The following is a 57,671-nucleotide window of genomic DNA, read 5'->3' as shown; positions in this document are numbered from 1 at the left end:
AAACAATGAAAACGGACTTCAAAACGCACCTTTTACTGCCAATTGGCAATGGAAAGGACAAATTACACATGTTTTTACCCATTTTTCTTTAAAACTTGATGTCTATTACATCAGCGGTATTCGTGAAATAAAAAATGAAAATGGCTGGTGGTGTAACATTAACCATCTTGCAAAAGAAGCACTTCCCACTGTTATGAAAAAAGCCATTTCCACAGCAATTCCTAACTCCTTTAAATTTAAATAACACTTTTCCACTGTCAAACTTTAAAGAATTCGTTTAACATGAACTTATTTAACTTTTTACAGGACACCAGTTTTTAACATTTGGGAACGTATTATCGCCCTTAAATCATTTATTGACTTCAAATGTCCATTTTTCTCGTAATACCAGAATGTCCAACCATTACAACTTTGCGCATCTTGAGCTTTTCTTCCCATTGCATGAATAGAGCCAGCTTCACCACCATGCATGATAGTACCATCAGCTCTTACAATAGCAGAGACTTGCTTTTTTTGATCATAAAGAACGTCCCCAGGATTCAATAAGCCTGCTTCAAGCAAACTATTAAATGCTACACGCGGTTCTGTTTTTTTCTTATCAAAAACTGCTAACTCCGATTCATCTAAAGGTTTAACCGCAGAAATTCTTTCCTTTGCCGCATCAATGTAGTGCTGCTCTCGTTCAATACCCACAAAATCACGACCTAGTTGCTTAGCAACAGCACCTGTTGTTCCTGAGCCAAAAAATGGATCAAGAATAACATCACCTGGTTTACTGGAAGCCATAATAATCCGAGCTAATAACGCCTGTGGTTTTTGTGTTGGGTGCAATTTACGACCTGTTTTATCTTTTAACCGCTCAGCACCCGTACAGAGAGGGAAAAGCCAATCTGAACGCATTTGTACATCTTCGTTTGCAGCTTTTAAAACATCATAATTAAATGTATATTTTTTATCTTTTTGATCGCGAACAGCCCAAATTAACGTTTCATGAGCATTTTGAAAACGTCGTCCTCGAAAATTTGGCATAGGGTTATTCTTACGCCAAATAATATCATTAAGCATCCAAAAACCTAGATCTTGTAATGCTGTACCAACTCGAAAAATATTATGATAAGATCCAATAACCCAAAGTGTTCCATTGGGCTTTAATACACGACGACAAGCAAGCAACCATGCACGCGTAAAAGCATCATAAGCAGCAAAATTTTCAAATTGATCCCATTCATCAGTAACTGCATCCACCAATGAGTGATCTGGACGATATAAAGCACCCTCTAACTGCAAGTTATAAGGAGGATCAGCAAAAATCATATCAACTGAATGTTTTGGAAGCTTTTCTAGTACTGCAACACAATCTCCTTTAAAGATCTTGTTGCGCCATGGCATTTGTGAGGCAGTGGGAGTACAAACGAAATCTTTTTGAAACTGAAGAATTGTCATAAAATACCCAACAAAACGAAATAAAATTACTCTATAATCAAAATGATTTATAGACCCGCATTACTGATCTATATTTACAAAATAGAGTAAATGTATCGTTAAGCTTATTTAAAATGCGTATGAATTTTTGCTTTTTCAAAAAAATAAAATTATTTCATATTAAAAAATTATTATTTTTCTTTCTTTAAACGCACTATTCACATATCCTCTACTCTATCAAATGAATAGGAATCATTTCAGAAACGTATTTTGAAATAAAACCTTCTCAATGTCCTTTTCATACCAATTTTAAAACTATAAACAGAATATAAGGAATATTTCATGCCTCAAATCGATCTTGTTATTTTTGATTGTGATGGAGTTTTAGTGGATTCTGAATATCTCGCAGCAAAAATTGGATCTGAATTATTAAAGAAAACAGGATATGAAATATCACCTGAAGAAATGAGCAGGGGGTATTCAGGATTAAGTTTTCTTAATATTTTAAAAAAAATTGAACAAGAAACTAAAAAACCAATTTCCGCATATCTCGTTGATAAAATGGAAGATCTTTTTCGAAAACAAATCAAAACTGAATTGCGTGCTATTGATGGTATAAAAGAAGCAGTAGAGGCTATTAAGTCTTGCTACCCTTACTGTATTTGCTCTAATGCATCGAGTGTGGATATAAAAGAGATGCTTACCATTGTTGGACTTTACGATTCTTTTAGTGATCAAGATAAAATATTCTCTGCTCCAGAGGTTGGAACAAAAAAAACTAAACCTGCCCCTGATGTTTTTCTTTTTGCTGCACAGAAATTGAACGCAGAACCAAAAAACACCATTGTTGTAGAAGATTCTATTTACGGAGTACAAGCTGCTGTAAAGGCAGGGATGCGTGTCATTGGATTTACTGGCGGATCACACAGTTATCTTAGCCATTCTAATGCTCTTGTAGACGCTGGAGCTGAAACAGCTATTACTAAGCATGCGCATTTGCTAGAAGTTTTAGAAGCGATGGCAGTCTGGCAAGACTTATCATAGAAAACCTTTATAGAGGTACACACACTCTCTCATAAACTTTTTTATTCAATGATCTTTTCATACAAAATATATTGGTCAGGTTAAAGAATATTTGTGTTTATTACGTACACAAGCAATTAAAATTTATCACTACATATGAAAAATAAATTTATAGATATTGCCCAACTTCAATTAACTGAAAAATTGATACCGCAAAAAACACTTTTTTTCACTTTTCTCAAGTAACAAAGACATCGCATAGAGGTCAAATAAGCTTCGAGTTGTAATCTAAAAACATGTAATTTACAGTAGCTGCTTATATGAATAAAACGACATGAGACACATAGTTCTAAGTACATAATTTTGGATGCATGACAGTATGAAATAATATCCCACAAACCTCATCATCAAAATTATATTATATGTATGAAAAGCGTTTATTATAATAGATAATGACTAATAAAATAACAATAGAATTACACACAATGTAATTAAAAATTTATTTAAAACAATATCTTATAACATTAATTTTAAAGTAATATAATAAAAATTATAAAGCCATTATAGATTAAACAAACATTCCATTTACCGAATAACTTTTATACTGTTAAAGCTGTGAAATCAATAACTTCATAAGCTTACCGGAAATAAATGAAGGGAAAGACACATGAAATATATCAGCACGAGAGGCGAAGCTCCAGCTTTAGGATTTACTGAAGCTATAATGACTGGATTAGCGAGTGATGGCGGTCTTTACCTTCCAGAAAAGTTTCCCCACTTATCACCAGATGCTTTACGAGCGCTCCGCGGACAATCTTATACAACACTTGCAAAAACCATTCTTTGGCCTTTTGTGGGAAATGAAATCGAATACACATCTTTTGAGAAGATAATCGTTGAATCTTATGCCACCTTCCATCATCCTGCAATTTGTCCATTACTGCAAACTGGCTCTGATGAATTTGTTCTTGAGCTTTTTCACGGTCCTACTTTGGCCTTTAAAGATGTTGCAATGCAATTTCTCTCCAGATTGATGGATTATGTTCTCACCAAAAAAAATAGATGCTCAACAATTATTTGTGCCACGTCAGGAGATACAGGAGGTGCTGCAGTACAAGCTTTTGCTGAAAGAGAACATGCAGACATTTTTATTTTATTTCCTAAAGGACGTGTATCACCCATTCAGCAGCGACAAATGACAACAAATAAAAGTAAAAATATTCATACTATAGCCATAGAAGGAAATTTTGATGATTGCCAAGCACTCGTAAAAGCAATGTTTAATGATCATGATTTTCGTCAAAAAAAAGCGCTTTCAGGAGTTAATTCTATAAATTGGGCGCGGATCATGGCGCAAGTTGTTTATTATTTTTCATCCGCACTTTCTCTAGGCGCTCCCGATAGGTCTGTATCATTTACTGTTCCCACTGGAAATTTTGGAGACATTTTTGCAGGTTATGTCGCGGCTCGTATGGGATTACCTATTACAAAACTAATTATTGCAACAAATGATAATGACATTCTTGTACGTACATTAACCAGCGGTGTTTATGAAATAAAACCAATAATCCACACAACATCACCTTCTATGGATATTCAAGTCTCCTCTAACTTTGAACGATTGCTGTTTGAAAGTAATGATCGTAATCCTGTATGGATTCGCAATGCAATGAAAGATTTAAAAAAGTTAGGACGTTTTCCTCTTGATGAAAAACAACTTACAGATATTCGTTCCCTATTTTGTGCTGGAAAAAGTAACATAGCTGAAACAGCTCAAACAATTGATAGTATTTATAAAGAAAGCGGATACCTTGTTGATCCACATACAGCTGTTGCCCTTAAAGTTGCACGCGAAAACAAACAACCACATATTCCGATGATTGCTCTTGCTACCGCTCATCCGGCTAAATTTCCTGAAGCAATGAAAAGCGCCTGTGACATTGATGCTCCACAACCATTGTGTTTAAACGATATAATGGAACGCGAAGAGAATTTTATAAGCCTTGCTAATGATGAAAAAATAGTAAAAGATTATATTGCCTTAAAATCACGTGCATCTTATTAACGTTTACTGCGTTAATTTAAATAACAACACTCCAATGTCTTTACAGCAAGACACTGGAATTATTTAATGGAGTCGTAAATACATGGGTGTAGATATCAGTCGCCTTAGTAATGGTTTGACTATTGCCACACATACAATGCAGCAAATTGATAGTGTAGCACTTGGAATATGGATTAAAGTTGGCTCACGCAATGAATCTTTAAAACAGCACGGTATTGCCCATCTTCTTGAACATATGGCTTTTAAGGGAACTGAAAACCGCACAGCTTTTCAAATTGCCGCTGATATTGAAGATGTTGGCGGTGAAATTAATGCCACTACAAGCGCTGAAACAACTGCCTATTTTGCACGCGTTCTCAAAAACGATATTCCTCTTGCCATTGATATTTTAGCTGATATTCTAATGAATTCAAAATTTGATGAAGATGAATTAGAACGAGAAAAACAAGTAATTTTTCAAGAAATTGGTGCAGCTCGTGATACTCCTGATGATATAGTTTTTGATTACTTTACTGAAACAGCCTTTCGTCATCAATCTCTTGGACGTTCTGTTTTAGGAACAACTCAAACAGTTCAATCATTTACATCTGCTGATCTCCACAACTTCATAAATAAACAATATAGTGCAGACCGTATGATTATTGTTGCTGCAGGCGCTGTACAGCACGAAAGCTTTTTACAGGAAGTTGAGAGTCGTCTTGGCACTTTTCGTTCTCGTTCTACAGCACCTTTAGCCAGCCTTGCCAATTATGTCGGTGGCGATTTTCGTGAATATCGAGATTTAATGGATACACAAGTTGTTCTCGGTTTTGAAGGGCGAGCTTATCATGCGCGTGACTTTTATGCTGCCCAACTTCTTTCAATTATTCTTGGCGGTGGCATGTCATCACGCCTCTTCCAAGAAGTAAGAGAAAAACACGGATTATGTTATTCTATTTATGCTTTTCATTGGGGCTTTTCGGATATCGGACTCTTTGGTATTCACGCTGCCACTGGACAAAAAGGGCTAAAAAAACTGTTGCCTCTCATTCTTGACGAGCTTTACAAGGCAGGAAAAAATATCCATGTTAGTGAACTTCAACGTGCACAAGCGCAATATCGTGCCAACCTCATAATGTCACAAGAAAATCCATCCAGTAAAGCGCATCTTATTGCTCGTCAAATGCTTCTTTACGGTCGGCCCATTCCTATATCTGAAATCATGGAACGTCTAAAGCTTATTACGACCACAAGATTAACTGATTTAGCGACTCACCTTTTTATTAATTCCACTCCTACATTAGCAGCTGTTGGGTCTGTTGGACCTCTCATAAATTTTGATGATTTAACATCAACACTCTCATATACAACATAAAATAAGATCGAATATAGCATACTTCAAAAAACTACATAACGGCTTGCGTATGCTTTATCTCTATCATGCAATTTACCATAAAAATTCTTTTTACTAATTAAACTTGGAAAACAGTCCCTAAAAATGTGTATAAAACTATTTAATTTAAGCTTTATGTGATAACTTATCTGATAAGCAACGAGATATTTATTATGGTTTTACTTGACTTTTCCAAAATATAAAATTGACTCATTTTAATCTTCACTGAATCAAGTAGATGTCTGAACAACCTTTTCATAAAACCATAGAGTGTTAAAATAAAATGATAGCTGCCTGTTATGTAAAGTAAATTATAAAAAGTGGATGTATTTTTTTGAAAATATAAGTAAAAATTCAACATCCTAAAAATATAGAGAGTGGTGCGTTATGAAAATTTTGCATAAAATAGTTGGTGTCATTTTTATCGTAATTGTCAACTCTTTTATTCACCTTACATCGGTACAGGCCATCGAGCCAGTAAAAATTTCTTCTCAAGATGCTGCTCTTGACCTTTCGAAAGCTATCGAAATTCATCATACAAACAACTCTATCTTCCAAACAAATACCGCACCAGGTCCAGATGGTATTGTATGGCGCATTGAAGTACAGGCAAAAAATAAAAAGTTTTCTGGAAACTGGGCTGTATTTTCTCTTGCAAATCCAACAGACGAACAAATTGACCGGCTTATCGTAGCACCTCATTACCGCATGGCTCATTCAGGTCTTCTTTGGCCAGATCTCGGGTCAGCACGGATTCAATCCATCACTCCAAGCGAAGGCTTTTCTCTTGACCGCCAAGCCAGCGTAAACTCAGATATCTTTCGTATTACTCTTAATCCTGGTGCTGTCGTTACATTCATTGCTGAACTGAATTCTCCAAATCTACCACAAATCTATTTATGGAAACCTGATGCTTATAAGGATGCAATAAATTCTTATACGCTTTATCACGGTATTCTTCTTGGTATATCAGGATTGTTAGCACTTTTGTTAACAGTTCTCTTCGTTGTTCGTGGAACAGGGCTTTTTCCTGCAACAGCAGCTGTTGCTTGGGCTGTTCTTTTTTATATTGGAATTGACTTTAATTTTTTAAATAAATTTTTTGCTATAACATTAACAACACAACCAATTTGGCGTGCGAGTACAGAAGTAGCGCTTGCCGCTACACTCTTTATATTCCTTTTTACTTACCTACGTCTTAATCATTGGCATTACCATTTCAGTTATGGTGCAATTGCATGGATTATAGCTCTTTGTAGTCTTGGAGCATTTGCTATTTATGACCCAATTAGAGCCGCTGGAATAGCTCGTTTATCATTTGGACTTACGACCATCATTGGGATACTTCTCATTAGCTATTTCTCTATCCGAAGCTATGATCGCTCAATCATGCTTATCCCGACATGGTTGCTCATTAGCTTTTGGTGTTTGGGAGCCTATGCTTGCATAGAAGGGTATTTAAACAATGATATTATCCAGCCGGCTTTAGCTGGAGGATTGGTACTTATTGTACTTCTCATCAGCTTTACAGTTATGCAACAAACTTTTTCCAATGATGCCTTCCATGAAGGGATATTTTCTGATCTTGAACAACAAGTGCTAGCAGCAAGGGGAGCGGGAAATATTATTTGGGACTGGGATGTTGAACGTGATAAAATCGTTGTTCATCCAGACATGACGACTCTCTTTGGAACTGAAACCCGCAAAATCAATGGCACTATGAGCAATTGGATCTCAGCTTTACATTACGATGACCGTGAGCGCTTTCAAGCTGTTTTAGATATCATTCTTAAACATAAAAAAGGACGCATTGATCAAATTTTTCGATTTTCTTCCGGTGGCGGCTACTATCATTGGTTTTCTCTTCGTGCGCGCCCTGCTATGCAAAAAGATGGAAAAATCACGCGTATTATTGGAACTATTGTCAATATTACCAATCACAAAAAAGCTGAGGAACGTTTATTACATGATTCAATTTACGACAGCTTAACCGGTCTTCCTAACAAACAGATTTTCTTTGATAGATTACAAAATTATACTTCTTTAGCAAAAGCAAATATTAAAATTAGACCAACAGTTTTCATGATTGATTTTGATAATTTTTGTCAAATTAACCGCAAATTAGGCATAGCTGTTGGCGATACTGTGCTACTTATAATTGCACGTCGTTTAAGTCGCCTTATTAATTTTCAAGATACCTTGTCACGTCTTTCTGCAGATCGTTTTGCAATCATTTTACTCAGTGAAACTGAACCACAAAAAATTGCAGCATTTGCAGAACATTTGCATAAAACAATCTCAGCGCCTATTTCGCTTTCAGAAAAAAAAATAACACTTTCAACATCCATCGGATTGGTTACGTGGAGTGAAGGTAGATCAACAGCCAAAGATATTTTTAATGACAGTGAATTAGCAATGATTCGTGCTAAGCAAATGGGAGGAAATCATATCGAACCTTTTCGTCCCAATTTTCGTACTCTTGGACTTGAATATAATAGTATGGAAAAAGACATTCATCACGCTATAAAACGTAATGAAATGAAAGTCCTTTATCATCCTATTCTTAATTTATCAGATGGACAAGTTATTGGATTTGAAACAATTGTAGAGTGGCATCATCCCAAGTATGGACACTTAAATGTCTCTGATTTTATCAAAGTCGTAGAAAACGAGCAAATAGTGATGGATTTAGCGCAATTCATCATTCATCATGCAGTTATTGATCTTACCAATATACAAAACAAATTTTTTCAACAATTTTTCTTCGTTTCAATCAATTTACCAAGTTCAGAGATGGTTCATCCCAGCTTCATAAATCAGTTGCGCTCTATTCTGCTCCGCTACCCGCTCGATAAAGGACGCTTAATGATAGAAATATCTGAATCTGTCTTGAGAAAAAATCCTGAACAATCAGCGCATTTTCTTGAACAAATTAAAGCATTAGGAATAAACCTTGCATTAGACAATTTTGGAACAGGTTATTCGTCACTTAGCTATCTTGTTCGTTATCCATTTGACATGGTCAAATTGGATCGTTCTCTTATCTCTATTGATTCTCCTAAGAAAAAGCTAGTTCTCAAATCCATTATCAATATGGCAAAGGACCTTAACTTGCAAATCATCGCAGAAGGCGTTGAAAATGAAAAAGAAGCAATCTTCTTAAACAAAGAAGGTTGCAAATACGTTCAAAGCACACTGGTCACTAAGCCAATCGCTCTCGAAGAACTAATTGTTCTCATCCAAAACCACTTCCCTTATAAGATCAAAACACAATGAATACCTCTATGCATGACCTATTTCAGAAACAAGATAGGTTGGATTAATTCCCATGCGGACTAAACTCTCATCGTATTTATTGTCTAAATTATTCTCAAAAAGGAAGCTAGGCGATGCGTGGCTAATAAGCCAACTATTTGCAGAAATTTCTGCTTCAAGCTGCCCCGCTTTCCACCCAGCATACCCTAGTGCTATAAGTGCATGTTGAGGACCTTGTTCACAACTGATCGCTTTTAATATATCAATAGTTGTGGTAAAGCAGATTTTATCTGCAACAGGAACAGTTTCTTTAGAAACATAATCATCCGAATGAATCACAAAACCACGAGAAGGTTCAACAGGTCCTCCATAGCGTACAGGAAACTTTTTTATTGGCTCAGAAAGGTCTTTTTTTTGGCTATCATTTATGATCCCAAGATGGAGCAAAAGATCAGAAAAATTAATGTGGTGCAATTGATTGAGAATAATACCCATAGCACCAGCATCAGAGTGTGCACAAATATAAATAACAGAACGAATAAAGCATTTGTCACTCATTCCAGGCATTGCTATAAGCAATTGTCCACCTAAAAAACCATCACTCGAACTCATTAATCTGTTATTCTCCGTATTTTATATGTTAAAATCTAATTCAATTGACACAAAAAAATAAAGCTTAAATGAAAAAAATCCAAATTTCTAAAAATTTTAAAAATATCTCAACTTTTTTTCACAAAGAATTTTTAATTAGTTTAAGTATAATCTTTGTGTTTGTAGGATCATTTATTGTTCCTGTGAATGCTCAAACTAAGCAAAAGTCATATCTCTTTGCAACACCTTGGCATGAATCAGACGGTGGTCGTGTCAGATTAGCCATCACCAAACCCTCTCCTTCTGGAATAAGAAACGGTATTATTGAAGTTGTACTTAACCCAGGGTGGAAAACGTACTGGCGCAATCCAGGAAATTCAGGTATGGCACCATTTTTTAACTTCAATCAACAAATTTCTTATGAAATCTTTTATCCCACACCACAGCTTTATGAAGAGGAAAATGATTGGTCATTAGGCTATACAGGCAAAGCGGTATTGCCCTTTAGTATTTCCAATTCAAAGAAAAATTTAAGTGGTTCTTTAACGCTTGGACTATGTAATCAAATTTGTATTCCGTTTACTGTTCCTTTTGATTTTTCACCAGCTGCCTTAAAAAACGAATATCTTCCTATATCCATATTAAAAGATGCCCAAAACTCCCTGCCTCATACAACGCATAGTGAATTTAGAATACATGCTGAGAAAGATATAAATACTCTTTTCATAAAAATAGAAAAAAATAACAGTATGACCCCATCTTCTCTTTTTTTAGATGGAGGAGACATGCAAATTGGACCAGCTAAAAAAATAAATAATACTGCAAACTACACACTCTTTAGCGCTCCTATCTATTTTACACCAGATGAAACAAACCCAACAATTTTTTATACAATTGTTTTTAAAAACCGTGCCTTCAGCGGAACATTCGTACTCCACAAACAATAAAACCGTATTTACATTTGGTGATAAAGAAAAGAATTTTTAAATCAAATTATGCTGAAAAATATCCATTTTCACGGTATTGAATAATTGCTTGACGTGCAAGAGCATCTGCACGTTCATTATATGGATGACCAACATGCCCCTTAATCCAGTGCCATCTAACAGTATGATGAGAACAGGCTTTTTCAAGATCTTGCCACAATTCCATATTTTTAACAGGATTGTTTGACGCAGTCTGCCAATTGTTTTTCTTCCAATTTTTAAGCCATACAGATATACCGTTGCGCACATAAATTGAATCTGTATAAAGATCAACCGAACAGGGTTCTTTCAGTGCTTTCAATGCACAAATTGCTGCTGTCAGTTCCATTTTATTGTTTGTCGTATAAGCTTCTCCACCATAAAGTTCACGCTCATGACCATTCCAGCATAAAATTGCACCCCATCCTCCCACTCCAGGATTACCTGAACAAGCACCATCTGTATAAATTTCAACAACTTTTTGTTGCTTTAACATACGATTCAAAAACCTAATTCACTCAACAAATTTGTATTACTAAAAAAACACAACTTGTACCAATATTCCCACGGATTTTTTTTAACGACAATACTACCCGATGGTGTATTGAACCAATCATAAAGACGAGTAAGCAAAAAGCGTAAAGCCGCACCACGTAACAATAAAATCATTGCGTCCAATTCTAAAGGTATTAATGGTCTAATTTTTTGATAATTTTCCAATAACCCACGAGCTTTGATAAGATTATAGGAATTGTCCTCTTCAAAACACCAAGCATTTAAACAAATGGCTAAGTCGTAAGCCAAAAAATCATTACAAGCAAAATAGAAATCTATAATACCAGAGAGACGATGATTCATAAAAAATACATTATCATTAAATAAATCAGCATGAACGACGCCTATTGGCAAATTTGATGGCCAATTTTTTTCTAAAAATGTTAACTCTGTATCAATTTTTTTACCAAATTTGTGAAGCAATGTATCTTCCACAATTTGACAACTTTGCCATAATTGTTTCCAACCAGAAAGAGAAAGAGTATTCTGACGACTAAACGAAAAATCCTGTCCTGCTAAATGCAGCTTCGCTAAACTACTCCCAACTTCACAGCAATGTTGTACATTAGGGGAACGAATCCATATCCCTTCCAAAAAAGTAACAATGGCTGCAGGACGCTCTGCTAATTCACCAATTATCGTCCCATCATTTTGACTTACCGGTTGAGGACATGGTATTCCACGATCTCCTAAATGTTGCATAAGATTGCAAAAAAACGGCAAATCATCCTTTGCAATACGCTTTTCATAAAGCGTTAAAATAAATTTTCCCTTTGTTGTATGCAGCATAAAATTAGAATTTTCTATACCTTCTTCTATACCTTGATAGGATAAAAGCGTACCTATTGAATAACGCGCCAAAAATAACTTCAAATCATTTGGATGAATATTTGTATGAACTGCCATTATTTTGCTTTCGTTTTGGGTATCTCTACACTATAATTTTTATTTGTTATTATCTTCGCTTTACCATTAACAAAAGCCATATCTTGAGGCGTTAAAATGACATCACGTAATTCGCGGTTTACCAAAAATGTCTCCATTTCCACCACTGTTTCAGCTAAGTCTATTGTAACATCATAACGCTCGCGAAAAGCTGAAATAATTTCATCGACAATAATTTCAGGTGCAGAAGCGCCTGCTGAAAGGCTCACAGTGGAAAGAGAACCTAAATGATCAAAATCAATTTCATTAGCCCGTTGAACTAAAAAAGATTGCTGAGCTCCAAATCTTTTAGCAACCTCTACCAAACGCTGTGAATTAGAAGAGTTCGGTGCACCAACAATTAAAAATAAATCACTTCCTAGTGCTGCTGCTTTAACAGCATTTTGACGATTCGTCGTTGCATAGCAAATTGATTCAGCAGCTGGTGCTTGCAATGCAGGGAAGCGTTTCTGTAATATATCAAGAATTTCTGCTGTATCTTCAATCGAAAGCGTTGTTTGTGTTACAAATCCCAATTGGTCTGGATTATCTGGATTATACTGCCAAGCATCTTCTACTGTTTCAATGAGTGTAACAGCTCCTTTTTCGAGCTGCCCTATTGTACCTATAACCTCAGGATGACCAGAATGACCAATTAATATAACATGACGACCATGACGTTGATGTCGTATCGCTTGTTTATGAACCTTAGACACCAATGGACATGTTGCGTCGAGATAAAACAAATTATAACGCTTAGCTTCTTCTGATATATATTTTGGTACACCATGAGCAGAAAATACAACTGGTTGGTTACGATGTATTTCTGGAATTTCATCAAGTTCTTCTACAAAAATGGCACCTCTTTGTTGTAATCCTTCAACCACATAACGATTATGCACAATCTCATGACGCACATATACTGGAGCACCATATTTTTTTAATGCAAGAAGAACAATCTGAATAGCACGATCAACCCCTGCACAAAACCCACGTGGAGCACAAAGACGTATTGTTAAAGGAGGAAGTATAGACATAAAACGTTCTTAATACCTATCACTTTAATTATATTCCCAACACACTACTTTGCGTACTACATAAAAGTGTAACGAGGAAAATTGAAAAAATTACCCTCTTTTGCAATCACATTGCAAATAGATGCACTCTTATAACATTCTATTCAATCGAAGCACTTCCCAATGAATTTTTTTAATTTCACTATTATAACTATTATATAAGATGATAAAATATCAAAAAAGAGATTCAATCAAAAGAATGCCAAATATAGCAGCCAAATAAAAGAGCGAAAAGAAAAACATTTTTTTTGCCATCACAATAGTTGTGGTTTTCGCATTAGTTTTCCACAAACAATAGGCGAAATAAATGAAGGTAATGCTCAAAATTGTTGAAAAAATAGCATAAAAAATTCCTGCAAAACCTATAATGAATGGTCCAGCAACACATACCGCCATAAGAATAGTATAGATTAAGATATGTTTTTTTGTGGAACGCTCACCTCGAACATTAGGCAACATAGGAATACCTGCTGCACCATAATCAAGAGATGAAAATAAAGAAAGAGACCAAAAATGTGGCGGTGTCCACATAAAAATAATTAAAAATAGTAAAAAGCTATCAATACTCACATTACCTGTTGCTGCAGCCCACCCAATCATGGGCGGAAAAGCTCCAGCTGCACCACCAATAACAATATTCTGTGGTGTTATACGCTTTAACCAAATTGTATAGATAACAACATAGAAGAAGATTGTGAATGCGAGAATAAATGCTGCTATCCAATTAATGAAAAGTCCCATAACCAAAACTGAAAGTGCAGAAAGGATCATACCAAAAACAAATGCTTTTTTCGCACTAATTTTTCCAGTAGGAATAGGACGATTTTTAGTACGTTCCATCACCGCATCGATATCAGCATCGTACCACATATTAAGTGCTCCCGCACCACCACCACCTACTGCAATACATAGAATTGCCAAAATACCATACAATAGGCTCATTGAAACAGGTGATATAACCAGCCCAACCAGAGCTGTAAATACAACGAGTGACATCACCCGTGGTTTCAATAATGTAATATAATCATATATACTAGGTTTTGATGAGGTTAGTTGATCATTTGCAACCGATATTTTTCCCGAAATAGACATTCCATTTAAAGACCTTTTTCATCTCCGTCATTCACAAGCAAATACTCTTTACCATATGGAAATGACTGAATTAATACAACTATTTTAGAGAACATATAGAGCGCCGCTATTATACACATTCCTTAAAAATATATCATAAAAATAAAACGCCTCTCCTCTGATATAATAAAACAATTCTAAAAATTTTTCTCCTATAAAATATTGTTTTTTTCAATTTTTATTTTATTTTTGCACACGGATTAATATGTTTTGGATACTAATTTTATGTTATGGTCCTAATTCAAAAATCTGTTTTTATGCAAACCGATACATTAAAATATATTGCTAGTTGGGTGGGGCGTTCTGTGATACTTTATAATAAATTGCTAAAAAAAAATTTCTTTATCGGTGCAATTATTTATATATTTTGTAATGTTTTTGCCAATTATGCGATTGCACAAACATCCAATATGCGGAATGTCCCGGCTCCACAAACTTACGGTGCATGGACAAAGGTTTGTGCCTTGCAGCCAGGCACACCAAATATACAATGTGAGATTGTACAAAATGTACATACAAAAAATCGTCATGATATTACGCTCCGCGTTACATTTTACAAATTACCTAAGAACCAAGGAGCTTTGATGCGTGTTTTTGTCCCGATTAGAGTTGAACTACGCTTTGGTGTTGGTATAAAAATTGATGATAAAGATACAGGAAAAATGGAATACCGTCGTTGCTTCGGTGATACTTGCGTCGCTGAAGCTCGTCTTGAAGAAAATGTATTACAGCTCTTTTTAAAAGGTAAAGCTGCAACCTATTTTTTCTTTACAACTCCCGAGCAAGGTATCGGAGGAATCGTTGATCTCCATGGATTTGAGGATGCCTATGCAGCTTTATAAATATAATAAAACTTACATAAATTAACCAAAAAACTATCTCAGAGTTCTCATTTGACAACTTTTTAAAACAAGAGAAGAAAAAATTTTCCTGATACAAATAAAATAGGATGGCTATTATGAAATCGCTGATTGATCATTTTGATATATCTTCATCTAAAGTGCAATCACTTGTGCAAGAATCGCTTCATCATGCTGATGACGGCGAACTTTACCTTGAGTACACAGAAAGTGAAACGCTTTTATTTGATAATGGCCAGCTTAAAAACGGATCCTTTCACCAAGATATGGGATTTGGTCTACGCGTTGTTGCTGGAGAAGCGACTGGATATGCACACTCTAGTGAATTATCTGCTACTGCACTCAAACACGCCAGTGAAGCAGCTAAAGCCATTACCTATAATCATCATGTAGGGACTTGTAGTGCAGCACCTCAAAAAACAAATAAAATGCTTTACCAACCCCTTAATCCTCTTGATACTCCATCATTTGCAGAAAAAAGCGCTCTTTTGCAAAAAATTGATACCTATTTACGCCAAAAAAATAACAAATTACACCAAGTTACTGTTTCTCTTTCTGGTTCACTACAGCATGTAGAAATTTTACGCGCTGATGGATATCTTGCTCATGATATCCGCCCTCTTGTCCGGCTTGCTATATCTGTGGTTGCAGCTGAAGGAAATCGACGTGAAAACGGCTTTTATGGATGTGGTGGACGACAAGCATTTAGTCAATTCATTAGTGAAGAAAATTGGAAAAAAGCTGCCGATGAAGCTTTACGTATGGCCTTAATAAATTTAGAAGCAGAAGCAGCACCAGCAGGAACATTTGATGTTGTTTTAGCCAATGGATGGCCTGGTGTTATGCTTCATGAAGCTGTTGGACATGGTTTAGAAGGTGACTTTAATCGAAAAAAAACATCTGCTTTCTCTGGACTTTTAGGTCAACAAGTTGCTGCAAAAGGTGTTACAGTCGTTGATGATGGTACAATTCCTCACTGCCGTGGTTCACTCACTATTGATGATGAAGGTACACCATCGGGATGTAATGTTCTTATTGAAGATGGAAAACTTGTTGGTTTTATGCAAGACAGACTAAATGCTCGACTTATGGGTGTTAATCCAACTGGGAATGGACGGCGTGAATCCTACGCACATGCACCAATGCCGCGTATGACCAATACAATGATGCTAGGTGGAGATAAGACACCTGAAGAAATCTTATCCTCGCTAAAAAACGGTATTTATGCTGTTTCATTTGGTGGAGGACAAGTTGACATTACTTCCGGGAAATTTGTATTTGAATGCACCGAAGCATATCGAGTAGAAAATGGAAAAATTATAGCTCCAATCAAAGGTGCAACCCTTATAGGAAACGGACCAGAATCCATGAAACACATTACAATGATTGGGAATGATAGCAAACTTGATAATGGTATCGGTATGTGTGGAAAAGCTGGACAAAACGTCCCTGTTGGTGTCGGACAACCTCATCTACGAATTAATAATATGACAATTGGTGGAACTGCACTTTCATAAAATTAATCAACAGCACTTAAACGAAATGACTTTTCTAATCATTTAAGTAAACTAAAGTTTCCAACCTGTTCTTGTTTTTTTCTTGCTCAAAACAGCAATAATTTCAACATGTGGGGACCATAAAAATTGATCAATTGGAATAATTTGCTCTATTACATAACCACCCGCAATAAGAAGAGATAAATCACGAGCAAACGTAATAGGATTACATGAAATGGCTACAACACGTGGAAGTGTTGCTTTTGCCATCTCATGCACCTGTTGTTGTGCACCAGCGCGTGGAGGATCAAAGACAGCACTATCAAAACACTCAAGCTCTTTCGCAGAAAGTGGACGGTGAAAAAGATCGCGTTTTTCACAAGTTACTTTTTTTAAACCAGTTGCAGAACGTGCCGCTCGCTTTAGATTTTCTAATGCCACCCCATTATTTTCTACAGCATGTACATTCATTTTTTTTGCCATCCGCAATGCAAAAGTTCCAATACCTGAAAATAAATCAACAGCATTTTTTGCTTTTTTTAAATGATTCAAAACAATGTCGCCCATAATATTTTCTGCTTCTACAGTCGCTTGGATAAACCCACCACCAGCGGGAAACTCAACATAAACATCTCCGAAACAAATCAATGGTTTATCTTGCTCAATAAAAACTTCACCTTCAACAGATAAACGCACAACTCCACAAGCAAGCGCTGTATTAATCATTTTTTGACGAGTGTGTTCATCTCGTACAACGCATCCATTTAAAGCAACGTCTAACCCATTTTTAACAGATGTTATCGTCACGTAAAAGTGCTTGATATGATCACTTACAAGATTGCAAAGTGCCTTAATATCATCTAGTCGAGATATAATCTCTAAACATGCAACTGGACATTCTTTCAAAGCTACAACATCATGAGATAAATGACGGTTCAAACCGATAATACGGCCTTGTGTGGTCATAAGCGCTGTTAAAGTAACCCGTCTACGACTGTGGTCCCCACATTCAATCAAAGGAGAAACAAATGCATCGATCCTATACTTTTTAAGTGCATCAATAACTAATTGTCGTTTCCAAGTACGATAGACATCAGCATTCCAATGCTGAAGCATACACCCTCCACAATTCTCAAAATGTTGACAAATAGCATCGATACGCTCTGGTGACTTCTTTTTTAAAGCAAGAAGTGTGCCATATTTTCCATGAAGAGCAATTGTAGCGACCTCCCCTGGTAAAGTAAAAGGGACATATATCAAACCATGTGGTATGATGGATATACCATGACCATTCCTTCCGATACGATCGATTACAACTTCATTGCTCACACTCTTTTTCTCCGAATAACAAATATTCTAAATTTCCATCTCCACCTAAGATAGGTGAGGAAACTAAACCTTTTGCTGTCCATCCTGGTTGAGTATTCAACCAATCAAAAAGCCCTTCAGCAGTTTGTTTTGCCACTAATGGGTTTTTCAATATTCCCCCCTTACCAAGACCTTCTCGACCGATCTCAAATTGTGGTTTTACCAATAAAACCGCTTGGGCTCCATTTTTGGCTAAAGACAAAACAGGAGGCAATGCAAGCTTAAGAGAAATAAAACTAACATCTGATACTATGAGATCAATTTCCCGACCGTCTAAATGTGTCCGCTTAAAATCTCTAACATTCAAGCCTTCTAATAATGTTATCGCACTATTTCCAAATAAATGCGCATCAAATTGATTATGGCCAACATCAACAGCAATCACATGAGATACCCCTCGCTCTAAAAGAACTTGCGTAAAACCACCTGTCGATGCACCAATATCAATAGCAGTTACTCGATCAGTTATAATCGGAAATACATCAAATGCATGGATTAATTTTAATGCAGCACGCGAAACATAATTCTGCGCTGGATCACAAACTACAATTTCTGCATCTTCAGAGATTATCTGCCCAGCTTTTAAAACTGCTTCACCATCAACTTTAACTGTTTGACGTACAATAGCATCGCGTGCTCGTGAACGCGTAGCAAAAATTTTTTTTTCGACTAAAAGAACATCAAGCCTTTTCTTAACAACCATTTCATACTCGAGCTTTCTGTATTGCCACAATTTTGCGGCCCAAAACAGACAGGACAGTATTGACAATACCAACAGCATCAAGCCCAATACGTGAAAGAACTTTTTCGGGTGAACCGTGATTTAAATACTCATCAGGAAGTTTTAATGTGCGAACTTTTAAACCATTCTCTAAAAGCCCTTCTTGTGCCAAAAACTGTAATAAATGCGCGCCAAATCCACCAATCGCGCCTTCTTCAATTGTTATCAATAATTCATGCTCACGTGCTAAACGACGCATTAAATCTTTATCTAAAGGTTTTGCAAATCGTGCATCAGCAACAGTTGTAGATAATCCTTCCGCTTCTAATCTATCTGCTGCCACTAATACTTCAGATAACCGTGTTCCAAAACAAACCAGAGCGATCCTATTCCCTTCACGCAAAACGCGTCCTTTTCCGATTTCAAGTAATTCACCTCGCTGTGGCAAATCTATACCAATACCTTCGCCACGTGGATAACGAAAAGAAATAGGTCCTTGATCATAAGCTGCTGCCGTGCGCACCATATGCATCAACTCAACTTCATCAGAAGGAGCCATCACCACAAATTCAGGAAGAGCCGTTAAAAAAACAATATCAAAACTTCCAGCATGTGTTGCGCCATCTGCACCAACAAAACCTGCCCGATCAATTGCAAAACGTACTGGCAATTTTTGAATTGAGACATCATGCACAATCTGATCATAAGCACGCTGTAAAAAAGTAGAATAAATTGCAACAAAAGGCTTATACCCTTCACAGGCAATACCCGCAGCAAAAGTTACAGCGTGCTGCTCAGCAATACCAACATCAAACATCCTGCTGGGAAACTTTTTAGCAAAAGCATCAAGACCTGTCCCTGTTGGCATTGCTGCAGTTATACCAACAATTTTATCATCAAGGGTAGCTTCTTCTATTAAAGCTTGAGAAAACACTTTAGTATAGGAAAGAGCTTTGCTTTGTGCTTGAACCTGTTTACCTGTTACAATATCAAAACGATTAACTCCATGATATTTATCAGACGATGCTTCCGCAGGTGCATATCCTTTCCCTTTATGAGTGACCACATGTACTAAAACAGGGCCATTAGAATATTCACGCACATGTTTTAAAACAGGTAACAAATGATTTAAATTATGCCCATCTATTGGGCCAATATAATAAAAACCAAGCTCATCAAATAAAGTTCTTCCAACCAAAACCATTTTTGCAAATTCTTCCGAGCGATGCGCTTGATCTAAAAAGAACTTGGGTAACTTTTGGCCAAATACCTTCACTCGTTCACGCAAACTACGATAAGCAGGGTGAGAAACTAACCGTGCAAGATGAGCGCGCATAGCACCAGTAGGAGGTGCAATTGACATATCATTATCATTAAGAATAATAATCAAACGCGCATCCAGAGCACCAGCATTATTCATCGCTTCATACGCCATACCAGCAGACATCGCGCCATCACCAATGACAGAAATGATATTCCGCTTTTTTTCTGCTTTTAAAGTATTAACCACCGCCATACCAAGGCTGGCTGAAATAGAGGTAGAAGAATGCCCCGCACCAAATGGATCATATATACTTTCTGAACGCTTTGTAAAACCTGATAGCCCCCCTTCTTGGCGCAATGTGCGAATTTTATCTCTACGACCTGTTAAAATTTTATGCGGATAAGCTTGATGTCCTACATCCCAGACAATTTTATCTTCAGGTGTATCAAAAACATAGTGTAGCGCAATTGTTAATTCAACAACGCCAAGCCCTGCACCAAGATGCCCACCCGTTACAGAAACAGCATCAATTGTTTCAGCACGCAACTCCTCAGCTAACTGTTTTAAATCAGCCTCTGGCAATGCTCGCAAATCTTGTGGGAAACAAATACGATCAAGTAGTGGCGTTAATATCTGAGACAAAAAAAGTTCCTTATACTATATTAATGGAAGAAAAAACATATATGTATTTTATATTCTTCCATCCATAATGTGCGCATTGCTTTTCTACTGGGATATTTTATATACTCAAAATTATCTACAAATTTTTCCATTTTAAAATGAAAAATCCATAAACTTATTTTTTATAAATGAGATAATTTCGTCTCTAATCTTAAAATAAATATCCAAAAATCATCAACATTATTCAGAATCGAGTGGCTCTACACCTTCTGGAGAACCTCCTTCTGAAAGCTGAATTTTTTCAACTTTAGCTTCAGCCGCTTTCAAGAGTTTATCACAATGTTTTTTAAGATCTTCACCTCGCTCATAAATATCAATTGATTGCTCTAAAGGAACATCCCCTCGTTCCAAATTTTCGACAATCACCTCAAGTTGCTGAAGAGCTTCCTCAAAACTTAATGCCGCAATATCTCCTTTTTTTATTTCTTGTTTCATATAATCCTCACAAGATATCAGTTTTGGATATGCGAATTCCAAAACCTTCTAGGCCTACATAATAACGTTCTTTAGAATCATAAACAATAACGGAACTAATTCCTAAACATTTTAAAATTTGTGATCCTAAACCAATTTGACGCCATTCTTCCTCACGTTTGATCGCCTCTATATGATTTTCTGGTCTTGTCATTGCCATTTGCTTCTTGTCAACAGCAAATTGAAGACCAATGCCGACAGAATCTTCACGCAAATAAATGAAAACACCACGTTTTTCCTTTTCCATCATACGCTGCATGACGGTTGTCATACTTAAAGATTGATCAAAAAAGCCCTTTATAATGTTCTCACGATGCAAATACACGGGAATATTTTTACCACCATCAATATCACCAAAAATAATCGCAACATGCTGAATTGTTTCCCAGGGGAGTTGATAACTTTGAGCAACCGCTGGTCCTATCGCTGTTTCAATACGAGTTTCTCCAACACGCTTAACCACTATTTCTGTACGTTGACGATAAGCAATCAGATCTGCCACAGTGATCATATGCAATTGATTGTCTTGTGCAAATTTTTTGACTTCGTCTCCATGTTTTACGCTACCATCATCGTTGACCAATTCGCCAATAACACCAACAGGTTGGAGCCCAGCTAATTTACATAAATCAACAGCTGCTTCTGTATGCCCCGAGCGCATAAAAATCCCCCCTTCATGCGCAATCAAAGGGAAAATATGTCCTGGACGAAAAAAATCATTTGCGTTAGCATTTGGATTAGCAAGATTACGAACAGTCAATGCGCGATCATGCGCCGAAATCCCCGTCGTTACCCCATATTTATAATCAACAGTAACAGTAAACTGGGTGCAATGAACCGAATCATTATCTGATACCATAGGAGTCAGATTAAATTTCTGCGCTTCTTTTTTGGGCATAGGGGTACAAATAATACCAGTTGTATGGCGAATAATAAATGCCATCTTTTCTTCCGTGCAATGCACAGCAGCAACTATTAAATCACCTTCATTTTCACGGTCATGGTCATCCGTAACCACAACAATTTCACCGCGTTCAAAAGCTTGAATAGCAGAAACAACTTTTTTTTGATCATACTTCATTATTCACCACTCGAATTAACCAACCTGGCCGCGATGTCTTAAATAATGGTCAGCAATAGTGCAAGCGACCATCGCTTCACCAACAGCAACAGCACGGATTCCAACACACGGATCATGACGTCCCTTTGTTACAACGTTTACATCATTCCCATCAATATCAACTGAACGACAAGGTGTTAAAATTGATGAAGTAGGTTTAACAGCAAAACGAGCAATAATTGGCTGTCCGCTAGATATTCCGCCTAAAATACCACCAGCATGATTCGATAAAAAAAGTGGTTTTCCATCACTTCCCATACGCATTTCATCTGCATTCTCTTCTCCTCTTAAACGAGCTACTGCAAACCCATCACCAATTTCAACTCCCTTAACCGCGTTAATGGACATTAATAATGATGCAATATCCTGATCCAATTTTGCATAAATAGGTGCTCCCAATCCTGCTGGAATATTTTCTGCAACGATCTCAACAATAGCACCAACAGATGAGCCATCTTTACGTAGCTTATTAATATAATCTCTAAAAAAGGGTACCATCTCTGCATCAGGTATATAAAAAGGATTGTTCTCAACCTCTAACCAATCCCAACGATCACGGTTAATATTATAAGGACCAATCGCTATCACAGCTCCTCTTACACGCAGGTTAGGAACAATTTTACGTGCGAGAGCACCTGCTGCAACACGTGCTGCTGTCTCACGCGCTGAAGAACGTCCTCCTCCCCGAAAGTCACGAATACCATATTTAATATCATAAGTATAATCTGCGTGACCTGGACGATACTGGCGAGCAATTGAACTATAATCTTTAGACCGCTGATCTGTATTTCGAATCAACATAGAAATTGGTGTACCTATTGTTACTAATGTTGCTCCATCATCCTGAGGAACAACGCCTGAAAGTATTTCAACTTGATCCAACTCTTGACGTTGTGTTGTATATTTTGATTGTCCTGGTCTGCGTTTATCAAGATAACATTGAATCTCTGAAAGAGTAAAAACAATCTCCGGAGGACAACCATCTATAACACAACCAATAGCTGCTCCATGACTTTCACCCCATGTTGTTACACGAAACAAATGACCAAATGTATTATGTGACATAAAAAATGTCCCCGTTCCTCTGTCAAATGTACACAACTATAGCATATGCTGGACCGTACATAACACAGACCCCATAACAAATCATTGTACAATAAGTTTGATCAACCTTCCTTTGTCAAATCAAACCTTATAAACTAAATCCTATTCTTTAATGACAGAGATATCTGGTGCATCAACAGCTTTCATACCTATTATGTTATACCCCGAATCAACATGATGCACTTCACCTGTAACAGAACGAGATAAATCTGAGAGAAAGTAAAGAGCTGAATCACCAATTTCTTCAATTGTCACTGTGCGACGTAAGGGAGCATTATATTCATTCCACTTTAAAATATAACGAAAATCACCAATACCGGAAGCAGCTAATGTTTTAATTGGTCCAGCGGATATAGCGTTAACGCGAATATTCTTAGGACCTAAATCCACTGCCAAATATTTTACACTTGCTTCAAGAGCCGCTTTAGCAACTCCCATCACATTATAATTGGGGACAACCTTTTCTGCACCATAATAACTCAGCGTCAAAATTGAACCACCATCTGGCATTAATTTTTCTGCGCGCTTTGTGAGAGCGGTTAAAGAATAAACAGAAATATTCATGGTCATCATAAAATTCGCTTCGCTAATATCAACATAACGACCGCTTAATTCATCTTTATCAGAAAAACCAATAGCATGAACCAAAAAATCCAGCTTACCCCATTTTTTTTCTACTTCTTCAAAAACTGCGTCAATAGATGCACTATTCGAAACATCACAATGACCACAAACGATCCCTTTTACTTCCTTAGCTAAAGGCTCGACACGCTTTTTCATCGCGTCACCTTGATACGTAAAAGCAAGATCCGCTCCTTCTGCACTAGCCGCCTTGGCAATCCCCCAAGCGATAGAGCGATTATTGGCAAGTCCCAAAATCAGACCACGCTTGCCATGCAATAAACCACCATCATTAGCCATCAATCCTGCCCCATTACTACTTCAAATTAATAATATTACCTGCCTATGACATAGGTTAATCTTTTCTTCAAGTAATTGGTTTAAAATCAAACAGAAACTACACCTTAACTACATTTTTGTATAGTTTTAAAATTAATCTTCCTGCGTTCGCAAAAATTGTTCTAATTTTGCATCTCCACCTTCTGGCAACATAATACGAACATGAACATAAAGATCATCTCTTTTTCCGTTTTTTAAAGGAAGTCCCTTCTCTTTTAACCGTAAAATACGATCAGAACTTGACCATGCAGGAACAGTTAAAACCACACGTCCCTCTAAAGTCTCAACTTCCTCTTTCGCTCCTAGAACTGCATGCTTAAGAGAAACTGGTAAATCAAGATGGAGTGCTCTTCCTTCAACTCGAAAACGAGGATGCTTTTGAATATGAATAGTTACCAAAGCATCGCCTGCTTTGCCATAAGCAACTTCTTCCCCCTGACCTTTTAAACGAATAGTCTGCCCATCTTCAACATAATCGGGGAGCTTAATTTTTAATTTCTTTCCATTCGGGAAAACAGCTTCCACCCTTTCCGCACCAACTATCTGCTCTAATGTCACCGTAAGGCTGGCACGAACATGAGCGCCTTGTTGAGGTTGATTATAATGAGAAGAATTTGAAAAACTTTCTCCTCTTCCAAATAGATCACGAAAAATATCACTTGCATCAAAACTTGCCCCGCCTGATGATCCAAAATCAAATCCTCTTGCCCCCCCTGAAAAAGGATTAGACCCGCCTCTAAAATTTCCACCTGCACCATAAGCTTGATAAGTCGGTTTTCCTTCCATATCAATTTCACCGCGATCAAATTGCGCTTTTTTTTCTTTATCACCTAGAATTTCATAAGCTTGATTAATTTCAGAAAATCTTTCTTTAGCTTTTGCATCATTCATATTATGATCTGGATGATACTTCTTTGCTAATTTTCTGAATGCAGATTTAATTTCTTGCGGTTTAGCAGTACGCTCAACACCTAAAACTGTGTAGGGATCACGCATATTATCCTCTTTTCAGTCCTTCCATTTTCAAAATATCAACAAATGATATATTGCTCAATATTCCTCACAGTTTCATCAGCTATTTTATAGAATACTTTCCCCTATGTATATGTTTATAAAGAAATTAAAATACCAGATAAAATAAATATTTTTTTATATTTAATATAGTTCTTTGCATTTTGCACTAAAGACAAAAATTATTAAAACACAGTAAAAATAATATGATAGCATTATCTTTATAGAAAAAGACAGTATCAACGACTTATACCTTTTGATAAGAAAATACGTGAATACAAACCAAAAATACCTTATTTTCGCTGATTAATATTTGGAGAACTTATGACCGAAGAAATACAAACAGACTGCGAAATACAAGAACCTTTTACACTTTTCGCCAATTGGCTTGAAGAGGCAACAATGAGCGAAATAAATGACCCTAATGCTATGGCACTAGCAACAGTCGATGAAACAGGATTACCAAATGTTCGAATGGTTCTTCTTAAAGATTTTAACTCTCAAGGTTTTGTTTTTTATACCAACTATGAAAGCTGCAAAGGACAAGAAATTTTAAAATCAATGAAAGCATCCTTATGTTTTCACTGGAAATCTCTTCGCCGTCAAGTTCGAATTAGAGGAATTGTCGAAAAAGTCGACAGCCAAGAAGCAGATGCGTATTTCCAATCACGTCCACGAGGTAGCCGAATTGGTGCATGGGCATCTAAACAATCTCAACCATTAAAAGACCGTTTTATCCTTAAAAAAGCAATTGCTAAATACACCGCACGTTACGCTATAGGTAATATCCCGCGCCCACCTTATTGGTCCGGATTCCGTGTTAAACCTCTTTCTATAGAATTTTGGAGCGATCGTCCGTTTCGTTTACATGATCGCACATTATTTACACGCGATTCGATTGATTGCGTTAATTGGCAAAGAAAAAAACTCTATCCCTAATCCTTTAAAATTTAAAAAATAAAGTCGTTATTCTGTATAATAATTAAAATACTCTTTAAAAAATAAGGTTAACTCATTATTTTCATTTTAAATTAGAGAAAGACATCCTCAGAACAAATTTTATTGACAACAGTCTTTTGCTTACTCTCCTATTATCTTATCATGCTTAGATAAGCATTATAGTCGCAAAATTATTCAAGTAAGATACTGATCCAGAAAAAATCTCAGAACTGAATATAAAGCGATAAAATATGCTCAGAATATTTTAGGCTAGCTTAATATAGAAAATTGGCAACTTTTATTAAACTTATTCTGCTATATTAAAAATTGTTGATTCATACATTCCAATAAAGATCTATTACTAACTTACTCTTTTTAAAATCCTAAAACCAACGAAAATTCGTTTTTTATAAAAAAGAGTTTCTAAAGTTAGGACAAAGAAATTTTAAATGTGAAATGCTTAAAATCGTTTTTCAGCACTACATTACATATATTTTTATTTTCCATTGCTAAGCTGTAGGAAAAAATACCATCCATATTCCACCACAAACCAAGCCCGCAAAAATCAAAAAACCAACAAATGAATTAGATTTGAAAAGCTTCAAGCATTGTGAACTATCATCGATATCAATAACTTTAATTTGAATAAACATATGAATGCTCGCAATAAAAAGTCCTAAAAAACTAAGTACAGGAACTTGCGATAAATAAAATGCTAAACTGACCAATACTACAAAGCCGCTATATAAAAATACCAGCACACGCTTAGTACCTTTTCCAAACAAAAGTGCTGTAGAGCGTACACCAACAGCAGCATCATCCTCTTTATCTTGATGCGCATAAATTGTATCATACCCTATCGTCCACAATATAGATCCCATATAAAGGCAGATAGGTGCCCAACTCAAACTTCCATACACAACCGCCCATCCCATTAAGGCCCCCCAATTAAACGCAACACCTAAAAAAAATTGAGGCCAATATGTCAGGCGTTTCATAAAAGGATAAATTGCAACAGCTATCAATGATGAAATGCCTAGAAAAAAGCTAAATAAATTAAATTGAGATAAAACGCCTAAACCAATCAAACATTGTACTAATATAAAAACTTTAGCCTGAAAACGACTCACATGACCTGTTGGCAATGGACGAGAACGCGTTCGTTCAACCTGAGAATCAATTTTATGATCAATAAGATCATTCCAAGTACACCCTGCACCTCGCATAGCTACAGACCCTATAAAAAAAAGAAAAAGATACCAGAGCCAATTACTTAACGTTGATAAAAGAGATAATTGAAGCGTGTTATAAGAGAGAAAAGCCATAGTTGTTGACCAAAAACAAGGCCACATCAACAATTGCCATCCAACTGGACGATCCCAACGTGCCAATTGAGCATAAAACCATAAAGAACATGGAAGAAAATTGTAGACCCATTGTCTGGAAGATGCATCCATAACCCGCCCTTGGCTCTTACAAGATTGAATATGTGTAATATTGTTCTTTTTTTTCATAAAATAGTTTCACCTTTTGTCTTGCGATAAAAGCATTTCATTCTTATGACAAGAAAAAACTGATTTAATTATCTCTTTGTAGTAGGAGCAAACAATGAATATTCTTCTTATTGGCTCAGGTGGACGAGAACATGCTTTAGCATGGAAAATAGCAGCATCACCACTACTAAAAAAATTATATTGCGCTCCTGGAAATCCTGCAACAATGGAATTGGGTGAAAATATTGATTTGAACATCAATGACCACTCTCTCGTTATTGATTTTTGTAAAAAACATTCCATTGATCTTGTCATCGTTGGACCAGAAGCACCATTAGTTGCAGGGATAACTGATTCTCTTAATAGCGCTAACATCTGCGTATTTGGACCGACTCAAAAAGCTGCTCAATTAGAAGGTTCAAAGGCTTTTACAAAAGATTTATGCCATAAAAATAGCATTCCTACAGGAATTTACCAATGTTTTAATGACGCTTTAAAAGCTAAAAATTACATTCGTCAACAAGGTGTTCCCATTGTCATCAAAGCCGATGGGTTAGCCGCTGGGAAAGGTGTTATTGTTGCAACAACAATAGAAGAGGCATATAATGCTGTTGATGCCTACCTTAACAATACCACTGACAATACAAAAACAAAAATTGTTATAGAAGCTTTTCTTGAAGGTGAAGAAGCAAGCTTCTTTTGTCTTTGTGATGGTAAAACCGCGATTCCTTTTGGGTCTGCGCAAGATCATAAACGCGTTGGTGATGGTGATACCGGAGCTAATACTGGTGGTATGGGGGCTTATTCTCCAGCACCAATCATGACAGAAGAAATGATTAGTCGTACCCTAAAAGAAATTGTTGAACCAACTTTAAGCAGCATGAGCGAAATGGGAGCTCCCTTTAAAGGTATCCTCTTCGTTGGATTAATGATAACCAAGCAAGGACCGCAACTAATTGAATTTAATGTAAGGTTCGGTGATCCTGAGTGTCAAGTTTTAATGATGCGATTAAACGAGGATCTTTTACCACTGCTTCTTGCAGCTGCTCAAGGAAACCTGAAAAAAAAATCTCTTCAATGGTCTGAAAAAACAGCTTTAACCGTTGTTATGGCAGCAAAAGGATATCCAGATTCTCCCCAAAAAGGCTCTGTTATCCGCAATCTTGATCAGGCAAGCGCACTTCCTGATGTAAAAATTTTTCAAGCTGGAACGACATTATGCAATGGAGAATTAATTGCCAACGGTGGGCGTGTTTTAAATATAACAGCCACAGGAAAAACTGTTACACATGCACAAAAACGTGCCTATGAAGCTGTTAATTGTATCGATTGGCCAGAAGGTTTTGTACGACGTGATATAGGATGGCGAGCTATTGCGCGAGAAAAATAAACTTTTTGAGTCTTCTTCTCATTATTTTATTACATGATAACATAGCTATAATTTTTATAACAATCTTATATATTTTAATAGCTTTTAGAAAAACAGTGCATTTTTCTCAAAAAAAATCGCTAAAATTTGAAAAATTCATACTCATCACAAAATATATGAAAAAGAAAATTATTCTGGATATGAGACTGCAAACTATAACTATGCCATTGTTTTGGCTTATGTTTCTTTAAAGATTCGTTTACGCATCACTTTTTATAAACAACTCTACGTTGACGCGTCTAAAAAATAAACGGCGATATGCTGTTATTGCCTTTGTATAAAATAAGCCATAATTTTTATTTATACTTAAACAACAATTGCGGACAATAACAAAATACGGTTCATGAATTGCATCAATCCACGCAGTATGAGCAATTAATGTGCATCAATATCACTTATAATAACCCGATGGGCAATGATCAAGCGTATGCCTAATGATTTTTGATAACGAAGTAAAAGTGATTTTTGCTTATAATTCCATGTTTTATAAAAAAATTGACGTAAATCAGAGCGGTCTTTGACAACCGTAACACTACCGTCTTCATTGATCATAAGCATAGGAAGATCATAAGTATCCGCCCATAATCGCCAATCCAGAAGAACATTGTTCAAATCTCTAGAAACTAAAAGTGGGATACAAACTTCGTCATCAATATGAAGCAATTCTAACGCAACAGCTTTTTCTCCTGAAAGCGTTTTTACCGTACGTGCCGCAATCCCTCTGAAATGATAAACTGGCACTGAATGCGATTTGCTTAAAGGAGAATCAGTTTTAAAATAAATACCGTGTTCACTTAACGAACAAATCATTTTATTGCCTGTTCTTGGTGAAAAATATGTCGTTGCTTGTGGCAAATGACATGGATCTAAACGAAATTCAAACCCCGCTTTTGCCTGATTAAAGCCTTGATTAGCCATAACAGTTTCCCAATCTTTTAATAACACACATCCTTTACCATCTTTTTTTCATCGGATTATTAAAAGATTCAATAAAAAACAACTGGTTTATTTTTTGGTTACTAAAATATAAACACAAAAACGAAACAAAATTTCATGTCACGGCACTATAATATTTTTCCAGGATTCATAATTTCTAAAGGATCGAGCATTTTTTTTATCTTCTGCATAATATCCAATGCAACAGGAGATTTGAAAGCGCGCAATTCTGCACGCTTAAGCTGGCCAATTCCATGTTCTGCAGAAAATGCCCCTTGGTATCGCATCACTAGATCATGTATGCGATAATTCATTTGTGACCATAATTGCAAAAACGCAGCGGTATCAGCTCCAACAGGTTGTGTAACATTGTAATGCAAGTTACCATCACCCATGTGCCCAAAACAAACAACTCGCGCACCTGGAACAATCTCTTCAACTATACAAGCTGCTTCAACAATAAAATCAGGAATCGAAGCAACGGGTATAGCAATATCATGCTTAATAGATCCTCCTGCTAATTTTTGTGCATATGAAATACTTTCACGTAATTGCCAAAAAAAATCTTGCTGCTTTAATGATTGCGCAATAATTGCATCTTCTATCGCTTCAGCCTTTAAAGATTTTTCTAAAATAGTATTTAACGCAGATAAGGCTTCATCATCTCCCTTCAACGATGAAATATTAATCAATACGTACCATTCATGCTCATGTTCAAAAAGAGACTTCTCGCATTTGTTATAATCTAGAGCCATCTGCAAACTAAGCTTTCCCATAAGCTCAAAACTCGTTAACATTTGTCCCCCATAGCATTGGGCAAAAGAAAGAAATGTAAGAGCCTTAGCTGGACTTTGTAGTCCTACAAAGGCGACTGCTTTTCCTTTGATTTTTGGAAAAAGCTTTAAAACTGCCGCAGTTATAATCCCTAAAGTGCCTTCCGCACCAATAAAAAGATTTTTTAAATCATATCCGCTATTATCTTTCTTTACAAAACGCAAATCATCCAAAATTCGACCATCAGGTAAAACAACTTCTAAACCAAGACAAAGCTCACGCATATTGCCATAAGCTAAAACAGCCGTCCCCCCAGCATTAGATGAAAGATTGCCTCCTATCTGACAGGATCCTTCTGAAGCCAAAGAAAGAGGAAAAAAGCGACCAACTTCATCCACTTTTTTCTGTAAATTATGTAAAATAACTCCAGCCTCAACTACAGCAAAATTACCCTCCAGATTAATGCATCTAATCTTATTTAATCGTTCCATGGATAAAATAATGCTGCGACCGACTTCATCAGGTTGCTGACCACCTACAAGACCTGTATTGCCACCCTGAGGCACAATTGGTGTACGCGTTTGACTAGCCAATTGCATAATTAATGATATCTCTTTTGTAGAAGATGGGCGTAAAAGCAACGAAGTTTTCCCATGAAAAAGTCTTCTCTCTTCAATCAAATACGGCGCAATAACTGCCTGATCTGTTATAGCATGTGCAGTACCAACAATTTCTCTAAATTTTTCAATCAAATTTTGCTCCATTTTCATTCCTCCTTTGGAGCTGCTGCACGTATTAAACGATCATTAATAGCCTCACCTAATCCGTATGATGGAATAGGTTCCACAGCAATAGACCTCACTTTCAGCGAATCTAACTGTTTCATATACTGAAATAAATGAGAAGCAGCTTCTTCTAACTGTCCACTCTCACTAAGGTTTAAAACAAAAACAGCATTTTCAACCCCTATACTGCGCTTGGGACCAAATGCTAAAAGTGCTTCACCATGTTCCACCTTTTGCACATTTAAACGAACTGAAGCATTCGGCGCATAATGCGACTTTAACATACCCGGAGCCTCAATTGCTGCTCGCTGGTCTAACCGTTTTAATGATTTGCCCATAACATTTTCAATATCTTCAGCTGCAAGTCCTCCAGGACGCAAAAGATAAATACTGTTATCAAAAACTTTAATGATCGTTGATTCGAGTCCTATTTTGGAATCCCCTCCATCAATAATCAAAGGAACAGATTCTCCTAAAGATGCAAAAACAGCTTCAGCTGAAGTAGGGCTCAGACGTCCTGATTGGTTTGCACTAGGAGCCGCTAAAGGTCGACCAAAATATTGCACAACTTCTGCAAAACAACTATCTGGAAAACGAACAGCTAATGTACTAAGACCAGAAGTGGTTAAAGGATGAATATTATGATGAGTCTTTAAAGGTAAGACAAGCGTTAAAGGTCCTGGCCAAAATTCTTCCATTAATCGACGTGAAATGGGATCAATTTCAACGTAATGTTCTGCCATAACAATACTACTTACATGAGCAATAAGAGGATTAAATCTTGGTCTTTTCTTCGTGGAAAAAATGGCAGAAACCGCCTTCCCATTTGTTGCATCTCCAGCTAATCCATAAACGGTTTCTGTCGGCAGTGCTACGAGCTTTCCTTGTTTAAGAAGCGCAACCGCTTCTTTTATTGAAGCACTATTAAAAGGTAAAATTGTCATAATATACCCTTGCGCTCTTTAAGTGGCGCGAAACTATAACGATGTAATCCAACGATCGGCCCATATTTATCAAGAGCTGTGCGATGCGCTAATGTTGCATAACCTACATTCTTCTCGAAACCGTATTCTTTATAAACTGTTCCCGCACATTCCATCATTCGATCACGCGTTACTTTAGCAACAATGGATGCTGCTGCAATTGAAACTGAACGTTGATCGCCTTTAATCAAAGATGTTGCTGGACATGATAACTGAACAGGAACATCACGCCCATCAATCAGTGCATAATCAGCTGGCACTGATAACCCTGTAATACAACGGCGCATTGCTTCTAAAGTTGCTTTTCGAATATTCGACTGATCAATTGCATGGGAACAAATACTAGCGATTGAAATTGCTAATGCATTTTGTAAAATTTTATAATAAAGTTCACTACGTTGTTTAATAGAAAGTTTTTTTGAATCATCCAATCCATCCGGGATGTGATCTTTGTCCAAAATAACTGCCGCTGTTACCACAGGACCGGCAAGAGGACCACGTCCAACTTCATCAACACCTGCTACATAAAAAAAACCCTTTTCCTGCAAATCCAATTCGCACAAAAAATTTGGCTTAAGCGGTAAATTAAGTAAAGTTGATGGATTATCAATTTGATGAGACATACACCTATTTTGCACCACTATCCATTTTTCGCAAGTCTTACAGAAAAAATAACATATATAAACTTCCTATATTTTTCACAAAGATACAAAAAAAATTGGATTGATAAACCTTTTCAAAGCTATCCAATTTTTTCAATATTCATTATCTAACATATCTTTGTGTTTATGCTGCAATCTAAACCTAAAGAAGCAAACTTTATAAATTCTTCGACTATCACATAGTGCAACATCATTGGATAAATAAAATTTCTGATTTTTATATTTTTACTTAAAACGTTCCTAATGTGATAATAGGTTTGACAAACCAATCTGGATGCATTGATTTGATAAAAAGGGCTGCCTGCTGCGCTGCTTGCTTATCTTTAAAAATACCAAAGCAAGTTGCACCAGTTCCAGACATGCGAGAAAAAAGAGAACCGCTCTTATCCAATACATCTAAAACTTCAAGCAATCGAGGCGCAATTTTTAATGCAGGAATGAAGAGATCATTGCGCGTTTCTTGTAAAGCCTCAACTAATGAATAAACTGTCTTTAAAGCTGCTAGATCAATTTTTAAGGAAGGATGATCACGCTTTTCTAAAGCCTGGAAAACATCTTTTGTTGCAATATGTTGTCCATGATTTACTAATACCATTGCAAGAGAACATACCTCTTTTAACCGTGTTATATCTTGTCCGATTCCTTTAACAAAAAGTGGTTGCTTATATTCTAGTGCAAAAAGACACATGGGGACATCAGCACCTAAAACTAAGCTCATTTTCGCTAATTTTTCACAAGAACAATTAACTCTCCATTGCTGACGTAATAGACTCAAAACACCAGCAGAATTACCTGATCCCCCACCAATTCCTGAAGCAACTGGCAATACTTTAACAAGTCTAAAAAATGCAGATTTCGCATATTTTGGAAATGCCTCACACATAAAATCATATGCGCGAATAACTGAATTATCTTTATCAGAGACAAGACTACGCGCAAAAGATCCCGTTAAGGTGAGACGCTCGCTCCCAAAAGGTGCAAAAACCAAACAGTCACCACTCAAACTAAAACAGACCAAACTCTCTAATAAGTGGTAACCATCAGCACGCTGACCAACAACATGCAAAGCTAAGTTCAATTTAATAGGTGTAAATACATAAACACTTCTTTTGAACAAAGCTTCTACGCCCGATATCATTTAAAGTAATATTCACCAGTTTTAGGATCTTTTATCAGTGTACCTCTTACCTCTGTATGCCGCGATTTAGCTTTTGTACTATAAACATGCTGCATATTTTTCTTTAATTGTTTCTTCAACAAACAATACATGCAAAAAGTTGTAATACAAATTAAACTTGATGTAATCATCCGTACCATTTTTAGTCTCTCCCTTTTTATCAGCGATATCACAAACTCATTTTACTATATATCAAATTATACCGAATCACCATCCTCATTACAAACCATAACGCTGCCAAAGCGCTCGCTCTTCCGCTACCATCACTGCACTATCAATTGCTGTATAAATTGCATTCGCAGTAATCCCTGAAGGAGCTCTAGACCCTAAAAGACTTTTCGGGGGAGAAATCAACCGTAGTTTAGTATCATGACCAAACCGTTCCTTAATAACAGAGCGCACATCATTTAATCCATCAACTAACCCAAGCTCAACGCTCTTTTTTCCACTCCAGAACATTCCTGTGAAAATGTCTGGATCATTTGACAGCTTCTCTCCACGTCGCTCTTGGACTAAATCAATAAATGTTTGATGAACTTCAAGTTGTAGAGATTTTAAATGCTCAATACCCGCCTTCTTTTCGGGCTGGAAAGGATCCAATATAACTTTATTTTTTCCCGCTGTATATACGCGACGTTCCACTCCAATTTTGTTCAAAAGCTCAGGAAAACCAAAAGAAGCTGAAACAACCCCAATAGAGCCAACAACTGAAGAAGGATCAGCAAAAATCTCATCTCCAGCGCAAGCAATCATATAACCACCTGATGCGGCTACATCTTCAATAAATACTAAAACCTGTTTGTTTTTTTCCTTTGCCAAGTCACGAATACGCTTAAAGATGAGACGTGATTGCACAGGCGATCCACCGGGAGAATTAACAATAATGGCAACAACTGGAGCTTTTTTATAAGCAAAAGCTTTATCTAAAAGATTAGCACATCTGCTCAACGAAAGCGTGCGCGGCGCTATCACTGAAGTAGAATCCATAATCGCTCCATGAAGACGCACCACGGGAATTTCGAGTTTACCGGAACCAAAACAATCTGAAATAAAATTTTTGATAATATTATCCAAAACAAGACTTCCTTATATACTAGGTAGGGATATAAATTTAAGAGCAACTTAATAGGCACGAAAAACAAAAGCGAAAAAAACAACTTCCCACAAAAGTGCCAACAAAAGCCCAAATTAAAAATCCCAATTCATTCAAATCCACATCCTTTTTAAAACTTATTTCGTCCTAAACTTAAATAATAAATTGAAAAACACAAGATATTGTTAAAAAAGTTCCCACAAGCTTATGCGTCCATTGTTAATTGCATCAACCCTTAGTGAAAAAGCATGGCTATCGCCCTCATGTATAACCAACGGCGGCAACATAGATAAAGCTGCGCGGCTTCCCCGTTTCGCATAAAGTAAAACACGAATTGCAGCGGTTAAAGCACGTGCATGAATAGGAATGATACAAACGTTACCAAAGCGACCTTCCAAAGCATGCAATATATCGGTCAACGATTGTGGACGTGCAATTAACCCTAAATACCCTCCTGGTTTAACAACTGCTGCTGCACTACGTAACCAATTATCAAACATAGCCTCAGGCATAACATGCGCCTCCAATTTCTGTTCATCAGGTGTCTTGCGATCTGAAGAATTATTAAAAGGCGGATTCATAATCACAAAATCAAAAGCATTATCTGATAGACCTGCCTCTAAACGGGCTTTTCCTCTGGATGTAACATCTGCTTGTAACAAGCAAATTCGATCAATAAACTTCTCATTTTGCTTTAGCATAAGTGTTTTTTGAGCATAAGACACCATAAAAGCTGACTTCTCAACTAATGTAACGTGTACCTTTAGACACCGCGATGCTACCGCTAATCCTGCAGCACCAGCACCAGCACCAAAATCAATAACCTTCCCCTTAAAATTGCTAGGAACCAACCCGGCTAATAACATAGCATCCATGCCAGAACGATGACCACGTGAACGTGGCTGAACTAAATAAAATTTTCCACGGTGAAATCCATCAATTGTTTCGTCATTATGCTCCATTATCTTATTCATTTAAAGGCCCAATATTCATTATCATAATCTGTATTTTGCATACCAATTGTTTCTTCATGAGATTATTTTTTCAAAACAATATTACTCACCTATTAAAAATATTTCTTATAAATATCTTCAAGATTTGCATTTTAACGTGATATCAAAACTTGAGTCGAAGCAAACCCTCCTTTATGCTATGGATAAAATAAAATTCCTACATATCCATTGTAATCCTCTAGGAGAAAACATATTGAGTTCTGCCACAAAACTAGACCAAATAAAAAATAATCAAACTTCTCTCCAATCTCTCATCAATCTGACCAAAGATGATATGCAACGCGTAAATCAGTGCATCCTTTCCATGGCAAAATCAGATGTTGACATGATTCCCGAAATCTCCAACCATCTTATTTTATCTGGTGGAAAGCGGTTACGCCCAATGATTACGTTAGCCTCCGCACAAATGTTTGGTTATCAAAATGATGGACATATAAAGCTCGCTACAGCAGTTGAATTTATGCATACAGCAACATTATTACATGATGATGTCATTGATGAAAGTAATCTAAGACGAGGGCAATCTACCGCGCGAACAATTTGGGGAAATCAAGCTAGTATACTTGTTGGCGACTTTTTGTTGGGGCAAGCTTTTAAAATGATGGTTGATGTTGGTTCTATAGAAGCACTCTCCGTCTTAGCAAATGCTGCGGCAATTATTGCTGAAGGAGAAGTCATGCAACTTTCTGCAGCAAAAAATATAGAGACAAATATTTCAGATTACCTCAAAATCATTAATGCAAAAACAGCTGCACTTTTTTCAGCAGCTGCTGAAGTTGGACCAATTATCGCTGGCTATGGACATGAAGAGCGTTTTGCATTGCGCGAATATGGAACATTGTTAGGATTGGCATTCCAATTAATTGATGACGCACTTGATTATGGTGGGGTTACTAAAGATTTGGGAAAAAACATAGGTGATGATTTCCGTGAAGGAAAAATTACAATGCCTGTTATCCTCGCATATACACGAGGAAATGACAAAGAAAAAGCATTCTGGAAAGAGGCACTTGAAAACAACAATAGCAATAATGAAACTTTTGCATACGCCCAACAGCTAATAAAAAAATATGATAGCCTTACAGATACAATAAAACAAGCAAATGTCTACGGAAAACGTGCAATAGACGCTCTTATTTCAATAGATGAAAGTCCCGCTCGCAATGCTTTAGTTGAAACTGTTGACTTTTGTATTTCCCGTGTAAACTGATTCATTGCAATCATCGCAATATTTTTAATAAAGTAATCAGATATGATTTATAAACCGTATGCATAACTGATTATTTTAAAAAGGATTGTCCCTATGCGCAGTGCAACAATATCCTGCTTTTTTACTCTCTTGCTTGCTAGTGTCATGCTGATACCCTCTCTTACCTATAGCAAAACTGATACCACTACCAGTGCGAGCTCATTTGCAGGTGCATATTTGGCTGGAAGAATCGCAAATCATGAAAATAAAACAGATTTAGCTATCAATTATTTTAAACAGGCACTCACTTATCAACCCGATAACGTTGAAACACAAACAGAGATTCTCGAAGCGATGCTATCTGTAGGTGCTTTCAGAGAAGCCGTTCAATACGCTCAAAAATTGAAAAAACAAAATGTTGTTACTCCATTTGTATCTTTAACATTATCAATAGAAAACCTTATCAAAAAAGATTACAAAAGTGCAAAAAAACTGCTGCAATCACAATTAAAAGCGCCCCCTTTACCAAATAACCCAATTCCCGAATTAATTAGTTTTTGGGCAGAATTTGGATCTGGAAATCAATCTCAAGCAATAGCTAATCTTGCAAAAATTCAAGGTCCTGCTTGGTATAATCTCTTTATATATTATCATCTTGCACTTATGAGCGACTTAGCAGGACGTACGCAGGATGCAAAAAAATATTTTACTCAAGCACTTAATAATAAAGAAGGACCGATAACCACTCCTAATACCTATGAACGTATTATTATAGCTTATGCTTCATTCCAATTGCGTCATAAAATGCGTAAACAAGCTATTCAAACTCTCAAACACGGTGAACAATTATTGCCAAATCGAGAAATACTCACAAATATCCGGCAGAAAATTGAAAAAGGCGCCCCTCTAGAAAGATTAGTTAAAACATCCCTGCAAGGAGCGAGTGAAGTATTATATAATTTTGGAACAGAACTTAATCACAAAAGTTCAGGGCACATCGCACGTATTTTTCAACAATTATCTCTAGTATTATACCCTCAAAATGAAGCAATCTTATTTCAATTAGCAACTATTTCTGCAAAACTGAATGATATCGATCAAGCGATTAAACTTTATCGTACTTTATCTCCTAATTCTTCCTATTATAAAGACGGACAACTATGGCTTGCGCTTATTTTTGCTCACAAAAATAATTATGATGAAGCGATTAAATTACTCACATTATTAAATAAAAAATTTCCCAACGATCGCCATATTTTAATAACGTTAGCTGCCATTTATATGCAAGACAATAAATTTTCCGAAGCGGCTCAAATTATGAATCGTGCCATTGCGCAAATAACAAGCTTTCAACGAGAAGATTGGAAACTCTTTTATCAACGTGGTATCGCTTTTGAGCGCTTGCAACAATGGCCAAAAGCTGAAACTGATTTGCGAAAAGCTCTTGAATTCTTTCCTGATCAACCACAAGTTCTTAATTATTTAGGCTATTCACTTATTGATCGTGATCTAAAACTTGAAGAATCCCTCCGTATGCTGCAAAAAGCCTATGCGTTACAATCTCAAAATAGCCATATCTTGGATTCTTTGGGGTGGGCCTATTATAAGCTTAAACAGTATAACCAAGCTGTAACAATATTGGAGAATGCTGTTAAACTGCAACCTGAAGATCCAACATTAAATGATCATTTAGGTGATGCTTATTGGCAAATTGGACGCAAACGTGAAGCAGTATTTCAATGGAATCATGCAATTGATGGGAAACCGAAAAATTTTCAAAAAATCCAAGAAAAATTAAAATTTGGTTTGAAATAAATAACGATGCTTGACCATCACCATAGGAAACAATAGACAGTAATGGAGACTGAGGTTCTTTTGTCATCCATCTTTTTATTGAACAAAGAGTATAAAGCGTGAAATTGCCTGAATATCTTAATCCCACACGTTCTTTTCAGGGACTGATTCTAACTTTACAAAATTATTGGGCCCATTACGGATGCGCAATTTTACAACCTTATGACATGGAAGTTGGAGCAGGGACTTTCCATCCTGCAACAACCTTACGCTCATTAGGCCCACGTCCTTGGAAAACCGCTTATGTCCAACCTTCTAGACGTCCAGCAGATGGTCGATATGGTAAAAATCCAAATCGCTTACAGCACTATTATCAATTCCAAGTTCTTCTCAAGCCTTCACCTCAAAATTTACAAGAACTTTATATAAAATCACTACAAGCTATCGGTCTTGATACAAAACTTCATGATATTCGCTTTATTGAAGATGATTGGGAAAGCCCAACACTCGGAGCATGGGGACTTGGATGGGAATGTTGGTGTGATGGGATGGAAGTTTCTCAATTTACCTATTTTCAACAGATCTGTGGTATTGAATGCGCTCCGGTTTCTGGAGAACTTACCTATGGTCTTGAGCGTCTAGCAATGTATATACAAGGCGTTGATAATGTCTATGATCTGAACTTTAATGGTTTAGATGGAGAAGATAAAATCAGCTATAGGGATATTTTTCTGCAAGCAGAACAAGAATATTCGTATTATAATTTCGAATTTGCTAACACCAAGCTCTTACATCAACATTTTATTGATGCTGAGAACGAATGCATTGCACTTCTTGAAGCAGGAACACCAAATAAAGAAAGTAATTTACATCTGTGTGTTTTTCCAGCTTATGATCAATGTATTAAAGCTAGCCATATCTTTAATCTTTTACAAGCACGTGGTGTAATTTCTGTAACTGAACGACAAAGCTATATCCTTCGTGTTCGTGATCTTGCGCGTCGGTGTGGCGAAGCATTTTTACTCACTGAAGCCGGTCAAATACACACTAACGGAGAAGCCTAATGTCCGATCTTCTTCTTGAACTTTTCAGCGAAGAGATTCCTGCTCGTATGCAGCGAAAAGCTGCTACTGACCTAAAAAAACGTGTTACAGATAAACTTATCGATGCGGGCTTAACCTATAAAGCTGCTTGTGAATATTGGACACCGCGCCGGCTAACATTAGATGTACGAGGTCTTTCTTTACATTCAAAAGATATACACGAAGAACGAAAAGGACCAAATATTAAATCACCACAACACGTGATTGATGGATTCCTACGTGCAACAGGATTAAATGATATTACTGAAGCGCATATTGCGCATGATAGTAAAAAGGGTGATTTTTATATCGCTAAAATTATCAAAAAAGGTCGAAAAGCAGAAGCAATCATTGCGGATATTTTGCCGGATATTATTTGCAATTTTCCCTGGCCAAAATCTATGCGTTGGGGAAAAGATTCAGCAAAAAATGGAACATTGAAATGGATACGCCCTTTGCAAAATATTCTTTGCGTCTTTGGACCAGAAATTGGCGAAACACATGTTATTCCATTTACAATTAATTCTCTTACAAGTAATAATCTCACCTATGGTCATCGTTTTTTAAGCGATGGAAAACCTATCCAAATCCGCCGCTTCGATGATTATATCACCAAGCTTGAAGAGCATAAAGTCATTCTAGATGCAGAAAGACGAAAAAATATTATTTTAGCAGATGCTCAAAATCTTTGTTTTGCAAACGGTTTAGAATTAGTGCGAGATGATTCTCTCTTAGAAGAAGTCGCAGGACTCGTTGAATGGCCTGTTGTACTTATGAGTAATTTTAGTAAATCTTTTCTTGATATTCCTCCAGAAATTATTCGCTTGACTATCAGAGCTAATCAAAAATGTTTTGTCACCCGTAAACAAGGTGAAAAAACTAAACTTTCTCATCATTTTATTCTTGTTTCTAATATTCTTGCAAATGATGAAGGCAAAGAAATTTCTAAAGGAAATAGCAGAGTTGTTTGCGCGCGTCTTTCTGATGCACTTTATTTTTGGCAAGCAGACCAGCATAATTTACCCGATATCCAAAACTTAAAATCCTCTGCTAAAAAATTTGATCTTGATTTAAATAAACCTTTCGATCAGAGAATGGCACGGCTTGATCATTTAAATGTAACTTTCCATGAAAAATTGGGCACCCAAGGTGCAAGAGTAGAACGAATTGCTATTTTAGCACAAAAAATTGCTCCTTTAATGCAAGTAGATCCTCTTTTAGCTAAACGTGCTGCAATTCTCGCAAAAGCAGATTTGCAAACAGAAATTGTAGGAGAATTTCCAGAGTTGCAAGGGATTATGGGACGAAAATATGCACTCCTTCAAGGAGAAGATCCACGCATAGCTGAAGCAATAGAAGACCATTATAAACCACAAGGACCAAAGGATCGTATTCCACAAGAACCCATCGCAGTAACAGTTGCTCTAGCTGACAAAATTGATATGCTCGTTGGCTTTTGGTTAATTAATGAAAAACCAACTGGTTCTAAAGATCCTTATGCATTAAGACGAACAGCCCTAGGAATTATTAGGCTTATGCTTTTCCATCAGTGGAATATTAATCTTATGCCACTCTTTCATCTATCTGCAGATCTTTTTTTACAGCAAAAAAACAAACCTGAAACGTGTCTTATAAAAGCTGAACACTCACAGAGTATTTTTCCAGAAAAAGTAAGATATATTTTATCAGATCTATTGTTCTTTTTTCATGAACGTCTAAAAGTTTATTTAAAAGAAGAGGGGATCCGTTATGATGCTATTGAAGCTGTATTAAATAAAAATGCTGATGATTTTTTATTGATTGCATATCGTATCAAAGCGCTTATCACCTTTATCAATACAAACGATGGAAACAATCTCTTAACCGCAATAAAACGCACTGTGAATATTCTTGAAAGTGAACTTCAAAAAGAAACCACAATAACGGATGAAATTAATCCTGAACTTTTCATGGAAAAAGAAGAACAACAACTTTATAAAGCAATTATTGAGGCTGAAGAAAAAGTTGACAACTACACTACTATAGAGGATTTCCCACTTGCGTTGAGCACCTTAATCCCTCTTGGAAAATGTATAGACATCTTTTTTGAAAAAATATTGGTAAACGATAAAAACCTCAATGTTCGCGCTAATCGTCTTGCTCTTCTTAAACGCATTCATACTCTCACACAATCAGTTGCAAATTTTTCGAAACTTGTAATCTAAAATAGATGCTCCATCAGTTTTAAAACTGTAAAATAGAATCTTGCCACTTTTAAATATTTTAGTGACTAATATTTTTATAAATATTATAAAGTGATCTTGCATGAATGTTTTAGATGACTTTGCACTTATAACGTAAGGGTATCTTACCTTATATCACCATAAACAATTAGTAAAAAAATTAGAACAAATAGAGACTTAAAAAATTCTATAAATCTTATAGAACAACATTATTCAAGAAAAATGTCTGTTATTAATTGAGATTTTTCTTCATTTGAATAAGGGCTTCCTTTGTAAGAGAGTTTTTAATAAGCTCATCAGCCCTATCACTAGAATTTAATTCTTTCGCAATAAGTACACTTGCAGCAGAAATTGCCAAATCGATAGCAGATGAAGAAACCATACGTACCGCATCAGCTTCTGCTTGTGCAATTTTTTGCTCTGCCAATTTATTGCGATTCTTTACATACTCTTCCGTTTTGGCACGAGCCTCCGCAACTATTGCTTCAACTTCACGTTTAGCTGCAATAATAATCGCTTGCGCATCCTTCTCTGCTTCCGCATGTTTGCGCTGATATTCAGCTAAAACTTCTTGTGCTTCCTCACGAAGACGAAGGGCTTCATCAAGTTCATCTTTAATACGTTTTGCTCGCATATCAAGGTGACGCACAACCATCTCAGGAACTTTTAAATAGGCCAAAAGAATTAGAAAAAGAATTAACCCAACCAAAGCCCAAAAAGTATCTGTCATTTTTATAATCCTTAGCAACTTGCAGCTTTAACAGCTGAATTAACAGACTCTTTATTGATATCGACATCAATCAATTTTCTAACAATCTCAAGAGTTAATTCTTCAGCAATTGAACCAACATTTTGCATAGCTTGATCTCTAATTTTAGCGATCTGTTCTTCCGCGTCCGTTAGCTTTTTCTCCAAACTTTCTTCAATTTCCTTTCGTTCAATTTCGGACTTTTCTTTTATCTCGTCACCTGCAGTCTTCGCTATGTCATATGCTTTTAAACGAGCTTCCGCTAATTTTCGCTCGTATGTTTCAACTACGATATCAGCTTCTTGCTTCATACGCATTGCCTGATCTAAATCAGATGCAATTCGATCCCGACGTGTTTCAATAACACCACCAATGCGCGGCACAATCACACGAGAAATAAAGAAATAAAAAAGACTGAAAGAGATCGTTAACCAAAAAAAATGTGAACTAAAATGTGCTAAATCAAAAGGTGGAAATACACGTTCTGCATGCTCTACCGCATCTTTGATATTTTCTACCAGCGTTCTAGCGGTCTGTGCATAAGCGTTAGAAACAAACATTCTATTTCATCCTTTAAAAAACTGATTAAACTCTTCTATTCAAAGACTGAAAGCAATTAATCAAATGTTTTTTCGTTAAGCAATAAAGGTACGCCCACCTCTCTCATAATAAAGCAGACATATCCTTTATTAAAATAATTAAACTGCAAAAAGAAGCAATAAGGCAACAAGCAATGAAAAAATACCTAAAGCTTCTGTCACAGCAAAACCAAAAACAAGACGACCAAACTGACTGTCTGCTGCTGATGGGTTCCGTAACGCACCAGAAAGATAACTACCAAAAATATTTCCAAGACCCAAAGCCGTCCCAGCCATACCAAAGCACGCAAGACCAGCACCGATATATTTTGCAGCAAGCACTATTTCCATATTATTCTCCTTTGAAGCGAAATTGTACTATTTAATAAAAACTGTTAATTTTATTAATGTCCCGGATGAAGTGCATCATTCAGATACATACAAGTTAAAACTGTAAATACGTAAGCTTGAAGAAATGCAACTAAAAATTCAAGAGCAGTAATCGCTACAGTCATAATAAGCGGCAGAATTGAACCGCCAATACCCATGATTCCTGCCCCAATCATTGAGACAACAAAACCAGCAAATACTTTGAGAGTAATATGACCAGCAAGCATATTAGCAAAAAGACGAAGCGAAAGACTAATAGGGCGCGAAAAAAAAGAAATGACCTCAATCACAGTGACTAAAGGCAAAACAACAACTGGTACACCACTTGGAACAAACAGCTTTAAAAAGGCAACACCATGCTTATAAAAACCATAAACAATCACAGTTAAAATCACTAACATCGCCAATGAAAAAGTAATCATAATTTGAGAGGTAACTGTATAAAAATACGGGAAAAGACCAATAAAATTAGCAACTAAAATAAAAGTAAACAGCGAAAAAACTAACGGAAAGAATTGCATTCCCTGTATACCGGACGATTCTCGCAACATCGAGGCGACGAACTCATACGCCATTTCTGAAATAGACTGCATCCGCGTTGGAACTAACCCACGACTTGATGATGAAAAGAAAAGAAAAATTGAAGTTATAACAACACTCGCAATTATAAAGAGTGATACATTTGTAAACGACAAATCCACATTCCCTGCGGAAATCTTAATTAATCGTGTAACTTCAAACTGATGGACAGGATCTGGAGCGTGCGATGTCACTTCAACCTCATTCATTTGGCCTTTGATCGACCCTTTTATCTTGGCTCGATTTGCTATTTTTTCCTAATTGTCTGAAGGACATATATCCCACAGATCGAAGAATATTCCATATACCAGCAGTAAATCCAAAAAAAAGAAAAAACACCAATCCCCACGGTGTTGAATCTACTAGCTTGTCAAACCCCAATCCTAAAACAACGCCAACAATAACGCTTGCCAAAAATTCACTCGAAAGCTCAACTGCATACGCCATCTTTCCTTGAGGCTCTCCTCCTTGATTATATGAAGCCCGCTTCTTTAATGCTTTTTTACGTATTAAAGCTAAATCTAAATTCCGACTACGACACTCTAAATCCTCTAAATCAACATACTCTCCATGTCTTTTTTCTTCAGCACCTTTTTTTGGCATAATAGGCTCATCACCTTTTGCCATAACTAGCCCCTTCATAAAAAAGCAAAATGTATCTCACAAACTATGTACAACATATTGTTACCAAATTTATTCGTCAAGTCGCCAAAATAAATCTATCACAATTTATCGCATAAAAAATATATACAAAACACTCACTTAAATTTTACTAGCTTTAGCTGCTAATGGGTCTTCGGATAATAATCAAAATAAAAAAACAACTATATCACTGCTTCACTTTTTAAAGCACATCCTCTTTATACTATAATATCAGTAACATACCGCAAAAACCATCAAAGTTTATGACATGATTTATCATTATTTATTTTTTGCATAGACCACCATACTCAGCGAAGATTTCGTTTACCAATCAATAACCCTACATTCTATGATAAAATGGCAAAAAAATGATTAAATAAAAAAATACTTCTTCCTTTATGTACTGGTAATAATGCCAATATCCATAGAATTGATCAATTAATTTCAAATTTAAAACTTAATAATTAAAAAATAATATCAGAAAACACAATTCTAAATATACATTTTACCTATCAAAAAAAATTAAAAATCACTTCTTTTTGGAACCTTCTGCAAAAGGATTTTCAGACGCTCGCAATGATATACGAATTGGTACACCTAACATATCAAATGTATCACGCAGTCCATTAGAAAGATAACGCAAATACGATTGGGGCATCATTTTAGGTCGCGAACAAGAAATCATAAACCCAGGGGGACGTGTTTTAACTTGTGTTATATATTTAACTTTTAACCGACGTCCAGAAACTGCAGGAGGTGGATGATGCGCAACAACATTTTCAATCCATTTGTTTAGTTTTCCCGTAGAAATACGATGATTCCACACACGATGCATCATCATGATATTTTCCATGAGTCTATCAATTCCTTGACCATATTGCCCTGACAAAGGAACAGCTCTCAAACCACGAACTTGAGGAAGAAGACGAGCGCATTTTTCATGCAAATCAGCCAATTTTGTTCGATGATTTTCAATAAGGTCCCACTTATTGAAAGCAATGATCGGAACACGTCCCTCACGAATTACAAGATCAGCAATTTGCAAATCCTGCTTTTCAAAGGGTATAGTGGCATCAAAAACAATGACCACGACTTCTGCAAAACGGATGGCACGTAAAGTATCTGCAACAGAAAGTTTTTCCAATTTTTCTTGAATTTTTGATTTTCGACGTAACCCTGCAGTATCAAAAAATTTAATAGGACGACCACGCCATTCCCAATCTACCGAAATAGAATCACGCGTAAGCCCTGCTTCAGGACCCGTTAATAAACGATCCTGCTTCAATATACTATTAATAAGAGTTGATTTTCCTGTGTTTGGGCGACCTGCAATCGCAATCCGAATAGGCTTGCTCTCATCATACGCATGTTCATCTTCTTCAAAATCCCCCACATCATTATCAACAGATGCAAATTGAGTCACAAGATGATCTTCCTCGTCTTTAAAAGAACTATCCTTGCTAAGAATACTCACAATTGCCTCATAAAGACCCGAAAGACCTAAACCATGTTCGGCAGAAATTGGGCAAGGTTCCCCCAAACCTAATGACCAAGCCTCATATTCTCCCCCTGCGGCAGCTTTCGATTCAGATTTATTCGCAACAAGCACAATTGGTTTTCCTGATTTACGAACTAATGAAGCAAAGTTTATATCACTTGGCACTACTCCACTTTTTGCATCAAACATAAATAAAATAAGGTCTGCTTCATCGATAGCTGCTTTTGTATGAGAGCGCATACGACCTTCAAGCGTATGATCACCTGCTTCTTCTAATCCAGCCGTATCAATCACATCAAAACGTAAATCCTGCAGCTTAGCTGCGTGAACACGTCTATCACGCGTCACGCCCGGCTTATCATCAACCAAAGCCAATTTTTGCCCAACCAAACGATTAAATAGCGTTGACTTTCCGACATTAGGTCGACCAACTATAGCAATGGTAAAGCTCATCAGCTTATCCTCTGTTTGCCTTACCTTCAGCTTGAATAAGCTCAAGCATAATCCGTGCCCTATCTGTTATTTTCGATTCCTGAAGATTTTCCTCAGAAATGTTTTGAAAATAATAAATTGCATCATCCATTTTATCAGCTTTATAAGCAGCTAAACCTAAAGCTTCTCTTGCAGACATACGCATAGGATCAGCATCATTTGCCATATCTTCGACGCGTTCTTTTACATCATCCAAAGTTCCTGTATCAACTAAAATATAAGCCGCTCGGACTTTTGCAACTTTCCGTAAAATTTGTGGTGCATTTTCATCAGCTGCAACGGAATCAAAGACTTCCACTGATTTAATAGCATTGCCCTGCTCCATTAACAAAGAAGCTTCACGCAAACGCGCAAGAAAAGGATATCCACCAAAATTAGTTTCTTTAGTATCATTCAATTGTTTCAATGCTTTATCAAAATCGCGTTTATCCGCAAACTCAAGACCTTTCATAAACATTTCACCAATATGACCGGACTTCTTCATTTGTTCATAGTGATAAATTTGATAAACTGCTATCGTCAGTATAAAAATAATAATTGCTATAATAATTGAAAGTCCATAACGTTTCCAAAAAGCAAGAGCTTTTTCTTGACGAAACTCTGCATTTACTTCAGCAATAAAACTATCATACGACATATATTCATACCTTAAAAATCTAATTTCTGCGCTTCTACGCATAAATAAAAGATGGTGTCCTTATTTAACTAAAAAACTTCAAATTGTCAGCCCACCAAGTTTAAAAATTAATATGCTTCCATATTAATCAAAATCCGATAATTACACCAATAAAAAAAATAATGTAACTGCTTCCTGATTTATGCTGTCACTTTTACATAATATTTAATTTTGCAAAGATATGAAAGTTATCATTACGTTAATTTTCAGTGTCACTCCTTACGAGCTTGACACTATTATTCGTAATGCGAACCTTGAATATACATATATTCGTATAATCTTTTATCTCCTTGCAAGCAGCATCATATTATATTTTGCAAAACCTTCATTCTAAAATCGAAATGGGAAACCAAGTCATACAAAATTTTAGCAAAAAGATAATGGCAAAACTTCATAATCGGAAAGATTTGAGATGAAGTAAACAAACATTGTTGTTTAGCATACAAGAGAGTTGCTGAATATTCATAATGAAACTCAATATTAAATTACAATCTCAAAAATTTTAAAGCATCTTTTAAATTTGATTCTATTCAAGTAATCATTTTACTGCACTGTACAGTTTAAAATTGCTCAACTATTTTATTGTAATGGCCAAACCCACATCAACATTGGAACTGCAACAATTACTACCAATACGGCTAGTGGAGCACCTAAACGCGGATAATCACTGAAACGATATCCTCCTGGTGCCATCACCAGCATATTGCATTGGTGCCCGATAGGTGTAAGAAATTCACAACCAGAGCCAATTGCAACAGCCATCAAAAAAGCTTCAGGCTTATAATGAAGAGAATGAGCAAAACTCGATGCAATCGGTGCTACCATCATAACTGTTGCTGCATTATTCAAAAATGGTGTTACCAACATTGCTGTAACCAGCATTAATGCTAGTGCGCCAGATGGTGGCAAAAATGCTGCCAATTGACTAAGCCAATGACCTATAAGATCTGTGCTCCCTGTTTTCTCTAGTGCCTCACTTACTGGAATAAGAGCTGCTAATAATACTAATATTTGTCCATCTAATGCCTGATACAGATCACGTGCAGGCAAAATACGAAAAATAACCATTGCAGCTGCTGCAGAAAAGAAAGAAAATGCAACTGGAATGATTTGAAAAGCCGTTAAAATAATTGCCACGAACAAAATAACCAAAGATATGAGCCCATATCGCAAATTTCCAAACGTAATATTGCGTTTGGCTAAGGGCAAACACTTTAATTCTCGTAGAAAATTTGGGATAATCGCATCTTGCCCTTGTAAAACAATCACATCTCCTAGATGAAAATCAATATCGCCAAGCCTTTTCCGGACTCTTTCATGTTGACGACTTATTGCAAGTAAGTTGACACCATAGCGGTCAAATAATGAAAATTCTCTTGCACTAATACCAATGAGAGGAGAATTATATGTGATAACCGCTTCAATAATATCAATATCGCTGTCTTTATCACCTGTGGGAATAGTTCTATTAGAAGAAAATGATAAACGAGCGGAATTAATCACGCTATCCATTCCCGTATGCGGACCTTCTAGCAAAATGATATCATTTTCAGACAAAACAAAATCTGGCAATGGGGAGATAGATACTTTATTTCTGATGATTTGAGTTACCATCACCTCACCGCCTGACGGCTTAACGAAATCAACAATGGTTTTCCCTATAATTGGCGAATTAGCTGTAATACGGACTTCAGCAACATAATTACGAATATCAATAGCATCATCAAATGATGCGCCCGAACGCACACGCACAGGCAATCGCCAAGAAAAAAAGATTAAATATAATACACCGACAGAAGCAACCGCTACACCAACTGGTGTGAAATCAAACATGGTAAAAGGGGTTCCCGTTAAACGCTCTTGCATCGCTGAAATAACAACATTAGGAGAAGTTCCTATCTGTGTCATAAGACCGCCTAACAAAGAACCAAATGCCATGGGCATCAAAAAGACAGAGGGCGAAACCTGAGAGCGACGCGCAAATTGAAAAGCGATCGGTAGCATGATAGCCAAAGCACCAATATTCTTAACAAACATTGATAATAATACCACAGAAATGACCAAAAAAGCTAACTGAAGACGCACCGATTTTACATCTGGCCATATCCGCTGCATAATAAATTCCATGATACCAGAGCGCGATACAGCAGTACTGACAACAAAAACACTCCCCACAATGATAACAATATCATTACTAAAACCGCTAAACGCTTCCTTCGGATTTACCAGACCAACGATACAAGAAACCAATAATGTACAAACGGCAACAACATCATAACGAAATCGATCCCAAATAAAAACAACCATCATGAAACCAATGATCAAAAAAGCTGTTATTTGATCCACTGTCATAATATCCGTCCTCTCCCCATTAAATTATAATCAACAGCAGCATATCTTTTATTTTTAACTATTCTCATAAAAAACAACAAAACAAAAGCAAACATGAATATGTTCAAAAAATGATTGAATACTATAAATAAAATCACAATCAACACATATTCATTTTCTTATTCTAAACGTTATGATAGCTTTTTCATAAAATGCTGAAACTCAAGAAAATCGATGACAATTAATAAAAGCATATTGAAAAAAATGGTAAAATTAATCTACATGCTAAATGAATATAAATAAAATGCTGTTGGACTAATGCATATCCACCATAATATACGAGCCTTTATTGTTACTTGAAATAAACTTGTCTATACTTTCATATATAGTGCGAAAAACGAAAGAAAAAGTGATGGTCAATTTTAATAACGAATATAGAGAAAATCTAAAATACTGGCTAGCATGTATTATTGGATTGGTTACTATTTTGGCGATCATAGTTATTGGCGGTTTTTACATAGCAAAACCACATCTTGACAGTTTTGTAAAAAGAGAATTAGCTCGCCGCTCCATACAAGCAATAAAGTCTGAAGTAAGCCTTACAGGAAAAGTCAATTTAAGGAACGTGATTATACCAGTACCTGCTAATATGACACTTAGAATTGGCGCTCTTTCAGCGCGTCCCCCTATTTCCTTTATACCTGGTGCTTTTACACTTTATGATGTTTATTTCACGCATAATAATATCCATGTAAAAATTCCAAAAATTTCTATTAATGGCATATCTTTAAAAGAAAAAAATGCCACAATTACATCTCGCCTTTTACAGTCAATTATGCGTGTTAAACTCTCATCGGTTGTAGCACCAAATATACTAATTTTTACAGAAAATAAGAATAAATTAACTGAAAAAATTGAGATAAAAGATTTTCAACTTTACGGTTTAAAAAATGGTCACATTCAATCTTTTAGCGGCAAAAAACTGAATCTTGAAGCGACAGTAGAAAATGGTGTCAAAAAAACATCTTTAATAGCAAAAAGCGATATAATAAAAGCACATAATATTGATGTCCACTATGCCTATTCTATCCTCTTTGGAAAAAGTAACACCAATAATCAAGGAAAAACCATTATTGGCCCCATTGCTCTGGACAACATGGCTATTGATGTTTTTGAAGGAACAGAAAAAAATGTCTCTGTCTCCCTTGGCAAATTTAGAACATCTGGTCTCAAAATGAAACCTCTAAAACAAACACCAGAAGAATTGATAAAAGCGTATCTTAGAGCTAAAAAAGAAAATAATAAAACAACTCAAAAAACAGCGCTACATGACGCTTTCATGTCTGCTCTCCTCGCTATTACATCAATTGATACCCAAATTGATAAATTTTCTATCGATATAGCACAACTAAAGGCAACGTTTGATTCATTCCAATTAATACCAAGTCAGTGGGAACAACCTATCCCTCAAAAACTTTTACTTTCTCTTAATAATTTGTCGATTTTACCTAAAAAAATGAAAGAAAAAGATCTAGATTTCTTAAAGAAATTGCATCTTGAACCTCTTAACCTTTCGGGAAAGCTTGATGTTTCTTACAATGAAAAAAATCGAGAAATTCTTCTTAATACAATGTCTTTCAATATAAAAAATGCTGGTTCTGCAGAAATATTTTCCAAAATTATTAATATTGATGGAAAACTTTTTTCTGGAAAGAAATATGCAATGCTTGCCGCTGTACAAAATTTTGGCATAACCGAAGTTGATATACGCTATACAGATGCTGGTTTCATTGACAAACTTTTTTCTTATCTTGCTCAAAAATTTAATGATAATAAATATGATTTAAAAAAAGAACTTTATGACGATTTTTATTTAATAATGACACAAAGCCCTAAAATTTTACTAAAGAATCATGCTACAGCGGAGAACATTTCACAATCTTTTGGTGAGTTTGCTAAAAATCCGCAAACACTAATCATTAAAATAACAGCAAAAGATAACAGAGGTCTTATGCTTCCTGATTTCCAAGCTGTTTTACAAAATGGTCTGTTAGCAATTTTGAACAAAGTAAATTTAACCGTCAAAAATGAATCTTTACCCTAGGGAACGATTATTTTACCTATAAATTTAAGAGTTTTATTTCTCTTTTTTTTTCTTTTATATGATATTACAAATACCGTAATAAAGATTTGTATAAGAGATATATATCAATGAAATTATCGATATTTGGAGTCGTTTATGTCTGATTTATCTTCAAAGCGTTTACCAAATCGCGCTTCTCGTGTTACAAATCAGGCGCTTTCTGCAATTGAGCGCTTTCTTCATATTGAAGCTCTCAGCGGTATTGTTCTTTTACTAGCAGCAGCTGCTGCACTTATTTTTGCTAATTCTCGATATTCACATCTTTATGAAACTTTTTGGCATACACCCCTTGGTTTTAACTTCGGCCATTTTACCTTTTCATGGGATTTACATTTCTGGGTTAACGATGTCTTAATGACAGTCTTCTTTCTCGTGGCAGGAATGGAGATTCGACGTGAAATTCATGAAGGCGCTCTTGCCAATTTTAAACAAGCAATTCTGCCAATTGTGGCAGCAGCAGGCGGAGTTTGTCTTCCTGCAATTATTTATCTCTGTTTCAACTTAAATGGTGGACATACCTATGGTTGGGCAGTGCCTACAGCCACTGATATTGCTTTTGCTCTTGGCATTCTCGCTCTTCTTGGAAAAAAAGTTCCTTCTAACCTCCATATCATTCTTTTATCTTTAGCAATTATCGATGATATTATTGCGGTTCTGATCATTGCTTTTTTCTATTCAACCAACCTTGATCCTAGCGGATTAACCATCGCTGCAGTGGGTATTGCTCTGGTATTGTTTTTTCAATGGATTGGACTTGTATCGGCATGGCTTTATGTTTTACCAGGAGCGATCATCTGGTGGGGGTTGATGGTAACAGGTGTCCACCCATCACTGGCTGGTGTAATTTTAGGTATGATGACTCCAGTTTTTCCTACCCGTACCATGGTCGCTCCACTCATAGTGCTCAGCAATGCAATGCAAATCCTTCAAGAAAAAAATATAAAAACAGATTTGCATCATATCTCAACTGCATTGAAAAAAATACGTAAAGGACAACGCGATATAATTGCACCAGTAATACGTGTTCAGAAAATATTACACCCGTGGGTTGCTTATGGTATAATGCCGATCTTTGCCTTTGCAAATGCTGGCGTTAGTTTTGCAAATTTTGACCTTTCTGTCGATAAATCATACTTGATTGTATTGGGTATTATCATTGGCCTATTTGTCGGAAAGCCTCTTGGTATTATTACTGCTAGCTACCTAGCCGTGAAATCAGGATTATGCCGTTTACCTCCTAACACAACATGGTCAGGCGTATTATTGATTGGATCGTTAGCCGGTATTGGCTTCACAATGTCTATCTTTGTTTCAATGCTTGCTTTTAAAAATATTGTCCTGCTAGACTCTGCAAAAATCGGAGTGCTCTGTGGATCTGGTTTATCTGCTCTTATTGGTCTTGGGTATGGACTTATTTACATCAAGCGCAATCAAAAAACATCTCGTAATTCTCAATGAATTAGGCATTATACAATTTTTATTATGCTCGTTTTTTTTAAAGAAATTTAACACTATTGGTTGTGCTATAATGATACAGGGCAAGGAAACTATCTATAATATTTTGTTTGCTCACCTCTAGATAGATAAAAATTAATGCCATTTTAAAAGTCTATTTAGTTTTACTCATCAATTTAAGACAAGAGACAAAAAATAGTACATCATTTGCAGAAAATAATATGTTTTAATCTGATTGCATTATTTAAATTAAAACAAGTTACAATATAAAAAAGACATGTATAAAAATAATAACAAATTGCCCATGATCATTGTTTATTAAAATTATAAGAGAAACTTTGGCATCTTAACTTGAGTTTGACTAACTCATAAGCAGACTATACTTCCCATAACAAAGGCAATTTAAAATCTATCTTCTTCATAAAATTGGTATATAAAGAAGTTTTGTGTGTACCTTAAGTTGAGATTATTTCTGCAGCAACCCATGCATGACCTCTCATTCTCAGCAACAATTTCCCCACTTATTATAAAGTCTCATGTCAGATTATAAAATCTCAACAGAGCAAATTTCATAAACTCTATTTTCTGTACAGCCACCAACATAATCCAAGAAAATCACATCATGTTAGATTCATAACTTAAAATTATATCTATATTTATGAAGATACCATTCCGCAACATATGTCTTTGAATTATTGCAACGTATTTTTTTCTTTCTTATGAAAGAGCTATTTTATTGCCTGAAATGACTGTCATCACGACCTCACATAATGAAAAGTCATACAAGACTTGTATGTTTTTTAGAATATAAGAAGTTTACTTTTTATCTAACCCATAAACAGCATGCAATGTTCTTACTGCAAGTTCAGTGTAAGCACTATCAATTAAAACAGAAATTTTAATTTCTGAAGTCGTAATTGCTTGAATATTAATGCTTTTTTCAGCCAAGGCTTTAAATGCTGTAGCTGCAACACCTGCATGGCTACGCATTCCAATACCAATTACAGAGATTTTCGCAAGACCACTTTCAAATTGGATAACATCAAACCCGATTTCTTTACGATTTTTCTTAAGAAGTGCAACAGCTCTATCTACATCTGCTGAGGGAACAGTGAAAGTCATATCAGTCGTTGAGCCATCTTCAGAAGTATTTTGTACTATCATATCAACATTAATGTTCTCTTCTGCTAAGGGACCAAAAATTGCTGCAGAGACCCCAGGGCGATCTGCAAGCCTACGTAATGAAATTTGGGCTTCATCCTTAGCAAAAGCAATACCAGTAACGTTCTGTTGTTCCACAATTTCATCCTCATCGCAAATAAGTGTTCCAGGAGAATTTATCAAATCATTCATATCTACAGCATCGGGATCCTCAAAACTTGAGCGCACAAAAGTACGTACTTCATGAACCATAGCCAGTTCAACAGAGCGAACCTGTAAAACTTTGGCCCCAAGAGAAGCCATCTCAAGCATTTCTTCAAATGCTACTTTTGTTAAACGACGTGCTTTAGGTTCTACACGTGGATCAGTTGTATAAACGCCATCTACATCTGTATAAATATCACAACGATCAGCTTGTATAGCTGCAGCCACTGCAACAGCACTTGTATCTGATCCGCCACGACCTAAGGTAGAAACACGATTATCTGGAGCTAATCCTTGAAAACCAGAAATAACTGCTACTTGCCCTTCTTGCAAATACTGTCTTAAAAAGTTCCCATCGATATTTGTAATACGTGCAACGCTATGTGCACTGTCAGTACGAATTGGAATTTGCCAACCAAGCCATGATCGAGCATTCACTCCCATTCCTTTAAGAGTAAGAGCTAATAAACCTGCCGTTACTTGCTCACCAGAAGAAACAATGACATCATATTCATAAGTATCTTTATACGTTGGTGAAGCATCATGCGCCCATTGAACAAGCTCATTAGTCTTACCAGCCATTGCTGATACAACGACAGCAATCTCATTGCCTGCATCTACTTCTCTTTTAACGTGGCGTGCAACATTATGAATACGTTCAATGTTCGCCATAGATGTTCCACCAAATTTCATGACAATACGTGCCATTAATAATACTCTTATTTTCAAGCTTTTTCTCTCAAATCAGAATGAGAGTAAAACTTTATTAACGTACTAATAAACCATTTTTGACATATAGAATATCTACCATTTGCGCAACCCTAATATGTTTACAATAACTTTCCTTGACTTTAGATAAAATCCATCTGACTTAATTATTAAAATAAAAGGAGAGTAATATGACAAATGAAACACATACTACTATTGATCAGAATGAAATTGATCACTTTTCACGTATTGCCGCTGAATGGTGGAATCCACAAGGAAAATTTCGCCCACTTCATCAATTTAATCCAACACGCCTTGCTTATATTAAAGAGAAAATCTGTCTTGCATTTAATCGCGACCCTATTTCGCTTACACCCTTCGAAAATTTAAAAATTCTTGATATTGGTTGCGGAGGGGGATTACTGTGTGAACCAATGGCGCGCCTTGGTGCTACAGTTATTGGGGCTGACGCTGCACCAACGAATATTGAAGTTGCAAAAATCCATGCAGCTCAAAATGGTCTTTCTATTGATTATCGTGCCACTACTGCAGAGGCGTTAGCCAATGAAGGAGAACAATTTGATGTTATTCTCAATATGGAAGTTGTTGAACATGTTGCTGACATTAATCTTTTTATAGCAGCCACAGCAACATTACTTAAACCTCAAGGACTGATGTTTATATCAACACTTAACCGCACATGGAAAGCGTGGGTATTAGCTATTATAGGTGCTGAATACATTTTACGTTGGCTTCCTAAAGGAACTCATGATTATAAAAAATTTATCAAACCTCATGAACTTAAAAATTTTTTATCAGAAAACGCCCTTACTGTCATTGATGAAATAGGCATTACCTACAATCCATTCAATGACAGCTGGAATCGTTCAAAAGACATGGACGTCAATTATTTGCTTCTTGCTCAAAGATTTTAAGTAAACATATATTGTACTATAGCTATTGCACGCCCTTTAACAACGAATCAAGCTCATTGTTTTTTTCTAAAGCGTAGAGATCATCACATCCCCCTACGTGATAATCACCTATAAAAATTTGT

General features: G+C 36.2%; 49 protein-coding genes (2 of these 49 cut by a window edge). 17 read left to right on the top strand and 32 right to left on the bottom strand.

The window, feature by feature from the left end; genetic code table 11:
• Positions 1-244 carry the 3' portion of an A/G-specific adenine glycosylase gene (mutY, locus tag V4P55_RS00500; RefSeq protein WP_455474448.1) on the top strand. It extends 815 nt beyond the left edge of the window, so only the last 244 of its 1,059 coding nucleotides appear in the window; the start codon falls outside the window, past its left edge; it ends in the stop codon at positions 242-244.
• A 56-nt stretch (positions 245-300) separates the two neighbouring features.
• Here mutY and V4P55_RS00495 read toward each other — a convergent pair whose 3' ends face one another.
• Positions 301-1,389, bottom strand: a complete 1,089-nt coding sequence (locus V4P55_RS00495) for a DNA methyltransferase (RefSeq protein ID WP_455475085.1) — start codon at positions 1,387-1,389, stop codon at positions 301-303.
• A 375-nt stretch (positions 1,390-1,764) separates the two neighbouring features.
• On the opposite strand from V4P55_RS00495, the gene V4P55_RS00490 reads away from it, so the two are divergent.
• The 4 genes from V4P55_RS00490 to V4P55_RS00475 all read left to right on the top strand — a co-directional run bounded on the left by V4P55_RS00490 (position 1,765) and on the right by V4P55_RS00475 (position 9,158).
• Complete coding sequence (locus tag V4P55_RS00490; protein WP_455474447.1) at positions 1,765-2,466, top strand: HAD family hydrolase; 702 nt, start codon at positions 1,765-1,767, stop codon at positions 2,464-2,466.
• Between the two features lie 646 nt (positions 2,467-3,112).
• Positions 3,113-4,510, top strand: coding sequence for a threonine synthase (gene thrC / locus V4P55_RS00485; RefSeq protein WP_455474446.1), 1,398 nt, complete (start codon positions 3,113-3,115; stop codon positions 4,508-4,510).
• An 82-nt stretch (positions 4,511-4,592) separates the two neighbouring features.
• Positions 4,593-5,864 (top strand): M16 family metallopeptidase, encoded by a 1,272-nt coding sequence (locus V4P55_RS00480; protein WP_455474445.1) that lies wholly within the window; start codon positions 4,593-4,595, stop codon positions 5,862-5,864.
• A gap of 405 nt (positions 5,865-6,269) precedes the next feature.
• On the top strand, positions 6,270-9,158 hold the full coding sequence (locus tag V4P55_RS00475) for an EAL domain-containing protein (protein WP_455474444.1): 2,889 nt from the start codon (positions 6,270-6,272) through the stop codon (positions 9,156-9,158).
• A gap of 6 nt (positions 9,159-9,164) precedes the next feature.
• Here V4P55_RS00475 and V4P55_RS00470 read toward each other — a convergent pair whose 3' ends face one another.
• Positions 9,165-9,749: a YqgE/AlgH family protein gene (locus V4P55_RS00470; RefSeq protein ID WP_455474443.1), complete on the bottom strand. Its 585-nt coding sequence runs from the start codon at positions 9,747-9,749 to the stop codon at positions 9,165-9,167.
• Positions 9,750-9,817: 68 nt separating this feature from the next.
• Between V4P55_RS00470 and V4P55_RS00465 the strand changes: the two genes are divergently transcribed.
• A complete protein-coding gene (locus V4P55_RS00465; RefSeq protein ID WP_455474442.1) occupies positions 9,818-10,675 on the top strand; it encodes a protein-disulfide reductase DsbD domain-containing protein in 858 nt (285 codons plus the stop codon).
• A gap of 46 nt (positions 10,676-10,721) precedes the next feature.
• Here the strand turns inward: V4P55_RS00465 and rnhA are convergent, their stop codons facing one another.
• The 4 genes from rnhA to cyoE form a co-directional block, all read right to left on the bottom strand.
• Complete coding sequence (gene rnhA, locus V4P55_RS00460; RefSeq protein WP_455474441.1) at positions 10,722-11,189, bottom strand: ribonuclease HI; 468 nt, start codon at positions 11,187-11,189, stop codon at positions 10,722-10,724.
• Between the two features lie 5 nt (positions 11,190-11,194).
• A complete protein-coding gene (locus V4P55_RS00455; RefSeq protein ID WP_455474440.1) occupies positions 11,195-12,154 on the bottom strand; it encodes a homoserine kinase in 960 nt (319 codons plus the stop codon).
• Entirely contained in the window at positions 12,154-13,209 is a 1,056-nt protein-coding gene (ispH, locus tag V4P55_RS00450) for a 4-hydroxy-3-methylbut-2-enyl diphosphate reductase (RefSeq protein WP_455474439.1), read from the bottom strand. The genes V4P55_RS00455 and ispH overlap by 1 nt, the downstream gene beginning before the upstream one ends.
• Positions 13,210-13,422: 213 nt before the next feature.
• On the bottom strand, positions 13,423-14,340 hold the full coding sequence (gene cyoE / locus V4P55_RS00445) for a heme o synthase (RefSeq protein WP_455474438.1): 918 nt from the start codon (positions 14,338-14,340) through the stop codon (positions 13,423-13,425).
• A gap of 296 nt (positions 14,341-14,636) precedes the next feature.
• Between cyoE and V4P55_RS00440 the strand changes: the two genes are divergently transcribed.
• Positions 14,637-15,221 (top strand): invasion associated locus B family protein, encoded by a 585-nt coding sequence (locus V4P55_RS00440; RefSeq protein ID WP_455475084.1) that lies wholly within the window; start codon positions 14,637-14,639, stop codon positions 15,219-15,221.
• Between the two features lie 116 nt (positions 15,222-15,337).
• Positions 15,338-16,756, top strand: coding sequence for a metalloprotease TldD (tldD, locus tag V4P55_RS00435; protein WP_455474437.1), 1,419 nt, complete (start codon positions 15,338-15,340; stop codon positions 16,754-16,756).
• Positions 16,757-16,807: 51 nt separating this feature from the next.
• Here tldD and V4P55_RS00430 read toward each other — a convergent pair whose 3' ends face one another.
• The 8 genes from V4P55_RS00430 to V4P55_RS00395 form a co-directional block, all read right to left on the bottom strand.
• Positions 16,808-18,064, bottom strand: coding sequence for a class I SAM-dependent RNA methyltransferase (locus tag V4P55_RS00430; protein ID WP_455474436.1), 1,257 nt, complete (start codon positions 18,062-18,064; stop codon positions 16,808-16,810).
• Positions 18,054-18,806, bottom strand: coding sequence for a TlyA family RNA methyltransferase (locus V4P55_RS00425; RefSeq protein ID WP_455474435.1), 753 nt, complete (start codon positions 18,804-18,806; stop codon positions 18,054-18,056). Before V4P55_RS00425 ends, V4P55_RS00430 begins: the two co-directional genes overlap by 11 nt.
• 1 nt (position 18,807) lies before the next feature.
• Complete coding sequence (gene dxs, locus V4P55_RS00420; RefSeq protein ID WP_455474434.1) at positions 18,808-20,730, bottom strand: 1-deoxy-D-xylulose-5-phosphate synthase; 1,923 nt, start codon at positions 20,728-20,730, stop codon at positions 18,808-18,810.
• A 219-nt stretch (positions 20,731-20,949) separates the two neighbouring features.
• The gene (locus V4P55_RS00415; RefSeq protein ID WP_455474433.1) at positions 20,950-21,204 is read right to left on the bottom strand and encodes an exodeoxyribonuclease VII small subunit; all 255 of its coding nucleotides are present in this window, start codon (positions 21,202-21,204) and stop codon (positions 20,950-20,952) included.
• Positions 21,205-21,211: 7 nt separating this feature from the next.
• Positions 21,212-22,324 (bottom strand): 3,4-dihydroxy-2-butanone-4-phosphate synthase, encoded by a 1,113-nt coding sequence (gene ribB / locus V4P55_RS00410; RefSeq protein WP_455474432.1) that lies wholly within the window; start codon positions 22,322-22,324, stop codon positions 21,212-21,214.
• A gap of 15 nt (positions 22,325-22,339) precedes the next feature.
• Complete coding sequence (aroC, locus tag V4P55_RS00405) at positions 22,340-23,428, bottom strand: chorismate synthase (protein WP_455474431.1); 1,089 nt, start codon at positions 23,426-23,428, stop codon at positions 22,340-22,342.
• Between the two features lie 141 nt (positions 23,429-23,569).
• The gene (gene fabI / locus V4P55_RS00400; protein WP_455474430.1) at positions 23,570-24,388 is read right to left on the bottom strand and encodes an enoyl-ACP reductase FabI; all 819 of its coding nucleotides are present in this window, start codon (positions 24,386-24,388) and stop codon (positions 23,570-23,572) included.
• Between the two features lie 132 nt (positions 24,389-24,520).
• The gene (locus V4P55_RS00395) at positions 24,521-25,423 is read right to left on the bottom strand and encodes a DnaJ C-terminal domain-containing protein (protein ID WP_455474429.1); all 903 of its coding nucleotides are present in this window, start codon (positions 25,421-25,423) and stop codon (positions 24,521-24,523) included.
• Between the two features lie 339 nt (positions 25,424-25,762).
• On the opposite strand from V4P55_RS00395, the gene pdxH reads away from it, so the two are divergent.
• Positions 25,763-26,377: a pyridoxamine 5'-phosphate oxidase gene (pdxH, locus tag V4P55_RS00390; protein WP_455474428.1), complete on the top strand. Its 615-nt coding sequence runs from the start codon at positions 25,763-25,765 to the stop codon at positions 26,375-26,377.
• A gap of 509 nt (positions 26,378-26,886) precedes the next feature.
• Here pdxH and ubiA read toward each other — a convergent pair.
• The gene (gene ubiA / locus V4P55_RS00385) at positions 26,887-27,891 is read right to left on the bottom strand and encodes a 4-hydroxybenzoate octaprenyltransferase (RefSeq protein WP_455474427.1); all 1,005 of its coding nucleotides are present in this window, start codon (positions 27,889-27,891) and stop codon (positions 26,887-26,889) included.
• A gap of 94 nt (positions 27,892-27,985) precedes the next feature.
• On the opposite strand from ubiA, the gene purD reads away from it, so the two are divergent.
• On the top strand, positions 27,986-29,260 hold the full coding sequence (gene purD / locus V4P55_RS00380; RefSeq protein ID WP_455474426.1) for a phosphoribosylamine--glycine ligase: 1,275 nt from the start codon (positions 27,986-27,988) through the stop codon (positions 29,258-29,260).
• Positions 29,261-29,674: 414 nt separating this feature from the next.
• Here purD and V4P55_RS00375 read toward each other — a convergent pair whose 3' ends face one another.
• The 7 genes from V4P55_RS00375 to V4P55_RS00345 form a co-directional block, all read right to left on the bottom strand.
• A complete protein-coding gene (locus tag V4P55_RS00375; protein ID WP_455475083.1) occupies positions 29,675-30,217 on the bottom strand; it encodes a DUF6101 family protein in 543 nt (180 codons plus the stop codon).
• 146 nt (positions 30,218-30,363) lie between these two features.
• Positions 30,364-31,773, bottom strand: coding sequence for an FAD-binding oxidoreductase (locus V4P55_RS00370; protein ID WP_455474425.1), 1,410 nt, complete (start codon positions 31,771-31,773; stop codon positions 30,364-30,366).
• A gap of 2 nt (positions 31,774-31,775) precedes the next feature.
• Complete coding sequence (locus tag V4P55_RS00365) at positions 31,776-32,738, bottom strand: L-threonylcarbamoyladenylate synthase (RefSeq protein ID WP_455474424.1); 963 nt, start codon at positions 32,736-32,738, stop codon at positions 31,776-31,778.
• Positions 32,735-33,400 (bottom strand): ribonuclease HII, encoded by a 666-nt coding sequence (locus V4P55_RS00360; protein ID WP_455474423.1) that lies wholly within the window; start codon positions 33,398-33,400, stop codon positions 32,735-32,737. Before V4P55_RS00360 ends, V4P55_RS00365 begins: the two co-directional genes overlap by 4 nt.
• Positions 33,401-33,668: 268 nt before the next feature.
• Positions 33,669-34,577, bottom strand: a complete 909-nt coding sequence (locus tag V4P55_RS00355) for a 4-(cytidine 5'-diphospho)-2-C-methyl-D-erythritol kinase (RefSeq protein WP_455474422.1) — start codon at positions 34,575-34,577, stop codon at positions 33,669-33,671.
• A 258-nt stretch (positions 34,578-34,835) separates the two neighbouring features.
• On the bottom strand, positions 34,836-35,690 hold the full coding sequence (locus V4P55_RS00350; protein ID WP_455474421.1) for a S49 family peptidase: 855 nt from the start codon (positions 35,688-35,690) through the stop codon (positions 34,836-34,838).
• 204 nt (positions 35,691-35,894) lie between these two features.
• Complete coding sequence (locus V4P55_RS00345) at positions 35,895-36,683, bottom strand: tRNA1(Val) (adenine(37)-N6)-methyltransferase (RefSeq protein WP_455474420.1); 789 nt, start codon at positions 36,681-36,683, stop codon at positions 35,895-35,897.
• Positions 36,684-36,915: 232 nt separating this feature from the next.
• On the opposite strand from V4P55_RS00345, the gene V4P55_RS00340 reads away from it, so the two are divergent.
• From V4P55_RS00340 to glyS, 4 genes are all read left to right on the top strand, one after another.
• Positions 36,916-37,932 carry a polyprenyl synthetase family protein gene (locus V4P55_RS00340; protein ID WP_455474419.1) on the top strand — a complete coding sequence of 339 codons (1,017 nt, stop codon included), beginning with the start codon at positions 36,916-36,918 and terminating at the stop codon, positions 37,930-37,932.
• Between the two features lie 93 nt (positions 37,933-38,025).
• On the top strand, positions 38,026-39,726 hold the full coding sequence (locus tag V4P55_RS00335; protein WP_455474418.1) for a tetratricopeptide repeat protein: 1,701 nt from the start codon (positions 38,026-38,028) through the stop codon (positions 39,724-39,726).
• Positions 39,727-39,824: 98 nt separating this feature from the next.
• Positions 39,825-40,769: a glycine--tRNA ligase subunit alpha gene (locus V4P55_RS00330; protein WP_455474417.1), complete on the top strand. Its 945-nt coding sequence runs from the start codon at positions 39,825-39,827 to the stop codon at positions 40,767-40,769.
• Positions 40,769-42,991, top strand: coding sequence for a glycine--tRNA ligase subunit beta (glyS, locus tag V4P55_RS00325; protein ID WP_455474416.1), 2,223 nt, complete (start codon positions 40,769-40,771; stop codon positions 42,989-42,991). The genes V4P55_RS00330 and glyS overlap by 1 nt, the downstream gene beginning before the upstream one ends.
• A gap of 250 nt (positions 42,992-43,241) precedes the next feature.
• Here glyS and V4P55_RS00320 read toward each other — a convergent pair whose 3' ends face one another.
• The 8 genes from V4P55_RS00320 to V4P55_RS00285 form a co-directional block, all read right to left on the bottom strand.
• Positions 43,242-43,739 (bottom strand): F0F1 ATP synthase subunit B, encoded by a 498-nt coding sequence (locus V4P55_RS00320; RefSeq protein WP_455474415.1) that lies wholly within the window; start codon positions 43,737-43,739, stop codon positions 43,242-43,244.
• An 11-nt stretch (positions 43,740-43,750) separates the two neighbouring features.
• On the bottom strand, positions 43,751-44,317 hold the full coding sequence (locus V4P55_RS00315; protein WP_455474414.1) for a F0F1 ATP synthase subunit B: 567 nt from the start codon (positions 44,315-44,317) through the stop codon (positions 43,751-43,753).
• 138 nt (positions 44,318-44,455) lie between these two features.
• A complete protein-coding gene (locus V4P55_RS00310) occupies positions 44,456-44,686 on the bottom strand; it encodes a F0F1 ATP synthase subunit C (RefSeq protein ID WP_455474413.1) in 231 nt (76 codons plus the stop codon).
• 53 nt (positions 44,687-44,739) lie between these two features.
• On the bottom strand, positions 44,740-45,498 hold the full coding sequence (locus V4P55_RS00305; protein WP_455475082.1) for a F0F1 ATP synthase subunit A: 759 nt from the start codon (positions 45,496-45,498) through the stop codon (positions 44,740-44,742).
• 7 nt (positions 45,499-45,505) lie between these two features.
• A complete protein-coding gene (locus V4P55_RS00300; RefSeq protein ID WP_455474412.1) occupies positions 45,506-45,931 on the bottom strand; it encodes an AtpZ/AtpI family protein in 426 nt (141 codons plus the stop codon).
• A gap of 544 nt (positions 45,932-46,475) precedes the next feature.
• Positions 46,476-47,897 (bottom strand): ribosome biogenesis GTPase Der, encoded by a 1,422-nt coding sequence (gene der / locus V4P55_RS00295; protein WP_455474411.1) that lies wholly within the window; start codon positions 47,895-47,897, stop codon positions 46,476-46,478.
• Between the two features lie 4 nt (positions 47,898-47,901).
• Positions 47,902-48,573: a DUF2659 family protein gene (locus V4P55_RS00290; RefSeq protein ID WP_455474410.1), complete on the bottom strand. Its 672-nt coding sequence runs from the start codon at positions 48,571-48,573 to the stop codon at positions 47,902-47,904.
• 618 nt (positions 48,574-49,191) lie between these two features.
• Entirely contained in the window at positions 49,192-50,964 is a 1,773-nt protein-coding gene (locus tag V4P55_RS00285) for an SLC13 family permease (RefSeq protein WP_455474409.1), read from the bottom strand.
• A gap of 391 nt (positions 50,965-51,355) precedes the next feature.
• Between V4P55_RS00285 and V4P55_RS00280 the strand changes: the two genes are divergently transcribed.
• Positions 51,356-53,047, top strand: a complete 1,692-nt coding sequence (locus V4P55_RS00280; protein ID WP_455474408.1) for a hypothetical protein — start codon at positions 51,356-51,358, stop codon at positions 53,045-53,047.
• Positions 53,048-53,182: 135 nt separating this feature from the next.
• The gene (gene nhaA, locus V4P55_RS00275) at positions 53,183-54,544 is read left to right on the top strand and encodes a Na+/H+ antiporter NhaA (protein WP_455474407.1); all 1,362 of its coding nucleotides are present in this window, start codon (positions 53,183-53,185) and stop codon (positions 54,542-54,544) included.
• An 813-nt stretch (positions 54,545-55,357) separates the two neighbouring features.
• Here the strand turns inward: nhaA and V4P55_RS00270 are convergent.
• Positions 55,358-56,614, bottom strand: a complete 1,257-nt coding sequence (locus tag V4P55_RS00270) for an aspartate kinase (RefSeq protein WP_455474406.1) — start codon at positions 56,612-56,614, stop codon at positions 55,358-55,360.
• A gap of 191 nt (positions 56,615-56,805) precedes the next feature.
• Between V4P55_RS00270 and ubiG the strand changes: the two genes are divergently transcribed.
• Entirely contained in the window at positions 56,806-57,549 is a 744-nt protein-coding gene (ubiG, locus tag V4P55_RS00265) for a bifunctional 2-polyprenyl-6-hydroxyphenol methylase/3-demethylubiquinol 3-O-methyltransferase UbiG (protein WP_455474405.1), read from the top strand.
• Positions 57,550-57,571: 22 nt separating this feature from the next.
• Here the strand turns inward: ubiG and grxC are convergent, their stop codons facing one another.
• A protein-coding gene (grxC, locus tag V4P55_RS00260) for a glutaredoxin 3 (protein WP_455474404.1) crosses the window boundary here: on the bottom strand, positions 57,572-57,671 show its end. Its footprint extends 158 nt past the window's final position; 100 of the gene's 258 nt are visible here — the last part of the coding sequence; the start codon falls outside the window, past its right edge; the stop codon is at positions 57,572-57,574.

The sequence above is a fragment of the Bartonella sp. B30(2025) genome (assembly GCF_053793825.1).
Note: the sequence above shows the minus strand (reverse complement) of the source record. Positions and strands in the feature narration are given on the sequence as shown.

What these genes read in the sequence shown, in the direction of transcription:
- V4P55_RS00345 (WP_455474420.1), bottom strand. Translation starts at nt 36,683, where the DNA reads ATGAATAAGATAATGGAGCATAATGACGAAACAATTGATGGATTTCAC.
- tldD (WP_455474437.1), top strand. Translation starts at nt 15,338, where the DNA reads ATGAAATCGCTGATTGATCATTTTGATATATCTTCATCTAAAGTGCAA.
- der (WP_455474411.1), bottom strand. Translation starts at nt 47,897, where the DNA reads ATGAGCTTTACCATTGCTATAGTTGGTCGACCTAATGTCGGAAAGTCA.
- fabI (WP_455474430.1), bottom strand. Translation starts at nt 24,388, where the DNA reads ATGGCTAATGATGGTGGTTTATTGCATGGCAAGCGTGGTCTGATTTTG.
- V4P55_RS00290 (WP_455474410.1), bottom strand. Translation starts at nt 48,573, where the DNA reads ATGTCGTATGATAGTTTTATTGCTGAAGTAAATGCAGAGTTTCGTCAA.
- V4P55_RS00490 (WP_455474447.1), top strand. Translation starts at nt 1,765, where the DNA reads ATGCCTCAAATCGATCTTGTTATTTTTGATTGTGATGGAGTTTTAGTG.
- pdxH (WP_455474428.1), top strand. Translation starts at nt 25,763, where the DNA reads ATGACCGAAGAAATACAAACAGACTGCGAAATACAAGAACCTTTTACA.
- ubiG (WP_455474405.1), top strand. Translation starts at nt 56,806, where the DNA reads ATGACAAATGAAACACATACTACTATTGATCAGAATGAAATTGATCAC.
- glyS (WP_455474416.1), top strand. Translation starts at nt 40,769, where the DNA reads ATGTCCGATCTTCTTCTTGAACTTTTCAGCGAAGAGATTCCTGCTCGT.
- ribB (WP_455474432.1), bottom strand. Translation starts at nt 22,324, where the DNA reads ATGAAGTATGATCAAAAAAAAGTTGTTTCTGCTATTCAAGCTTTTGAA.
- V4P55_RS00370 (WP_455474425.1), bottom strand. Translation starts at nt 31,773, where the DNA reads ATGGAGCAAAATTTGATTGAAAAATTTAGAGAAATTGTTGGTACTGCA.
- V4P55_RS00310 (WP_455474413.1), bottom strand. Translation starts at nt 44,686, where the DNA reads ATGGAAATAGTGCTTGCTGCAAAATATATCGGTGCTGGTCTTGCGTGC.
- purD (WP_455474426.1), top strand. Translation starts at nt 27,986, where the DNA reads ATGAATATTCTTCTTATTGGCTCAGGTGGACGAGAACATGCTTTAGCA.
- V4P55_RS00355 (WP_455474422.1), bottom strand. Translation starts at nt 34,577, where the DNA reads ATGATATCGGGCGTAGAAGCTTTGTTCAAAAGAAGTGTTTATGTATTT.
- V4P55_RS00315 (WP_455474414.1), bottom strand. Translation starts at nt 44,317, where the DNA reads ATGTTTGTTTCTAACGCTTATGCACAGACCGCTAGAACGCTGGTAGAA.
- ubiA (WP_455474427.1), bottom strand. Translation starts at nt 27,891, where the DNA reads ATGAAAAAAAAGAACAATATTACACATATTCAATCTTGTAAGAGCCAA.
- V4P55_RS00375 (WP_455475083.1), bottom strand. Translation starts at nt 30,217, where the DNA reads ATGGCTAATCAAGGCTTTAATCAGGCAAAAGCGGGGTTTGAATTTCGT.
- rnhA (WP_455474441.1), bottom strand. Translation starts at nt 11,189, where the DNA reads ATGTTAAAGCAACAAAAAGTTGTTGAAATTTATACAGATGGTGCTTGT.
- V4P55_RS00495 (WP_455475085.1), bottom strand. Translation starts at nt 1,389, where the DNA reads ATGCCATGGCGCAACAAGATCTTTAAAGGAGATTGTGTTGCAGTACTA.
- V4P55_RS00480 (WP_455474445.1), top strand. Translation starts at nt 4,593, where the DNA reads ATGGGTGTAGATATCAGTCGCCTTAGTAATGGTTTGACTATTGCCACA.
- V4P55_RS00360 (WP_455474423.1), bottom strand. Translation starts at nt 33,400, where the DNA reads ATGTCTCATCAAATTGATAATCCATCAACTTTACTTAATTTACCGCTT.
- V4P55_RS00280 (WP_455474408.1), top strand. Translation starts at nt 51,356, where the DNA reads ATGGTCAATTTTAATAACGAATATAGAGAAAATCTAAAATACTGGCTA.
- V4P55_RS00440 (WP_455475084.1), top strand. Translation starts at nt 14,637, where the DNA reads ATGCAAACCGATACATTAAAATATATTGCTAGTTGGGTGGGGCGTTCT.
- nhaA (WP_455474407.1), top strand. Translation starts at nt 53,183, where the DNA reads ATGTCTGATTTATCTTCAAAGCGTTTACCAAATCGCGCTTCTCGTGTT.
- V4P55_RS00470 (WP_455474443.1), bottom strand. Translation starts at nt 9,749, where the DNA reads ATGAGTTCGAGTGATGGTTTTTTAGGTGGACAATTGCTTATAGCAATG.
- ispH (WP_455474439.1), bottom strand. Translation starts at nt 13,209, where the DNA reads ATGTCTATACTTCCTCCTTTAACAATACGTCTTTGTGCTCCACGTGGG.
- thrC (WP_455474446.1), top strand. Translation starts at nt 3,113, where the DNA reads ATGAAATATATCAGCACGAGAGGCGAAGCTCCAGCTTTAGGATTTACT.
- V4P55_RS00365 (WP_455474424.1), bottom strand. Translation starts at nt 32,738, where the DNA reads ATGACAATTTTACCTTTTAATAGTGCTTCAATAAAAGAAGCGGTTGCG.
- V4P55_RS00415 (WP_455474433.1), bottom strand. Translation starts at nt 21,204, where the DNA reads ATGAAACAAGAAATAAAAAAAGGAGATATTGCGGCATTAAGTTTTGAG.
- V4P55_RS00395 (WP_455474429.1), bottom strand. Translation starts at nt 25,423, where the DNA reads ATGCGTGATCCCTACACAGTTTTAGGTGTTGAGCGTACTGCTAAACCG.
- V4P55_RS00475 (WP_455474444.1), top strand. Translation starts at nt 6,270, where the DNA reads ATGAAAATTTTGCATAAAATAGTTGGTGTCATTTTTATCGTAATTGTC.
- V4P55_RS00465 (WP_455474442.1), top strand. Translation starts at nt 9,818, where the DNA reads ATGAAAAAAATCCAAATTTCTAAAAATTTTAAAAATATCTCAACTTTT.
- V4P55_RS00455 (WP_455474440.1), bottom strand. Translation starts at nt 12,154, where the DNA reads ATGGCAGTTCATACAAATATTCATCCAAATGATTTGAAGTTATTTTTG.
- cyoE (WP_455474438.1), bottom strand. Translation starts at nt 14,340, where the DNA reads ATGTCTATTTCGGGAAAAATATCGGTTGCAAATGATCAACTAACCTCA.
- V4P55_RS00320 (WP_455474415.1), bottom strand. Translation starts at nt 43,739, where the DNA reads ATGACAGATACTTTTTGGGCTTTGGTTGGGTTAATTCTTTTTCTAATT.
- V4P55_RS00300 (WP_455474412.1), bottom strand. Translation starts at nt 45,931, where the DNA reads ATGGCAAAAGGTGATGAGCCTATTATGCCAAAAAAAGGTGCTGAAGAA.
- V4P55_RS00335 (WP_455474418.1), top strand. Translation starts at nt 38,026, where the DNA reads ATGCGCAGTGCAACAATATCCTGCTTTTTTACTCTCTTGCTTGCTAGT.
- aroC (WP_455474431.1), bottom strand. Translation starts at nt 23,428, where the DNA reads ATGTCACATAATACATTTGGTCATTTGTTTCGTGTAACAACATGGGGT.
- V4P55_RS00285 (WP_455474409.1), bottom strand. Translation starts at nt 50,964, where the DNA reads ATGACAGTGGATCAAATAACAGCTTTTTTGATCATTGGTTTCATGATG.
- V4P55_RS00270 (WP_455474406.1), bottom strand. Translation starts at nt 56,614, where the DNA reads ATGGCACGTATTGTCATGAAATTTGGTGGAACATCTATGGCGAACATT.
- V4P55_RS00425 (WP_455474435.1), bottom strand. Translation starts at nt 18,806, where the DNA reads ATGGTTGTTAAGAAAAGGCTTGATGTTCTTTTAGTCGAAAAAAAAATT.